The organism is Curvibacter gracilis ATCC BAA-807, assembly GCF_000518645.1.
GTDB classification, from domain to species: Bacteria; Pseudomonadota; Gammaproteobacteria; order Burkholderiales; family Burkholderiaceae_C; genus Curvibacter; species Curvibacter gracilis.
Genome location: NZ_JADZ01000010.1, coordinates 53,835 through 110,635, shown reverse-complemented (window position 1 = coordinate 110,635; position 56,801 = coordinate 53,835). Strand labels below are relative to the sequence as shown.

Annotated in this window: 53 protein-coding genes and 3 pseudogenes (2 of these 56 cut by a window edge); 12 read left to right on the top strand and 44 right to left on the bottom strand. The window is 62.3% G+C overall.

Annotated features, from left to right (window positions below; genetic code table 11):
• From L880_RS0107220 to L880_RS0107200, 5 genes are all read right to left on the bottom strand, one after another.
• Positions 1-425 carry the 5' end (the start) of an ABC transporter permease gene (locus tag L880_RS0107220; RefSeq protein WP_027475099.1) on the bottom strand. 496 nt of this gene lie to the left of the window's left edge, so 425 of the gene's 921 nt are visible here — the first part of the coding sequence; it begins with the start codon at positions 423-425; its stop codon lies beyond the left edge, outside the window.
• A gap of 4 nt (positions 426-429) precedes the next feature.
• Positions 430-1,731 (bottom strand): ABC transporter substrate-binding protein, encoded by a 1,302-nt coding sequence (locus L880_RS0107215; RefSeq protein ID WP_027475098.1) that lies wholly within the window; start codon positions 1,729-1,731, stop codon positions 430-432.
• Positions 1,732-1,812: 81 nt separating this feature from the next.
• On the bottom strand, positions 1,813-2,856 hold the full coding sequence (locus L880_RS0107210; protein WP_027475097.1) for an ABC transporter ATP-binding protein: 1,044 nt from the start codon (positions 2,854-2,856) through the stop codon (positions 1,813-1,815).
• Positions 2,857-3,325: 469 nt separating this feature from the next.
• On the bottom strand, positions 3,326-3,832 hold the full coding sequence (locus L880_RS0107205) for a hypothetical protein (RefSeq protein ID WP_157462685.1): 507 nt from the start codon (positions 3,830-3,832) through the stop codon (positions 3,326-3,328).
• Positions 3,833-4,010: 178 nt separating this feature from the next.
• A complete protein-coding gene (locus L880_RS0107200; protein ID WP_157462683.1) occupies positions 4,011-6,227 on the bottom strand; it encodes a hypothetical protein in 2,217 nt (738 codons plus the stop codon).
• Between the two features lie 462 nt (positions 6,228-6,689).
• On the opposite strand from L880_RS0107200, the gene L880_RS0107195 reads away from it, so the two are divergent.
• The 6 genes from L880_RS0107195 (at position 6,690) to L880_RS0107170 (ending at position 13,823) form a co-directional block, all read left to right on the top strand.
• A complete protein-coding gene (locus tag L880_RS0107195) occupies positions 6,690-7,286 on the top strand; it encodes an OmpA family protein (protein ID WP_211245289.1) in 597 nt (198 codons plus the stop codon).
• Positions 7,287-7,427: 141 nt separating this feature from the next.
• Positions 7,428-9,026 carry a CHASE2 domain-containing protein gene (locus tag L880_RS0107190; protein ID WP_169737732.1) on the top strand — a complete coding sequence of 533 codons (1,599 nt, stop codon included), beginning with the start codon at positions 7,428-7,430 and terminating at the stop codon, positions 9,024-9,026.
• Entirely contained in the window at positions 9,023-10,939 is a 1,917-nt protein-coding gene (locus L880_RS0107185; RefSeq protein WP_084461098.1) for a caspase family protein, read from the top strand. The genes L880_RS0107190 and L880_RS0107185 overlap by 4 nt, the downstream gene beginning before the upstream one ends.
• A 45-nt stretch (positions 10,940-10,984) precedes the next feature.
• Entirely contained in the window at positions 10,985-12,022 is a 1,038-nt protein-coding gene (locus L880_RS0107180; RefSeq protein WP_157462680.1) for an MlaD family protein, read from the top strand.
• Positions 12,019-13,017 (top strand): tetratricopeptide repeat protein, encoded by a 999-nt coding sequence (locus L880_RS0107175; protein WP_027475090.1) that lies wholly within the window; start codon positions 12,019-12,021, stop codon positions 13,015-13,017. Before L880_RS0107180 ends, L880_RS0107175 begins: the two co-directional genes overlap by 4 nt.
• A complete protein-coding gene (locus L880_RS0107170) occupies positions 13,014-13,823 on the top strand; it encodes a hypothetical protein (protein WP_157462676.1) in 810 nt (269 codons plus the stop codon). Before L880_RS0107175 ends, L880_RS0107170 begins: the two co-directional genes overlap by 4 nt.
• A 104-nt stretch (positions 13,824-13,927) precedes the next feature.
• On the opposite strand, the gene L880_RS34295 is transcribed toward L880_RS0107170, so the two are convergent.
• Entirely contained in the window at positions 13,928-16,237 is a 2,310-nt protein-coding gene (locus L880_RS34295; RefSeq protein ID WP_084461096.1) for a caspase family protein, read from the bottom strand.
• 218 nt (positions 16,238-16,455) lie between these two features.
• Between L880_RS34295 and L880_RS35520 the strand changes: the two are divergent.
• Positions 16,456-16,576, top strand: a pseudogene (locus L880_RS35520) (IS5/IS1182 family transposase); the annotation flags it as partial.
• A 271-nt stretch (positions 16,577-16,847) separates the two neighbouring features.
• On the opposite strand, the gene L880_RS35515 reads toward L880_RS35520, so the two are convergent.
• The 6 genes and pseudogenes from L880_RS35515 to L880_RS34870 form a co-directional block, all read right to left on the bottom strand.
• Positions 16,848-17,087 carry a hypothetical protein gene (locus tag L880_RS35515; RefSeq protein ID WP_157462673.1) on the bottom strand — a complete coding sequence of 80 codons (240 nt, stop codon included), beginning with the start codon at positions 17,085-17,087 and terminating at the stop codon, positions 16,848-16,850.
• A 629-nt stretch (positions 17,088-17,716) separates the two neighbouring features.
• The gene (locus L880_RS35510) at positions 17,717-18,031 is read right to left on the bottom strand and encodes a hypothetical protein (RefSeq protein WP_157462671.1); all 315 of its coding nucleotides are present in this window, start codon (positions 18,029-18,031) and stop codon (positions 17,717-17,719) included.
• Positions 18,028-19,335 carry an RHS repeat domain-containing protein gene (locus tag L880_RS0107160; RefSeq protein ID WP_483772903.1) on the bottom strand — a complete coding sequence of 436 codons (1,308 nt, stop codon included), beginning with the start codon at positions 19,333-19,335 and terminating at the stop codon, positions 18,028-18,030. Before L880_RS0107160 ends, L880_RS35510 begins: the two co-directional genes overlap by 4 nt.
• A 293-nt stretch (positions 19,336-19,628) precedes the next feature.
• Entirely contained in the window at positions 19,629-20,135 is a 507-nt protein-coding gene (locus L880_RS0107155; RefSeq protein WP_157462669.1) for a hypothetical protein, read from the bottom strand.
• Positions 20,136-20,494: 359 nt separating this feature from the next.
• Positions 20,495-20,869: pseudogene (locus L880_RS36795) on the bottom strand (RHS repeat-associated core domain-containing protein); the annotation flags it as partial.
• Positions 20,870-21,271: 402 nt separating this feature from the next.
• Entirely contained in the window at positions 21,272-21,577 is a 306-nt protein-coding gene (locus tag L880_RS34870; RefSeq protein WP_084461094.1) for an Imm50 family immunity protein, read from the bottom strand.
• Positions 21,578-21,700: 123 nt separating this feature from the next.
• Here L880_RS34870 and L880_RS36295 point away from each other — a divergent pair.
• Positions 21,701-21,955 (top strand): annotated as a pseudogene (locus tag L880_RS36295) (transposase); the annotation flags it as partial.
• Positions 21,956-22,107: 152 nt separating this feature from the next.
• Here L880_RS36295 and L880_RS35505 read toward each other — a convergent pair.
• The 14 genes from L880_RS35505 to L880_RS0107080 form a co-directional block, all read right to left on the bottom strand.
• Positions 22,108-22,755: a hypothetical protein gene (locus L880_RS35505; protein WP_157462666.1), complete on the bottom strand. Its 648-nt coding sequence runs from the start codon at positions 22,753-22,755 to the stop codon at positions 22,108-22,110.
• Complete coding sequence (locus tag L880_RS0107145) at positions 22,752-27,239, bottom strand: RHS repeat-associated core domain-containing protein (protein WP_027475085.1); 4,488 nt, start codon at positions 27,237-27,239, stop codon at positions 22,752-22,754. Before L880_RS0107145 ends, L880_RS35505 begins: the two co-directional genes overlap by 4 nt.
• Positions 27,232-28,029: a hypothetical protein gene (locus tag L880_RS34290; protein WP_157462664.1), complete on the bottom strand. Its 798-nt coding sequence runs from the start codon at positions 28,027-28,029 to the stop codon at positions 27,232-27,234. Before L880_RS34290 ends, L880_RS0107145 begins: the two co-directional genes overlap by 8 nt.
• Positions 28,030-28,367: 338 nt before the next feature.
• A complete protein-coding gene (locus L880_RS0107135; protein WP_027475083.1) occupies positions 28,368-29,453 on the bottom strand; it encodes a DUF2169 domain-containing protein in 1,086 nt (361 codons plus the stop codon).
• Between the two features lie 7 nt (positions 29,454-29,460).
• Positions 29,461-30,879, bottom strand: coding sequence for a hypothetical protein (locus L880_RS36010; RefSeq protein ID WP_169737731.1), 1,419 nt, complete (start codon positions 30,877-30,879; stop codon positions 29,461-29,463).
• 10 nt (positions 30,880-30,889) lie between these two features.
• On the bottom strand, positions 30,890-31,357 hold the full coding sequence (locus tag L880_RS35500) for a hypothetical protein (protein ID WP_157462662.1): 468 nt from the start codon (positions 31,355-31,357) through the stop codon (positions 30,890-30,892).
• A 136-nt stretch (positions 31,358-31,493) separates the two neighbouring features.
• Positions 31,494-32,510: a UDP-glucose 4-epimerase GalE gene (gene galE / locus L880_RS0107115; RefSeq protein WP_027475080.1), complete on the bottom strand. Its 1,017-nt coding sequence runs from the start codon at positions 32,508-32,510 to the stop codon at positions 31,494-31,496.
• Between the two features lie 53 nt (positions 32,511-32,563).
• On the bottom strand, positions 32,564-32,905 hold the full coding sequence (locus tag L880_RS31855; protein WP_051443131.1) for a hotdog family protein: 342 nt from the start codon (positions 32,903-32,905) through the stop codon (positions 32,564-32,566).
• Positions 32,905-33,723 carry an SDR family oxidoreductase gene (locus tag L880_RS0107105; RefSeq protein WP_027475079.1) on the bottom strand — a complete coding sequence of 273 codons (819 nt, stop codon included), beginning with the start codon at positions 33,721-33,723 and terminating at the stop codon, positions 32,905-32,907. Before L880_RS0107105 ends, L880_RS31855 begins: the two co-directional genes overlap by 1 nt.
• Before the next feature lie 7 nt (positions 33,724-33,730).
• Entirely contained in the window at positions 33,731-34,741 is a 1,011-nt protein-coding gene (locus L880_RS0107100) for a tripartite tricarboxylate transporter substrate binding protein (protein WP_027475078.1), read from the bottom strand.
• Positions 34,742-34,778: 37 nt separating this feature from the next.
• On the bottom strand, positions 34,779-35,273 hold the full coding sequence (locus L880_RS0107095; protein ID WP_027475077.1) for a PaaI family thioesterase: 495 nt from the start codon (positions 35,271-35,273) through the stop codon (positions 34,779-34,781).
• Positions 35,270-36,784: a class I adenylate-forming enzyme family protein gene (locus tag L880_RS0107090; RefSeq protein WP_027475076.1), complete on the bottom strand. Its 1,515-nt coding sequence runs from the start codon at positions 36,782-36,784 to the stop codon at positions 35,270-35,272. The genes L880_RS0107095 and L880_RS0107090 overlap by 4 nt, the downstream gene beginning before the upstream one ends.
• Before the next feature lie 164 nt (positions 36,785-36,948).
• Positions 36,949-37,680, bottom strand: a complete 732-nt coding sequence (locus L880_RS0107085; RefSeq protein WP_027475075.1) for an LrgB family protein — start codon at positions 37,678-37,680, stop codon at positions 36,949-36,951.
• Positions 37,670-38,029 carry a CidA/LrgA family protein gene (locus L880_RS0107080; protein ID WP_019572794.1) on the bottom strand — a complete coding sequence of 120 codons (360 nt, stop codon included), beginning with the start codon at positions 38,027-38,029 and terminating at the stop codon, positions 37,670-37,672. Before L880_RS0107080 ends, L880_RS0107085 begins: the two co-directional genes overlap by 11 nt.
• Positions 38,030-38,348: 319 nt before the next feature.
• Here L880_RS0107080 and L880_RS0107075 point away from each other — a divergent pair, with 319 nt between their 5' ends.
• Entirely contained in the window at positions 38,349-39,431 is a 1,083-nt protein-coding gene (locus L880_RS0107075) for an ABC transporter substrate-binding protein (protein WP_027475074.1), read from the top strand.
• 407 nt (positions 39,432-39,838) lie between these two features.
• Here L880_RS0107075 and L880_RS34855 read toward each other — a convergent pair whose 3' ends face one another.
• The 5 genes from L880_RS34855 to L880_RS0107050 all read right to left on the bottom strand — a co-directional run bounded on the left by L880_RS34855 (position 39,839) and on the right by L880_RS0107050 (position 44,455).
• Complete coding sequence (locus tag L880_RS34855; protein WP_027475073.1) at positions 39,839-40,633, bottom strand: TOBE domain-containing protein; 795 nt, start codon at positions 40,631-40,633, stop codon at positions 39,839-39,841.
• Positions 40,634-40,768: 135 nt separating this feature from the next.
• Positions 40,769-41,806: an LLM class flavin-dependent oxidoreductase gene (locus tag L880_RS31850; RefSeq protein ID WP_043328808.1), complete on the bottom strand. Its 1,038-nt coding sequence runs from the start codon at positions 41,804-41,806 to the stop codon at positions 40,769-40,771.
• 145 nt (positions 41,807-41,951) lie between these two features.
• On the bottom strand, positions 41,952-42,641 hold the full coding sequence (locus L880_RS31845) for a globin family protein (RefSeq protein ID WP_027475072.1): 690 nt from the start codon (positions 42,639-42,641) through the stop codon (positions 41,952-41,954).
• A 300-nt stretch (positions 42,642-42,941) separates the two neighbouring features.
• Complete coding sequence (locus tag L880_RS35495) at positions 42,942-43,136, bottom strand: hypothetical protein (protein WP_157462660.1); 195 nt, start codon at positions 43,134-43,136, stop codon at positions 42,942-42,944.
• Between the two features lie 758 nt (positions 43,137-43,894).
• Positions 43,895-44,455 (bottom strand): GNAT family N-acetyltransferase, encoded by a 561-nt coding sequence (locus L880_RS0107050; RefSeq protein ID WP_027475071.1) that lies wholly within the window; start codon positions 44,453-44,455, stop codon positions 43,895-43,897.
• A gap of 913 nt (positions 44,456-45,368) precedes the next feature.
• On the opposite strand from L880_RS0107050, the gene L880_RS0107045 reads away from it, so the two are divergent.
• Both L880_RS0107045 and L880_RS0107040 read left to right on the top strand, forming a co-directional pair.
• Positions 45,369-45,776, top strand: coding sequence for a C1 domain-containing protein (locus L880_RS0107045; RefSeq protein ID WP_027475070.1), 408 nt, complete (start codon positions 45,369-45,371; stop codon positions 45,774-45,776).
• A 465-nt stretch (positions 45,777-46,241) separates the two neighbouring features.
• Positions 46,242-47,018 (top strand): sterol desaturase family protein, encoded by a 777-nt coding sequence (locus L880_RS0107040; protein WP_084461086.1) that lies wholly within the window; start codon positions 46,242-46,244, stop codon positions 47,016-47,018.
• Positions 47,019-47,023: 5 nt separating this feature from the next.
• Here the strand turns inward: L880_RS0107040 and L880_RS0107035 are convergent, their stop codons facing one another.
• From L880_RS0107035 to nifE, 7 genes are all read right to left on the bottom strand, one after another.
• Positions 47,024-47,599, bottom strand: a complete 576-nt coding sequence (locus L880_RS0107035; RefSeq protein WP_027475068.1) for a nitrogen fixation protein NifQ — start codon at positions 47,597-47,599, stop codon at positions 47,024-47,026.
• Between the two features lie 28 nt (positions 47,600-47,627).
• Positions 47,628-47,939, bottom strand: coding sequence for a ferredoxin III, nif-specific (gene fdxB / locus L880_RS0107030; RefSeq protein ID WP_027475067.1), 312 nt, complete (start codon positions 47,937-47,939; stop codon positions 47,628-47,630).
• Between the two features lie 18 nt (positions 47,940-47,957).
• The gene (locus L880_RS0107025; RefSeq protein WP_027475066.1) at positions 47,958-48,167 is read right to left on the bottom strand and encodes a CCE_0567 family metalloprotein; all 210 of its coding nucleotides are present in this window, start codon (positions 48,165-48,167) and stop codon (positions 47,958-47,960) included.
• Between the two features lie 33 nt (positions 48,168-48,200).
• A complete protein-coding gene (locus tag L880_RS0107020; protein WP_019572784.1) occupies positions 48,201-48,728 on the bottom strand; it encodes a NifX-associated nitrogen fixation protein in 528 nt (175 codons plus the stop codon).
• Positions 48,721-49,140, bottom strand: a complete 420-nt coding sequence (nifX, locus tag L880_RS0107015; RefSeq protein ID WP_027475065.1) for a nitrogen fixation protein NifX — start codon at positions 49,138-49,140, stop codon at positions 48,721-48,723. Before nifX ends, L880_RS0107020 begins: the two co-directional genes overlap by 8 nt.
• 40 nt (positions 49,141-49,180) lie before the next feature.
• Positions 49,181-50,608 carry a nitrogenase iron-molybdenum cofactor biosynthesis protein NifN gene (gene nifN, locus L880_RS0107010; protein WP_027475064.1) on the bottom strand — a complete coding sequence of 476 codons (1,428 nt, stop codon included), beginning with the start codon at positions 50,606-50,608 and terminating at the stop codon, positions 49,181-49,183.
• A 68-nt stretch (positions 50,609-50,676) separates the two neighbouring features.
• A complete protein-coding gene (gene nifE, locus L880_RS0107005; RefSeq protein WP_027475063.1) occupies positions 50,677-52,236 on the bottom strand; it encodes a nitrogenase iron-molybdenum cofactor biosynthesis protein NifE in 1,560 nt (519 codons plus the stop codon).
• A 245-nt stretch (positions 52,237-52,481) separates the two neighbouring features.
• Between nifE and L880_RS0107000 the strand changes: the two genes are divergently transcribed.
• The gene (locus L880_RS0107000) at positions 52,482-52,727 is read left to right on the top strand and encodes a hypothetical protein (RefSeq protein ID WP_019572780.1); all 246 of its coding nucleotides are present in this window, start codon (positions 52,482-52,484) and stop codon (positions 52,725-52,727) included.
• A 134-nt stretch (positions 52,728-52,861) separates the two neighbouring features.
• Here the strand turns inward: L880_RS0107000 and L880_RS0106995 are convergent, their stop codons facing one another.
• From L880_RS0106995 to L880_RS0106970, 6 genes are all read right to left on the bottom strand, one after another.
• The gene (locus L880_RS0106995) at positions 52,862-54,181 is read right to left on the bottom strand and encodes a HipA domain-containing protein (RefSeq protein ID WP_027475062.1); all 1,320 of its coding nucleotides are present in this window, start codon (positions 54,179-54,181) and stop codon (positions 52,862-52,864) included.
• Positions 54,182-54,232: 51 nt separating this feature from the next.
• On the bottom strand, positions 54,233-54,523 hold the full coding sequence (locus L880_RS31840; RefSeq protein ID WP_084461084.1) for a helix-turn-helix domain-containing protein: 291 nt from the start codon (positions 54,521-54,523) through the stop codon (positions 54,233-54,235).
• 190 nt (positions 54,524-54,713) lie between these two features.
• Positions 54,714-55,196, bottom strand: coding sequence for a ferritin-like domain-containing protein (locus L880_RS0106985; protein WP_027475061.1), 483 nt, complete (start codon positions 55,194-55,196; stop codon positions 54,714-54,716).
• 123 nt (positions 55,197-55,319) lie between these two features.
• Positions 55,320-56,291 (bottom strand): hypothetical protein, encoded by a 972-nt coding sequence (locus L880_RS0106980; RefSeq protein WP_027475060.1) that lies wholly within the window; start codon positions 56,289-56,291, stop codon positions 55,320-55,322.
• A gap of 8 nt (positions 56,292-56,299) precedes the next feature.
• Positions 56,300-56,656, bottom strand: a complete 357-nt coding sequence (locus L880_RS0106975) for a hypothetical protein (RefSeq protein ID WP_051443130.1) — start codon at positions 56,654-56,656, stop codon at positions 56,300-56,302.
• 9 nt (positions 56,657-56,665) lie between these two features.
• Positions 56,666-56,801, bottom strand: partial view of a hypothetical protein gene (locus tag L880_RS0106970; protein ID WP_027475058.1) — the 3' portion only. 386 nt of this gene lie beyond the right edge of the window; only the last 136 of its 522 coding nucleotides appear in the window; its start codon lies off the right edge, out of view; its stop codon occupies positions 56,666-56,668.

Genomic DNA, 56,801 nt, shown 5'->3' with positions numbered 1-56,801 from the left:
ATGCGGATCACGTTCGAGGTCCAGAACGGCACCGTGCACAGCACGAACAGACCGGTCTGCACGCCCGCCGAAGGCACGTGGAAGGCCAGGAAATACGCCACCGCAAAACCCAGCAGCAAGGTGATGCCCCAGACCAGCACGCAGAACTTGAGCGTGGAGAGGTAGGTGCTCAGGGTGACGCACAGGTCGCCCTGGTCGGTGCGCTGGCTGCAGCCCTCGAAGATGGCCGCGTAGTTGTGCAGCGTGAAGCCGGGGATCAGCTCGTACTCGTTGAAGTGCCAGAAGCTGACCATCAACACCAGCAGCAGCGGCAGCACAAAGAACAGCGCGAACACCGTGCTGAACGGAGCCGCCTGCCACCAGGCAGGCAGCCCGCGCGCCACGGCGCCGGCCGGCGCCTGGGTGGGGGCTACAACCGTGCTCATCGGGTCAGGCCGCGACAAACTCGTTCCACTTGCGAACCATGTACTCGTTCTCGTCCATGACCGCGTTCCAGCAGGCGATGCCGCCCATGCGCTGCTCGTAGCTGCCGCCATCGCGCACGCTACCCGCCTTGGCGATCACCTCGCCATGGGGGTTCTTGATGTCCTGGGCGGCAGCCTTGCCTTCCATCCAGTAGGCCCACTCGTAGGCTTCCATCTTGGCCTTGGCGGTCTCGAGCACCGCGCTGTAGTAGCCCTGGCGGTTCAGGTAGGCACCGGCCCAGCCGTCGAGGAACCAATTGATGAACTCGTAGGCGGCATCGAGCTTGGCCCCTGACAACGTGGCCGGCAGGCCAAAGCCCGAGGCCCAGGCGCGGTAGCCCTCCTTGAGCGGCTGGAACACGCAGTCGATGCCCTTGCCGCGCACGGCCGTCACGGCGGGCGACCACATCGACTGGATCACCACCTCGCCCGAGGCCATCAGGTTGACCGACTCGTTGAAATCCTTCCACAAGGCACGGAACTGGCCGGCCTTCTTGGCCTCGATCAGGGTCTTGATCGTGAGGTCGATCTCGGCCTTGGTCATGTTGCCCTTGTCGGCGTACTTGTGGATGCCCTTGGCCTCGACCACCATGGCCGCGTCCATGATGCCGATGGAGGGGATGTTGAGGATGGCCGCCTTGCCCTTGAACTCGGGGTTCAGCAGCTCGGCCCACGAGCTGATCGGGCGCTTGATCAAGTCGGGGCGGATGCCCAGCGTGTCGGCGTTGTAGGTGGTGGGGATCAGCGACATCCACTCGGTGGGCGCCTTGGCAAACACCTTGCTCTTCTCGCCTTCCAGAAAGATCACCTTCTTGGGCGCGGTGCCCTGGTCACCCACAAGCTTGCCGGCCACGGTGCCGGTGGTGAACAGCGAGGTGATCTTGTCGGCGTTCTTCACACGCTTGGTGCTGATGCCCTTGAGGTTGCCGGTGGGCACGATCTTCTTGAGCGAGAAGTACTCGGTGTCGATCAGATCAAAGCTGTTGGGCGCGGTGACGGCGCGCTTGGTCACGTCGTCGGTGGTCACGGCCACGTACTGCAGGGTGATGCCGGTGTCGGCCTTGAACTTCTCGGCAATCGCCTTGTCCTGGTTGACCGCCGTGCCCAGGTAGCGCAGCACAGGCTTGTCCTGGGCATGCACGGCCGGGAACACGCCCGCGGCCAGGATGCCCGCCGTGCCCTTGAGCAGGGATCGGCGTTGCACAGCGGTCTCGGACAGATCGGTCTTGGGCACATCTGCCTTGGGGGAGGACTGGGAATCAGACATGGTCAAAGCTCCAGAAGTTGAGTGGAAACAAGTGAAAGAAAACGGCTAACGCGGGGACGACAGAAATCGCATGGGCCAGGCTCAGGCCGCCAGGGCATGGGCCTGCTGGGGCTGCCACCACAGGCTCACGGCCTGGCCCAACTGCACGGGGTGCTCGGCAAAACGGGCCTCGGGCACCATCACGGTGACACCGGTGGCGCCCTGCTGATCGACCGCCTCCACCCCGAGCAGCACATGGGTGCCCTGGTATTCGACGTCGGTCACCGTGCCCCCCAGGCTGGGGCAGGCCTCGGCCGGGCTGCCCAGTTGCAGGTGGTCGTTGCGCACCGCCATCAAGCCCTGCGGCAGGCGCAGCACGTTGTGCCCGCCCATGAAGCGCGCCACAAACTCGTTGACCGGGCGGTTGTAGATCTGGTGCGGCGAGCCCACTTGCTCAATCACGCCATGGTTCATCACCACCATGGTGTCGGCCAGGGCCATGGCCTCTTCCTGCGAGTGGGTGACGTGGATGAAGGTCAGGCCCAGCTCCTGCTGCCAGCGGCGCAGCTCGGCCCGCATCTGGATGCGCAAAAAGGGGTCGAGCGCAGAAAGCGGCTCGTCGAGCAACAAGACCTTGGGGTGGTTCATCAGTGCCCGCGCCAACGCCACGCGCTGCTGCTGGCCGCCCGACAGCTCGCCCGGCAGACGCTGGGCCAGGTGGCCCATGGCCACGCGCTCCAGCAGGGCCTGGGCCTGCTGCTGCCGCTCGGCCCGGGCCACGCCCTTCATCTTCAGGCTGAAGGCCACGTTGTCTAGTGCCGTCAGGTGGGGGAACAGCGCAAAGCTCTGGAACATCATGGCCGTGCCCCGGGCCGCTGCCGGCAAATCGGTGATGTTGCGCGAGCCCATCAGGATGTCGCCGCTGCTCACCGACTCGTGGCCCGCAATCATGCGCAAGGTGGTGCTCTTGCCACAGCCCGAAGGGCCCAGCAGACAACAGTAGCTGCCCTCGGCAATGCGCAGATCGATGGCATTCACCGCCACACTGCCGCCGTCGTAGCGCTTGCTCAGCGCAATCAGTTCAATGCCGGCAGCCCGCGAGGCCACCGGGCCGGAAGAGGTCTTTGATGCGTCCATGCCCCACATGGAGCACAGTCCGTGCCAGCTTTGTACACAATCTTTTTTTGAGATTGCACACAATTTTCACCAGAAGCGTGCGCAGAGATCGGGCTTTGTAGGACTCTGCGTCACAAGATGGTGCTGAAATCCCTACAAGAAGGCGCGTGCAGGCACCGGACCCATCCTCGCGGCCTTGAGTTGCTTACCCGACGACGGAATAGGAGACCGAAGACGCCAAGGCGGAACCTTTGTTGAGTTCGGCGCTTGCCGGTCAGCGATGCATGCCCGCGCTGACACGCTCTACCTTGCCCAAAAATATGAACACGGCACAAGGCTTGACGCGCAGCATTCATCAAAGGCTCATGCGCAGAGGGGTACCCCCTGGGCTGGAGAACCTGCCTGACCCGTATCAAAGTGCCGATGAATCGGTGTGAGGCGAAAAGCCCACCAGGTCGCCACGGGCCCAGACTGTTCGCCGGGTGACGGTCGGGCAAGGCTAAGGTACTTTGACAGGCGGCTGCTGTGTCAGCAGCACTTTTTCAACCACGACTTCACCATCCGGTGCCGTCTTGATGTAGATGGTCGCGTTGTAGCCCTTGGTCTTCTTGTAATCCAGCTTGCTTTTGATGTCTGCTCCCATCTTGGCCGCCGACCAAAGCGAGCTCAGTACGCCGATCAAAAGCAAGGGGCTTCGTGTCGTGACGGTGGACTCGGTGCTGGCCAACCTGACGGTCCCGCCATTGGCCTCCAACGAGGCCATCCAGGGACGGAGTCTTTCCGGGAGATTGTTAGGAGTGACCTTACCGTAGAAATCGATTTCGACCGTTGGCATCTCTTTCGAGAGGCTATGGGCCAAGTCGCTGTCAAACTGTTGCAGATCGACAAACTGCAGTTTGCTTTGAGCCGGGGTGCCTTCAAGCTTGACCTGGTTCTCCGGCGGGTTTGTGGTGCAAGCTGTCAGAACCAAAGCCAGCATGAAACTGAGCATCAGTGGTCGGGTCATGAATAACGCCTTCAAAGTACCCGAATGGGGCTTGTATTCATTGGTGTTGAGAGTCATTTTGGAAGACGGCTAAATGCATCCGCCTTACTGCGGATGCAAAGTTGAGTGGGGCAGCTACCTCTGCTGGCCGTGATCCGCTGACCACGCCCCGCAGGGCGGCCGCCTCACCTGACCTCACTCATGGCGAATAGACATACCCTTGGGCGTAATATGCGCGAGCCAAACGGCCGTAGATGTCCAACTCGAGATAATCTGCGGTCGTGGCGGCAGGGAAGCCTGCCGCTCCGTTGCTGATGGTCACACTGGTCGATGTCGGTTTGACCGACAAGGCATCAGACACATTCGCAGAAGCAACAATCAATTTATTGATCGAGTTGTACATATAGTAGGTGCTTGCCGAATCAATGGTCGGCGCACCTGCCACCCGCACCCATTGCGTGGTCACGGTGGAGCTGGCAGCCCGCGGCGGCGCTACGGCAGCCAGATTGCCCGACATGTCGTGCATCGGCGTTGAAGTTACCAACGAAGGCGCCTGTATAGGGGCTGTGAGGCGTGCGGTTTCTATGATCGGCGTGCTGGAGCCATTCACATAGATTTCGGCTTGGTACTGCGCAGCCATCTGGATCTTGCTGAAATCAGTCCCTGAAGGGCTATCAGCTCGATAGACAAGGTTGCCATTCCAGACGGCGAGCGGCTCACCCCCCAGGGTTACCCCCCCCATCCGAAAATCACGCTGCGGGACAGTCGTCAAAGTGCCGGGCGAGGGAATGGTGCCAGTCTTATTGAGAATACGCAAAACCGAAGTGCCCGTCGTGTCGATGGGCGCCCACACGACACCGCCGCTGGGCAAGCCTGGCCCCGTCAAACGAACAGCGTAAACGCCCGATGCTTTGAAAGTAGCAGTAGCAGGGTCGAAGGAGGCCCCCGAAAAGTTGAGGCGCAAACCTGCCGTTGCAAAGGAGGGGTAGTTCTTCCCATCATTGACGTTGGCCTGTCGGGCAGGGTTCGCTTGCGTCGATCGGAAATATTCGGGCTCGATACTCCAGTTGAAATTGCGCTGGTTGCCCTTCAGGATCCAGTTCCCGGCCACCGCGCGCGTCAAGTTGTCGTCGCGCCGGAACACGAAAGTACTCGTGTAAGAGATTGGGGTAGTCGAACTGCCCGCCAACGGGCCTGTTCCAGGCTGATTGATCGTCAGTTCCACCACCGCGATATCGTCAACGTTACTTCCGCTGGAACGCGCAGTGAACAGCACCACGGGATTGGAAGCTGTACTGCCCTGCACGGCAGAGCGGTCGGTGTTGCTGAAGAGGTTGCTGTAGCTCGCCGCCAAATCCATACTGCTGTTCTTGAAGCTGTTGGACACTAGGCGCTCGCCCGTGTTGTTGATGCAATTGGCATCGGCGGCTCGCGCAGCGGGTGCCAACGCCAGGCAGCGGTTCAGCTCAACGACCCAAGCATTGAGCTTGGAATAGGTCAGCGCCGGGTTGCTCGGTAACGCCACGGCACTGCTGGGCAGCGGTGTGGCGGCCGTGATCAAATTGGAGACCACGGTCCCGTCGGCATTGTTTTGAATCCCAGTCAGTTTGGCCCGCAATTGGGTCACGCCGGTGCCCGGATCGCGTGTGTGGCTGATGGACTCGATCACGGCATCGACACCGTTGCCATCGTAGGCATAGACTGACTTCACCGCATCAAACTTGCTGGTGTCGCCAAAGCCAGCGGTCTGCAGCGCGGTACTGACCGAAGCCAGCAAGTTTGCTTTGGCCGACGCCAGTTTGCTCGCATCCAGCTTGGAGCCATCGTAGGCTTTATCGGTGCCCGTCACGGCGCCTTGCAAGATGTCCGAGGTGATCTTGTCGGTGAGGGGGTTGACGCTGATGCGATGCACCTTGCCTGTGGCGGCACTTTCATCGGTCGCACTGGCAAGCACATTACCGCCAGCGTCCACCACCCGCAGAACCATCGGCGGCTTGAAGACGGAGGTCTTGTACTTCAAGAGGAACTTGCCATTCGCATCGGTTGTGCCGCTCACCGTATTGCCTTGGGAATCCGTGAGAGTCACGGTCGCGCGACCCAATGGCGCGCCGTCTCCAGCCCCCCCGGCAGCGCCACCGTCACCACCACCATCGCCACCGACACCGGACGAATCGATACCGTAGAGATCGGGTGCTTTGGCGAGATCGGACTGTTCTGCCGGCGCAAGCGGATCCACCGACGCAGTGGAACCGCCACCGCAGGCCGAAAGCACCGCAGCAAGCACAGTCGCTGAAGCCAGCAAGCCCAGGCGCGGCAATCTCCCACCAAATGCGGTCCCATGCAGGGGGCCAGCCCCCTTCAACTCTTCATCCCTCGTCTTCATAAAACACCTTTTCTGACGTATACGACTTCTCATGCAGGTTTTCTGCACTGGCCAATGTAGTGACGAAATTTGCCTTCGCGCATGACATGAATATGCGATGACGCCGAACACCGGCCGAGATAAGGTTCTCGGAATCAACAGCCTGATTTGAGCAACTGAGGCTACCCTGGATGAATATGCGTTTGGCAAAGTCCACGGCGTTGGCGGTGTGTGCTTTCCGCCCGACCGCGAAGTGCCTATTGGCTGCGCAGTGGACGAGATCGATGCACCGATGGCCATGATGAAAAGCCGGTGGCAGGTGTTGGCGCCCTCACTGAAGGCAGCCGTCGTGAGATTCAACGCGAGGCGTTCAACGTCAACGACGCGATCCGATGGCGATTCGAGACCATGACAGACGCCCTTGAACACAAACTTCTTCAACCTGTTGACCCTGGCCGGTGAGAAGAGCAACGCACGCCACGACAGCCAAACCCACTCGATTCACCGATCTACCCAATGAACATGTTGTCGTCGCAGCACACCAGGCCCCCGGTCAACCCACCCACGCGCCTGCGTTCCGGGGCAATGCAGGCCGTGCTGGCGGTGCTGGCCTTGCTGGCAAACCTGGACGCCGAGGCCCAGGCGGCCTTTGAAAGTGCCACAGCCTTGCCCAGCACAGATCAGATGATCGAGCAGCTCAAGCTGATTCCCAGCACAGCCCAGGGCCGCACCCGCAGCCTCAGAAACCTGAGTGTCGAGGTTGTGGCAGAACCTGCCTTGTCGCTGCAGATCCAGTTTGATTTCAATTCGGCGCAGATCCGCCCCGAGAGCCAGGACGCCTTGAGAAATCTGGCGATGGCCCTGCTTTCGCCAGAACTGAGCAATGCCAGCTTTGTGATCGAGGGGCACTCCGACGGCAAGGGCCGCGAAACCTACAACCTGCAACTGAGCCAAGCCCGCGCCGAGGCAGTGAGGGAATTTCTCGTGCGCCAGACCGTGCAATCGGTGCGCTTGCGGGCGGTTGGCAAGGGCAGCAGCCACCCCGTCAACCCGGCAGACCCCATGGCCGCTGAAAACCGTCGTGTGCGCATCGTCCATGTTCAGGGGTCTTGAAACCATCCGCCCAGGCCCCTGTCTGCAGGCGGCTCATCAGAACCTGCGTGCGCATCGGCTCGCGCCCTGCCCATGGTGAACACGCTCCAACGCCTTTGGCGCAACCTGGGACGCCTTCCTTCGCGTCATGTGACCTGGGGCTTGGCTGCGCTGCTGGGCCTGTGGGCCGTGGTTGACGTCTCGTTGATGCACCTCAGCAGTGGCCTGGCCGCCTCGACTTACGACGCGATGGTGCGGGCGCGCTTTCATGCCCATGCGCCCGACCCGCGCGTGATCATCGTGGACATCGACGAGGCCTCGCTGGTGCGCATGGGCAAGGAATTCGGGCAGTGGCCGTGGTCACGCGAGACCTTGGCCACCGTACTGGACCATCTGGAAAGCCAGAGGCCCGTGGCGATCCTGTGGGATGTGGCGTTCTCGGACCCGGACAAGCTCAATCCAGGTGGCGATGCCGCCTTTGACCGCGCGGCCGCCAACAGCCGGCACAGTCACTTCTCGGTGGTGCGCCTGCCGACCGAAAATGACACCAGAAGCCTGATCAACCAGGCCACGTTGCCTGGCTTGTGGCTGCCCACCGGGTCAGCCGGTTCCGCGCCGGCCAACACAGGCCAGACCCGCACGGTGGCATTGATTCCCCCCACACTTCCGGCACTGGCGGCATCGCGCCTGGGCTACAACAACGCCTACGTGGATGACGATGGCGTGCTGCGTCATTTTCGATATGCCGAACGGTTGAAGGACGGCTCGGCCATCCAATCGATTGCGCTCAGCGTGCTGGCCGAGGTGGCCCCTCAGACCTACCGCGACATCGCCGCATCTGCCCATGAAAGCGGCTACCAAAGCCGAGAGCTGATTGCCTGGCGCGCCAAGGCGGACATTTATCCCCGCGTCTCGTTTGCAGACGTCTTTGCCCAGGCCGAGGGTGGCCAGACCGACCCAGCGATGCCCACGTTCGCGGGGAAAGTCGTCATCATCGGCTCCAGTGCGCCTGGCCTGCATGACGTGCATCCCACCGCTCTGGCGCCCGCTCACCTCGGCGTCGATGCGCTGGCCACCGTGGTGGATAACGCGCTCAACCAACACCGCCTGTCCACGCTCTCCCCTTGGCTGCAGGTGATGTTGGCGGGTGCTCTGTTCGTGGTCCTGACGCTGTGGGTGAGCCGGCACAGCGTCGCCAGCCTGGCCCCTGTCACGGTGGTGGTACCGGCCCTGCTGCTGGTCGTGAGCTATCTGTCGCTCAACCTGCTGCCGCTATTCATTGATCTGCACCTGGCTGCCGGATTCGGCTTGCTGATGCTGAGCAGCTTGCGCTTGTGGAGCGAACGGCGTCGCGACTACTGGTGTCATCTGTCGGAAGCGTTGCAGACCGGCACCGTGGAGCTGTGCCTGCTGGCAGGTCATGAGCCTTGGGATGCAGCGGCCCTGGAGCACTTGATGGATGCCCTGCAGCGCCATGCCCCGAGCTGCCGCCTGGTGCTGCCAGAAGGCGAAGTCAAATGGCCTGCCAAACGCCACTACCCAGCCTTGGCAGAGGTCGTGGCGGTTGTGGGTCCCGCCGGCGTGCTGAGCCATGTGCACGAACACTTGCTGAAGGTTCTTGAGCCTTGGCTCCATCGCAACAGCCCGATGGTGACCTGCCAGGCCAATCAGCTGTTGGCCAACATGCTGGCAGCGTGGTCATTGATGCTCAGCCAGGCCGCCCCATTCAATCCAACCCACTCATTTTCAAGCGCCCCATGAAAGCCCCAGGACACATTTCCGGTAGCGCCCTTGCACTCACGGCCATTTTCTTGCTGGGCTTGCCCAGCCTCGCCCAGCAAGCCGTGCCGGCGGCACCCAGCCCGCCACCGGCTCAGGTCACGCAGTTGTTGCGTGCCAGTGAAATGCGCGCCGACAAACTGCCGACCGCTGACGTGCTAGCGACACTGCCAACGGGCGCCACGGTGCAGGTCCGGAGTCTGGAAGGTGGCTGGGCACAAGTCTCGTGGCAAGAAAGCTCGGGTGCCGACAGCCCTGGGCGCCCCTCGGAGAAAACACGGGTCGGCTGGGTACGCGCTGGTGCGCTGAACCTGCAAGTGGGCAATGCACAGGCGGCCACCCTGCTCAATGGCCGCACGGAGCGTGCCCACAGCGCGATGACATTGGGCGTTCGCAACCTGCCAGCACGGGACAACCGTCATGCGCTGATCATCGGTATCAGCCGCTATGCTGACCCGCGCATCCCCGAACTGCCGGGCACCCACGTTGACCGGGAGTCGGCCACCCAGATGGCGCAGGCCATGCAGGTGCCGCCCGGCAACATCACCTACCTGCAAGACGAGGCCGCCACAGGCGATGGCATACGCAAGGCCCTGCAGGAGTTGAGCACCCGCATCGAGGAGGGTGACCGGGTGTTTTTGCATTACTCGGGCCACGGTACCCGCTACAAGGATGCACAAGCCGGCAATTGCGTGGAGGCACTGCTGGCCTACGACGGTGGGCCACAGGGCACGGTGACTAACCGGGAAATGGCAGATCTGTTGAAGCCTATCGTCAAAAAATCAGACAAGCTGTTTGTGATGTACGACGCCTGTCATTCCGGTGGCATTGTGCAGACCGCCCAGACGGTGCGCACCCGAGGGTTTCAAAACAGCAATGATGAGGGTGTGCTGAGACCCAAGTTTGTCGCGACCTCCGACGAGTGTTCTCGACCGGTGAATGTCAAAGGACGCAATCTCGCGGTGGAGCAGACGGAGCAAGGCGCGTTGGCCCAGGACATCATCTATGTCAGCGCCTCACGTGACAACGAAGTCAGTTTTGACGACGAGGAAAAAGGGGGGCTGGCCACCCAGTACATGCGCGACTGCATGTTGCGTGACGCCCAGGACCTGGATGGCAGTGGAGCCGTCTCAGTGGATGAGATCCGGCAATGCGCCCAAGGCAAATTGAACCAGCGCATGCAAAACGATGCGTTGTTCAAGCCGCACAACATCACCTTGCACGGCAATTCCTCTTTTGTACCGACCTGGTTCCATCAGCCGGTGTCCGAGGCCATGGCGGCCGCTGTACCCCAAGCCGAGGCGACGAGCCAGCCGGCCCCGGTGCAACAGTTCACTGGCGAGCAGGCATTGCGCCAAATCTTTGACCAACGCGATGCCAAACGACAGGTCCGCGCCCAACTGAACAAAGCGCCTTTGAAAATCGGCCAGGACTTCGTTGATTTGCAATTGAACTCGAGCCGCGATGGTTACCTCTATGTGGTCATGGCCGGGTCTGACAACCGTTCGTTGTACTTGCTGTTTCCAAACGAACTGGACCGCGACAACAAGGTTTCGGCAGGAGCCAGCGTGCGATTGCCACGGCCTCATTGGCGGCTCAGGGCGTCCGGCCCCGCCGGAACCGATAGCTTGCTGGTCATGGTCACGGACCAAGCGCGCGACCTGGCGCCATTGCGCGACAGCCCCTATACCACCAAGGCGGGCCCCTTCGTAAAGTCACTCAACGACGCCCAGGGACGTGCGGCCCTGGGGTACCAGTTGCTGACCGGATCGTTGGGCGCCACCGGTTCGTGCGCCGGCCGTGAGGGACGCAATGCGCAGAGGTCGTCCAACACAGGGCCCGCTTGTTCGGACGCCTACGGAGCGGCCCTGCTGAGCGTCGAGGAAAAAGATTGAACCCGCCCTCCCCCACCCGCATGAAGGCCCAGGAGCTTGAGCGCCATGCCTACCTTTGAAGATACTCAAGCCCCGCAGCCTTTGGACCAGGCCCATGCCGGCCGGTTGTGGATTGTGCTCTCCCTGGTGTCAGCAATTGTCCTGACTGGCGTTGGCGCCTGGCGACAGGGCTGGTTCACGCCCAAGGTCGTGCTTCTGGTGCAACTGCCTGGCGCCAACGGGGTGCAGGTTGGCATGCCGGTCAAGCTCAAGGGCTTCAAGATTGGTGAGGTGAACGCCATCGAGTTGTCGCCTGAATTGAATGTCACTGCTCATTTGCAAATCGACGCGCAACGCCTGAACCTGCTGACCGAAGGCACGCGAGCCCGCTTGACGCGGGAGAGTCCGATCGGCGGGCGCTTCATTGACATTGTTGTGGGCCCTCAAGACAGGCCGCTGCTCGCCGACGGGGGAACACTGCCCATGGACAATGGCAACGACCTGGACGACATGATGGTCAGCGTGCGCGTGGCTGTCGAGAAGTTGACCCAGGCCATCGGCAAGGTCGATCCCATCTTGGACGATACCCACAAAATCACGACCGAGGCGAATGCCGTCAGCGGCCAGGTGCGAGAGTCATTGACCGCGATGCTCGTCAATTTTCAGGCGATCTCAGCCCAACTGAATACGATCAGCAAGACAAGCTCGGGCTTGATCGCCCATGCGGATCAAGACAGGGCAACCTTGGCAACAGATGCACGACACACGTTGCAAGCAACCACACAGCTCATGCAATCGGCCAATACGGCCTTGCTGGCCGTGCAAAAAGAACTTCCGCAACTGCTGGGGAAAGTTCAGGACACCATGGCAGACATCCAGACCGTCACGGCTGACGTCAAACAGATCAGCACAGCGGCGCGCCATCAGTTGCCAGCAGCGATGCGTGCCGGACGGGCCTCCCTGGACGATGTGGCCGAAATCACCGACGGCGCGCGCCGCACCTGGCCTCTGAGTTCAATGGTCAACACCGCCTCCCCGGTGCCCTTGCCACTGGATGGCTTTGAAGACGGTACGGCACCCCCAACACGGACAAGCTCACCATGATTCTGGCGCCTGAATTCAACGCGGAACCGGCAACCGTCAGCCCCCATAGCCCCCATAGCCCCGATATCCCCGACAGCCCCACTCTGGGCCGCGCCGTTCATGCTTGCAAAGCGCTTGCGCGTGCGCTGCTCACTGTTGCCTTGATCGCGGCCCTGTCGGGCTGCAGCAGACCCCGACAGCCCGCCACGGATAGCGAAGCCGCCGCGACGCTCGCGCTCACATCCACCCGTGCTCTGGCGCAGGAGCGCGCGGCGGCCCAGGCCTATGCCCACGGTGACCTGAACCAGGCCGCCGATCAGTATCAAGCGCTGGCGCTGCGCTACACCTCACTGGCCCAAACAGCACTTCAAGCCTGGGCCTGGTTGAACTGGGCCCGCGTGCAGTCCGAACTCGGGCATCCGGAATCGGCCCTTGCCGCGATCCGCCTGGTACTGAGCCTTGAATCACTGCCACCCACGGTACAGGTGCTGGCACAGGGTCGTCTGGCGGCCTTATTGCTGACCCGAGAGCCCAGCGCTGCCGCCGAGCAGTTGACGCGAGCGCAGGCCCTGTGCCGGTCTTGCGCCGAACAATCAGCCCTGTCCACTTTGCGTGCGCGATTGAACATGCAGCAAGGGGATGCCCCAGCAGCCAGGCAAGCGGCTGCATCGGCCCTGCAAAGTGCGGTGTCAAGCGCCGATCTGGCCAATGCTTTGCGCGTCAGTGCCCAGGTTGAACTGCTCATGGCACCCGGCCTGGGAGACCTGGGTACAGCCATTGCCAACACGCACAAGGCCCTGGCCCTGGACCAGGGGCAGGGCGCAGCTTCCAAAGTGAACACCGACCTGGATCTGCTGGCCCGCCTCTACCGGGCGCACGGCGACACACGTAACGCCCAACATTACACAACGCTTTTGAAACAAGCCCAGGAGGCTCAATCCACGCTCCAGGCAACGCTGCGGCCGCAAGCGTCTGACCTGAGCCTCACGGCAAGGCCTGCTGCCAGTGCGCCATGAACCAGGCATCTGACGACACCCGCGCGGGCTTTGATGTGCCCCATAGTCAGTCGACCGGGCGACGACTCATCGCGCTACGGGCTTTGTGGTGCCATCGACGCAGTTGGCGGCTGCCTGCAGGCCGAACCGCGCTGCGCAACGAGCGCGATGTAGAAATCACCGAATTGATGCCCTTCGTGCTGCTGAGTGCAGCGCTGAGCGGCGCTGGCTTGTTCGTTCTTCTGCCGCTGACACTGGGAAGCCAGGCGGCACTGGTGGTGCAACAGGTCTGGCCGTGGATCACGGTATTTGTGGCCCCCTGGGCCTGCGCGACGCTGATGGCCTGGCTCAGCGCACCGAATCTGGCCCTGCGTTTGAGCGCGTTCTCAGCGACCGGCACACCGCACGACAAGCCCGACGTCATTTCGGCGCAGGCCGCCTCGCATTGCGTGCCCGTGTTGCTGGCCCATGCCGTCGTTGCCACGGCAGCGACCGCCTTGCTGCTGCTGTTCACGTTGGTACTGGGCCTGGCCTTCAACCTGATGCTGCACGCAGGCGATCTGGGAGATCTGGCCAGCATCGCATTCACGGCCACCACGCCGATGCAATGGATGCAGGTCTGGTGCCATGGCGCCATCTTGGGATTCGCCGGCATGCTGGGCACCGTGCTCTATGCCTGGCCAGGCACCCAATCCGTGAAAAAGGGGCTCGATGCGCACCGCCTGGGCCTGCGCGCGACGCTGGCGAGCATGCTCGCCAGCAGTTGCACAACCACACTCCTGTTGTCGTTCCATATGTTCTTGACTGCCGGCCATCGCATCTACTGATCGCTGCCGTGGGATGGGGCAGGATGATCCACAGCGCTGACTAGAGGACAAGGCTGGCGCCCCGAAGGACACGGGGCCACTTTGAATATGGGGCATGGGGCCTCCTAGCCGCCGCGGACCTGTGAAACCAGCTCCTGACGATCGTTTTGCTCAACCCACCCACCACGCAAGCGCACTCTGATTTCATGAGCGATGTCGGCGTTCACGCCAGGCGCCACCCAGATGTCACGCTCCAGATAAGCGCCCAGATTGTTGTTGAAGCCGCGGGCTTCAATCTTGAAGGTCTCGAACGTACCGGCAGGCACAGTGATGGTCTCTTTGCCGACGACTTTGAGTTTGTACTCAAACGTGTATTTGACATTGTTAGGACGGGACTGTACGAAGCGTGTCGTCCACTTCTTGCCAACAATCAATTCGGCCGGATAAAACTGACGAGGTGTACTGAACCTGCCTCGCAGATTGGTGGAGATGTTGCCCATCAGGTCAGACTCATACTCGCCATCGTTGTACTCCACGCGTTCGCTGCTCGTGTCCACCCGGGTCACCTTCATCACCAAGGGATTGGTGGTTCGGTTCACGCGGTCAATCACCCGCAGCGTGTAGACATCCCCCACCTGGTAGCTGCGCTGGTGCTCGGCAAACCCTTTGAAATACGGTGTGGCAGGCAGCTCCGTCGGTGCGGCCGAAGCGGCCTCTGTGGCCTGCATGGCCAGTTTTTGGGTCTCTTTGGCCTGGGCTTCACGGCGGCTCTGCTCAGCCTGTTGAGCCAACAGCGCCAAAGCTTGCCGTGCCTGCTCCTGCAGCCGCTTTTCCTCTGCTTCGCGCTGAACCTGCAGAGCGGCCAGACGCTCTATTTCTTGCTGCACCGCCACGGCCTGCGCCCGTTGCTGGCGCGCGCGCTCCTCTTGCGCTTCGGCAACCGCCAAGGCCTCCATGCGCTGAGCCTCACGCTCAGCCTGCTGTTTGGCTTGCAGGGACAGCTCAGCCAGTCGGGCGTCCTTCGCTTCGAGCAGACGGGCACGTTGAGCAGCGTCTTCTTCTGCCAAGCGTGCCAATCGAGCGGACTCTTCCTCAGCCAAGCGAGCGCGCCGTGACGCGGCCTCGGCTTCGGCCACGCGGGCCTGGCGCGCGGCCTCCTCTTCGGCCGCCCGCGCTACCCGGGCAGCCTCCTCTTGGGCCGCGCGAGCCAACCGTGCGGCCTCCATTTCAGCCAGCCGGGCCTTCTCCTCAGCGATTCGAGCCATTTCAGCGCGCTCGGCAGCCTCTTTGGCCAGCGCGACTCGGCGGGCTTCCTCGCGGGCGGCCTGGGCCTGGGCCTGCCGCAGTCGCTCCTGCTCGGCCGCCTCCGCTGCCACACGCTTGGCTTCCGCTTCTGCAGCACGCTCACGCGCCAATCTCTCGCTCTCTATCAACTCTTGCGCCGCATGGGCTGCCGATTGAGCAGCCGCCAGCAACTTCTGTTGCTCACGCCTAGCCAGGGCAGAAAGCAACCGATTCATGCGCGACCCCGCCAATTCGCTCGCACTGCCACTGGGATACTCTCGAATAAAGGCAGCCAGCACTTCGGGGTCATCGTTGTTCTTGACGGCCTGCCACGCTTTCATTTCCTTTTCAAGAAGCTGATCCTTTTCAGACTCAGTCAAGGTACGGGTTGGGTTCGGAAATAGATACAAGTCCTCTTCCAGAGACGTGCTCTCCCAGGGCACCTGTTGTCCTCGTGAGGCCATCCGCACGCTCAGCCGCACCCGTTTGAAGGCATCTTCAACCCGCACACCTTGCACAGAAAATTCACGCAGCAGGTTGCTCGTGTAAAGACCGTTGCTGCCTGCACCATCCTGCGCCACATTGCCCGGTGCGGTGGCATACGCCAGCAGACTGCCCACCGGAGCATCGAACTGACTCAAGCCCTTTGCCGACGGCTTGTAAGTGCCAGCAAAGGGATCGTCACGGCAAGCATCCAAAATGATCAGAAAGCTGCGACCCTGTTCCTCTTTCATGTATTTCAGCAGTTGGCTCACATCCACAGTCTGCTTGGCAACGTCAGCCGCCGTGCGAATGTTGGCATCGACCGGCACCAGGTAGTTGCGCCAGTCCTGCTGCAGGCCATGCCCTGCGTAGTAGAACAGGCCAAATTTGACCTGAGGGTCTTTGATGGCTTGCCCGAAGCGGGCCACCGCATCTTGCAAGGCCCCCATGTCGGTGTCGAGTTGACGATCCACCTTGAAACCGGCTTTGCTCAGCAGCGCCGCCATCCCCTCTGCATCATTCTTGGGATTGGCCAAGGGTGCGAACCTGTAAGCGGAGTTGCCCACCACCAGCGCCACTCTCTCGGTAACCTCTGCCCAAACTGGTGCAGCGCAGAAGACGTAAAGCACACCCAGCCAACCGAGCCGGGAACGAATCTTGGAACGCATACGCCGTCTTTGGAAAACTTCAACCTGACGGTTCTACCACCGGCAACGGACTTGACTATCCCACATTCATGTGGGTGCCCAACCCCGCATCCAGCGCAAACCAGCGGCCTACAGCGTGCCGCTAGGCACGCCGCCCCCGTGTGGGCTTCAGACCAACTCGCCATGAACTCAACCGGGCCATCCAGCGCCACGGATGACCACCGAACTCAGCAGTGGGGTGGTTTGCCGGGTCTGGAAAACTGAGGATTCGATTCGAAAGACGGCTCGATATCCATCAAGCCTTGCTCACGTTGAGCCGCAGCCATCATCTGTTCTCGGTTCGTGGACCTGTCGTGTTAGCCATCAAAAGCTGCCCACAGCCTGCCTGCAGCTGGGCGCCATGCCGGCCAAGCCCCACACATTGAATTCGAACGAGCACATCTTTCAAAGCGGCAACTTTTAATATTGCAGGCACGCCAGATGCTGATCTTTATCTCCTCAAGACTGGGATTCCAAGCTTCAAAATCATCCAACAGCATCAAAAATATTTTCCTCACTTAAGAGGTATTTCAGCGTAAACAATCCTCTTTCGCGCTCACCGCAGTGAAGACAAATTCGATTTTGGTAGATATCACGCTGACCCAGTCATGATGAAGTGCCCCCATCCTGAATTCTTGATATCGTCAGAATCAGCACGACGAATTGCCAATCCTTGAGAATCAAAGGATAAATTTAAGCCAACCTTCTCAGGATTCAACCAAGCTGATTCACACTCTTCGCAAAGCAGAAAAAGTTCATGCGAACTTAAAACTTTCGCAACAAATAAGCGCCCTTGTTCACAAGCTGGGAAAACGACCGTCCAATATTCCATATACATCTCCTGTCACTGACGATTTCAATGGCTGCCGGGGTCGAATTTAGTCTTTTTCCCCAAAATCAACAGAAACACATACCCAACCCAACTCAGCGAAAATTTTTAATTGAGCAGAAATCTGGAAAATCAAGTTCGCAGAACGGTTCCGACTCGACTCAGTGGGTTTAGGAAGAGGCTTCTCGGCAGGATGCGGCGTATCAGGTTGCCATGCAGGTCGTACTCAAAATGCAGGCATTGGTAGAAGCGCAGCCGTTTTTCAGGCACCCACTAGCGGGGGGGGATGACGGCCAGAGCGCTATGGTTTGGCGCGGCACTTGGCCACCAAACTTAGCGAGAAAACATTTAGACGCGCTCCTGAGAGTAGCTGATCAATGACTGAAAAACGTCAGCCTCCACAACTGGATTCATTCTTGAACGTCGTTTATTTATTCGATGAACGCCGCCACCTTTGACGGCACCAATTTGCCTAAGTGGCATTTCCGATCAACTACTTGATTTAAATAATGAGTGTCTGCATGACCGAGAGTTCACTAGGAAAATGAGGGGAATCCATCCCTTAGCCGAAACCCGCACACTGCCCGACCTCATGGCCGGATTGAGGACGCAGGGATAAAAAGGTTTTCGGCTTAAATTTGATCTTCGCATGGCATCAAATCAACAACAAACATCCATAGGGAATTTTCGACATCATTATGAAAATTCAAGCCCATTGCCTTCACATCATCCGAGAATTTAACCAAAACCCTCTCCCCTCTTACATGACGGCTCATTCCACCCTCCTTTTCATTCATTAAAACAAGTCCTTTTTTTCCTATTAACTTCCAATAGTTATCTATATCTCTCGTATCGCCTGGGCTGGTCGTAAATCCCAAAAAAGATTGAACTAGTACTTGAGAATTTTTTTGCAAATATTTTGTCGACTTCTTCACAATGATACTCACTCTTTTACAGGATAGGTTGGAGTATGCGTACCGTCTGGATGCTGCACATCCCAGTGTGGGGCATGTGTCCCGTTATGGTCGGTTGGTTCCCAGACATCACCCTTCTTATCAAGATATCCTTTGCATTTACATTTCGGATGGTATTTGTAATGCCCACTACCTTGAGTTGGCTCAAATTTTCCACCGGTACTGGCAGGTGTCGGCCTTCCTGGAAGAGGAGGAGGAAGACACGCCAACCCCATCGGGTCAACAAACTTAACAGGATTAGGCGAGTACTGAAAATTATTAATACCACCCTTGAGTCCTATCGGATCTTGAGAAATGAAGCGCCCAACCACCGGATCGTAATACCGATACCGGTTGTAATGCAGCCCCGTCTCCGCGTCAAACTGCTGCCCCTGAAACCTAAACGGCTGCTCCAGCGCAGGCATCTGCGCCCGCCCTTCTGAGCGCAGTTCCATTCGATCCGCCCACCCATTCGTCCCCGTCCTCAAGCCCTGCCAGACCTTGGCCTGGCCCCATACCTTGTAGTCCGCACTCCACACTATCTGCCCTTGCGCATCTGTCAGCTCCAGCGGCGCACCGATCTGGTCGCATTGGTACCAGTAGGTCTGGCCCTGCTGCACGGTGGCCAAAGGTACAAAGCTGTTGGGCTCGTAGACGAATAGCGCGGCGGGTTGGCTGGCGCGCTGGCTTTGCACCATCAGGTCGCCATCCCACAGGTAGTGGGTGCTGCCAAAGGCATCGGCCTTGCTGATGCGCCGGCCCAGGGCGTCGTAGCAGTAGTGGGAGGTCTGGGTGACGCGGTGGCGGCTGACCTGGGCGCTGATCAGTTGGTGGGCCGCGTCCCAGCTCAGGTGGGTGTCGCTGTGTTGCTGGCGGCTCTGGTTGCCCTGGATGCGGCGGGTGAGGTTGCCATGCGGATCGTACTCAAACTGCAGGTCTTGGTAGGAGTGCAACCGGTTGTCGGGCACCGGCTGGATGGGCCCATCGGGCGAGCTGGGGCTGAGGAGGTTGCTGGCGGGGTCGTACACAAAGCGTTCGGGCGCGAATACGGTGTAGTTGGCCGTGGGCAGGGCCGCCAGGATGCGGCCGGTGGGGTCGTACTCAAAAGATTGACCGCCGCGCAGGCTGTCTTGGCGCTGTCGGAGTTGGCCGGCGGCGTCGTAGGCGTAGCGGCGCTCCAGCACTGCACGGCCCCGTTGGGCACCCAGGCTGGCCTGGTGGCGGGTGAGGCGCCCCATGGGGTCGTGGTCGTAGCGGCTGCTGAGCGCGCCCTGGCTGCGTTGCACCTCGCGGTGCAGGGCGTTGCGCTCTACGTCCGTGATGACTTTAACAGTGGCGGGCTGGGCGGGCCTTTCTGAAAAACATCAAATCCGAGCTGCGAAGTTTTTGAGCACTTCTGCAATCTCCAACGCTTCAAATTCTGATAATTCCACAGGGTCATTACTCGTGGTGGATGTCTTGATATGCGAACAGCCTGGTCGTCTGTTTCAAAATGGTCTTCTTCAGGCATAATTCACATCCTCATTCCCCTATAGTGGAAAGCTAGGACTTGCCATCAACTGGTGAATTCATTTTAATGGGGAATTTAAAATCAATATTTAATCCGATAGTTCGACATTATTGAATGCCCTTCAATATAAATTCTAAACTGCTCGCAAGCCCCCGCGCCAAACCGACCCACATCCATAAAAAAGAAACCAATTAGGTAATCTGCACCATCCATGGCCACGGACGACCTGTTTCTATTAAATAAAATGTAATGAATTATTTTATAAATATTAAAATCATTTAGCGAAATTCCTGAGTCTTCCATATTGCCAAAATTTTCATTACAGTAAATATTTAACTCCTCATCTGAAATATTTCCTAGCAAATAGTTATCCACCTTTTCAATGTAGAATCTAACGATTCTCAATGCACTCGGCGAAAACTTCCACATCTCGTTTTTTGACATTATTATTTTTTCGGAAATATAATCCTTTAAAATCCTCATTATTTCATCATAGGGCATTTCCCTTATGTCAAATTCACTTTCAAAAATACCGCACTGCGACATACATGATTTCATTTCCGAGCTAGAATTTTCCGGATTTTTCATAAATCAACCTTTGATTAATTACATCCATCGCCTATGCCCAATTGTTTCTTCACGTGAGCACAAGATGAGCAGGCTATCATGGGCTTCATTTTTCTGTCATTACGCCAAACATTCATGACTGCACCATTCACCATTTCCCTCAGCCCTGCCAAAGAGGTTATTCCTTTTTTGTTAGCAGATTTGCTCAGCATATCTGCCTCGGCGCAACTGCCGTGATAATAACTTCTGACTTCTTTTGGGACATTATCGTACGCCTGCTGAACTGCCGGATTGGAAATACCACGACCTCCTTCCAACGTACTCGAGCCCGTCTGAAGTCCATCTGGAATATTGGGTCCAGTTATATTTCCCGCAGCTCCAGATAATCCAAATGGATCTAGCCATGCAATTGGATTGACGGCATATTGATAGATATTAAATCCACCCCGCAATCCAATCGGATCCTGAGAAACAAACCTCCCAACCACCGGATCGTAATACCGAAACCGGTTGTAGTGCAGCCCCGTCTCCGCGTCAAACTGCTGCCCCTGAAACCTAAACGGCTGCTCCAGCGCAGGCATCTGCGCCCGCCCTTCTGAGCGCAGTTCCATTCGATCCGCCCACCCATTCGTCCCCGTCCTCAAGCCCTGCCAGACTTTGGCCTCTCCCCACACCTTGTAATCCGCCGCCCAGGCCACACGCCCCTGCGCATCCATCAGTTCCAGCGGTGCGCCGATCTGGTCGCACTGGTACCAATAGGTCTGGCCTTGTTGCACGGTGGCCAGGGGCACAAAGCTGTTGGGCTCATAGACGAACAACACCGCCTGCTGGCTGGCACGCTGACTTTGCACCATCAAGTCGCCGTCCCACAGGTACTGGGTGCTGCCAAAGGCGTCTGTCTTGCTGATGCGCCGGCCCAGGACGTCGTAGCGGTAGTGGGTGGTTTGGGTGACGCCGTGGCGGGTGACCTGGGCGCTGGCCAATTTAATGCCATAGATTTCTTAGCCGTGGATGGCTATTTCCTACGCTTACTAGAACGGCGCAATGGGGTGGCAATTCGGGCAAATCGTTTCCATACAATCAGGGTAGATTCAAGTATGCAGAGACATTATTGATGCGGACAGATGGGGCAACAAAACTCGCCGCTGAGGCACCCGTCATTTCAAAACAAAACAAAGCGCCTTTTTTTCAATGCAAACATTACAAACATTTCCACTCGAAAACTTTTCAATACGAACCTCAACCAGAGGGAAGAGAGATATTTCAAGTTGAACGGTGTTAAAACCCCTCCATTTCCTCGGAGGAGAATTAGGAAAATCTCTCAAGTCGAAAATAACATTGGCGCACGGCCCATTCCAATTTAAATTTATCTGATGGATGTTAATATTTTCAAACTTCGGCAAGGCCCCGTATAGACCAATAAGAAATGCATCATTTTCCATCAATCCAGAAATAGAGCTCATATTCAATCCATAAATTTTATAATTTAAGGCTGTACTAGAAAAATAGCCAGATGGATTATTCTCAATAGGGCGAATATTAAGATTTGCTAACGCGACTTACTTCTTAATGTCTGCAGAGCAGTTATGCTCTGCGCCACCATGGCCCGACGTCCTGCTAGCAAAGGTCTGTGGCAGGATCTACAGCCTCTGATTCCAGCCTTTGCTCCATCCAAAAAGGGAGCCCCGCGCAAACTCATGATCAGCGATGAGGCTGACCTCAATAGAATCCTATTTGTACTTGAAACAAGTACCCCGTGGGAAGACTTGACCCTATTCATGGGTTTCGGCATTGGAATGACATGCTGGCGTCGCCTGTGCGATTGACGGGCCGTTGGGGTGTGAAAGCAATTGCACCATATGATGCTGATTCACCTTCGTCCAAATGACCAAATCGATTAGGAACGACCCAATCATCATCGGCTCTCGGTTCGTTGGCCGGTCGGGCGAGTCGGTCTGATCTTGTCGATATCCATATAAGCCGATCTAAGGTACTAAACAACTGCATGAGGAAAGTTTTTCATCACGCATGTCACCAACTCTTGAATTGCTGGGTCGTTTTTAAATTTTTTCGATGCGTTAAAGAAAGAAATATAATCCTTAAGGAGTCGAGCGCCGTGGGTGTTGCCATTTTTCGCAAGTTCACCACTGGAAACCTCATAATCAGTGGAGATGCCGACAAGAAAGAATTTCTTCTTTCTCTTCGGCCTCCTTAGCTTGGAGAACCTTACATCAAGAAATCCATTTATAATCATTGAGCCATAATTAAATGATTCATCCACAAGAAGTTCAACTGAATTAATTTCGAAATGATTTTCGAATTTATCCTTCAACTTCTTTAACGCATTACACATCTTATCTGCACCAAAAAAGTCAATGCCGTTTGAAATGAACTCCCCATTGTGAAAATAGTTTTTCACATTTGCATAAACTCTCGTGTTTTGAAGTCTGAAGGTTTTTTCGTATAAACAAAAAAAATCATCTCCTGTCATTTCGAATGAATTTTTCAATAACTCCTCGATAGTGAAGTCTTTTATTTTTAATAAATTTGGGTTTGCAATATATTTTTCCTTTAGAAATATATACAATATGTCGCTTATTGATGCCTGAAGCAAAGGTGAAGAGATGATAGATTTTCTCATCGTACAGGTACTCCCTTGTTTGCAAGTTCACGTACTTGCTCCATCTCTACGGCTCTAGCAGTTCCAGGAAATTTATCGATTCCGCCTTGTGCTTGCTTATTGATTTTAGAATAATTTCTGGACTTACTAAAAAAATCCACAACACATCTGCAAACTTTCCTCTGCTGAGATTCAGGCAGATTTTTGGTTGCAGCATCAATCGGTTTAGTTGAAAGGCCAGTACCATCTTGTGTTGGCACGATTCCAATATGTCCCCCAGAATTGGGCAAGCCTGGCCCTTGTATATTGACGTGCACTCCACGCGCCAAAGTATCATTGGATGCTGTATTACTCATGGATACCTCATATCCGGCCAAGCCAAAAGGATCAATCCACTTGAGTGAATTGGGCCCATATTGAAATACATTGATCCCTCCCCACAACCCAATCGGATCCTGAGAAACAAACCTCCCAACCACCGGATCGTAATACCGATACCGGTTGTAATGCAGCCCCGTCTCGGCGTCAAACTGCTGTCCCTGAAACCGAAACGGCTGCTCCAGCGCTGGCATCTGCGCCGGCCCTTCTGAGCGCAGTTCCATTCGATCCGTCCACCCATCTGTCCCCGTCCTCATGCCCTGCCAGACCTTGGCCTCTCCCCACACCTTGTATTCCGCCGCCCAGGCGATGCGCCCTTGGGCGTCTGTCAACTCCAGCGGAGCGCCAATCTGGTCGCACTGGTACCAAAACGTCTGGCCTTGCTGCACGGTGGCCAAAGGCACAAAGCTGTTGGGCTCGTAGATGAACAACGCGGCTTGCTGGCTGGCACGCTGGCTTTGCACCATCAGGTCGCCATCCCACAGGTAGTGGGTGCTGCCGAAGGCATCGGCCTTGCTGATGCGCCGACCCAGGGCGTCGTAGCGGTAGTGGGTGGTCTGGGTGACGCCGTGGCGGCTGACCTGGGTGCAGATCAGTTGATGGGCCGCGTCCCAGCCCAAGCGGGTGTCGCTGTGTTGCTGACGGCTCTGGTTGCCCTGGATGCGGCGGGTGAGGTTGCCATGCGGGTCGTACTCAAATTGCAGGTCTTGGTAGAAGCGCAGCCGGTTGTCGGGCACCCACTGGCGGGGGCGCGAGGCCTGGGGGGCCCCTGATTCGTTCGACGAGGGTGGGCTCAGGATGTTGCTGGCGGGGTCGAACACAAAGCGTTCGGGCGCGAATGCGGTGTTGCTGGCCGTGGGCAGGGCCGCCAGTATGCGGCCGGTGGGGTCGTACTCAAAAGATTGACCGCCGCGCAGGCTGTCTTGGCGCTGTCGGAGTTGGCCGGCGCCGTCGTAGGCGTAGCGGCGCTCCAGCACTGCACGGCCCCGTTGGGCACCCAGGTTGCCCAGGCTGGCCTGGTGGCGGGTGAGGCGCCCCATGGGGTCGTGGTCGTAGCGGCTGCTGAGCGCGCCCTGGCTGCGTTGCACCTCCCGGTGCAGGGCGTCGCGCTCCATATCGGTGATGGTCTCGAAAGCAGAGGGCTCGCCAGGCTTGGCAGCAGGCGTCTCCAGATTGATCTGGTGCAGGTGCCCCGAGCCGTAGTACAGCCGGTTGAGTGCACGGCCATCGGGCAGCACGGTGCGGATGCGGTTGCCCAGGGGGTCGTAGCTGTGGCTGAGGCTGCGTTGCAGAGGCAGGGGGCCGTGCAGCCGTTGGGTTTCGCTGAGCAATTGGCCCATGGGGTCGTAGGCCAGGGTGATCTGGGCAGCGGCGTTGCTGGCATCGATGAGGCGGCCCAGGGGGTCGTAGCGGTAGCGGCTGCTGGCGGGGAACGGCGCGCCGGTGTCCGGCGACGATGCCGATGGTGGCCCGTCTTCATTGACCTCGCCCTCATGGCGCTTGGCCGTGAGGCGGCCCAGGGCGTCGCGCTCGAAGTGGGTGAGCTTGCCTGGGCCCAGATCGCTGCCGCCGGCTTCGATCAGGTGGGTCAGCTCGCCCGCGGCGTTGTAGACGTAGCGCTGGTGGCGCCCATCAAACCCGATTTCGTCGGTGACGCGGTCGAGCACGTCGTAGCGGAACTGGTGGTAGGCACCGTTCTCGTTTTGCAGGGCCACCAGACGAGAGGCGCGGTCGTAGCGGTACTTGAGGGTGTGGCCCAGGGCGCCGGTGCGCATGACGAGCTGGCCGCGCAGGTTGTAGGCGTAACGGGTCTGGGCCCCGAGTGGGTCGGTGTGGCTCAGCAGTTGGCCGGCGGCGCTGTAGCGGTAGCGGTGTACGCCGCCGTCGGGCTCGGTGAGCTGCACCAGTCGGTTGAGCACGTCGTACTGGTACCGGGTGCTCTGGCCCAGGCTGTCGCGGCGCTCCACCAGGCGGCCCAGGTCATCGTGGTGAAACTGGCTTGTCTGACCCGAGCAGTCGGTGAACTGCGAGAGCAGGCCGCGCGCGTCCCACTGCAGGGTTTGGGTGCCGCCCCGGGCATCGGTGATCTGCACGGGCAGGCCTCGGGCGTTGTAGGCGTAGCGGGTGCTCTGCTGCAGCGGGTCGATCTGCTCGGTCAGGTGACCCAGCTCGTCGTAGTGGCGCAGCCACTGGCCGCCTGCCGCGTCAGTCACCCGCACGGGCAGGTCGAGTGCGTTGTATTCGGTGCGGGTGGCATGGCCAGCGGCATCGATGAGGCTCACCAGGTTGCCTCGGGCATCGTGCTGGTAGCGGGTGCTTCGGCCCAAGGCGTCTTGCACGCCCCGCGGGTTGCCGTTGGCGTCGGTGGGGGTCAGGGTGCGCTGGCCTGCGGCATCGGTGCTGGCAATGATGTCTTCGCGGGCGTCGTACTCGTAGACGGTGGCCCGCCCCAGCACGTCGGTGACGGTGGTGCGGCGAAGCTGGGGCTGGTAGCTGAAGCGGTCGTCCAGCGTGCCGTCCTGCGCCCAGGATCGCTGCACCTTGCCACCGGGGTGGTAGTGGTCGTAGCTGGCCTCAAAAGTGCCCCCTTCCAGCGTGGTGTAGCCGGTCAGTACATGGTTTTGCCAGCGGTAGTGGCGGCTGTGGCCTGCGGCGTCGGTGGCTTCGACCAGGTCTTGATCTTGATAGCGGTAGCGCACCAGCAGCCGAGGCTGGGCGCCAGGCCTGGCTTGCAGGCTGATCTCTTGCAGATGGGCGGCCGCGGTCCAGCTCAGGTGCAGCACGCGGCCCTGGGTGTCGCGCAGTTGGTAGGGCCGGTGGGGGGTGAACAGATCTGGAGGGGCTGCCGGGTAAAGCAGCTCAAACCCCTGGCCATCGCGGTCCACCAGGCCGCGCAGGGGCAGTCGCCATTGCGCTGGGTGGTGCCTGACGAAGTACAGCGCCAGGCCGCTCTTCTGGCGCACGACCCAGGTCGTGGGATCAAGCCGTTGCAGGGTGAATTGCTCATAGGCATCCCAATGGGTCTGGCCGACCTCCAGCCAGGGCAGGGGAACGGTGCGGGCACGCTCGTCCAGCAACTGCAGGCCCTGGGCACCCAGCAGCAATTCGACGGACACCGGCAACATCCAGCCCTGGCCCAACCAGCCGTCGTGCTGCAAGCCTGAGCGGTAATACCGTTGCCAGGTGATGGGCACGCTGTGGTTGAGTTCGAAGTCGAGCTCGGTGAGGGTCTTCTCGCCAGTGGCGACGATGACAGGGCCCTTGGTGGCGCAGGCGCAATGGCTTTTGCGGCCCCCGCCCGACGTGCCCACCACCACCTCTTTCACCGAGTTGCCCCAGGCATTGATCTTGGGCGCCAGTTTGCCGCCGGCCTTGCCCAACAGGCTCATCACCAGTGCGGTGCCTGCGGCGGCCATCCATTGCTCCAAGCGGGCGCTGGCTTCGGCCAACTGGGCGGGTGTCATGGGCTCGGTCCAGGCCGCCACCAGGTCTTTCAATTGGAGGAGTCTGGGGCCCAGGTTCTCGACCAAGGTGACCAGGCGGTCGGCCCCCAGAAAGGCACTGGCCACCCAGCCCACGCCAGGCACCGCGTTGAGGGCCAACAGGCCCAAGGTGATGGCCAGATTGAGCGCGCCCTCCGGGGAGAGCATCTGCTCCATCACGGCCTGGGCGTTGGCCGCGCCGGCCTTGGCCAGGCCTTCGGCACTGACACCCTCGATGACCTTCTGGCCGTTCTCGATGGCGCTTCTTGCGACGGAGGGCAGCGGCGACCAGACGGTGGCGGTGCCGGTCTTGACACCGTGCATCACCGCGTGGTGGCCCTCGATGTGGAATTGCTTGTCGTACTCGAGGGGGCGGTTGCCGTGGTGCTGCACCTGGGTGAACAGGCTGCGCATCACGTTGAAATCGTGGCGGCCGTTGTCGATGACGCTGTGGTTGTGGGCCAGGGCGGTGCCGTTGTGGGTGACGGTGGCGGCCGGGTTGGCGATGACGCTGCTGTCGTTGCTGTGGGTGGACAAGCCCGGCTCGCCCTTGGGCTTGAGGTGCACCGGGTCGACGTTCTGATCGATGGTGCCGATCTGGCTTTGCGAGATGACCAGCAGCTGATGGGTGCTCAGCTCAGCCATGGCTGGGTGCTCCTGGGGCCCATCGCGCGGCGCGCCGGGGTGAGCGCTCCATCACCACCGCCGCGGTGCTCTGGTCCATGCCCAAGCTCCAGGTCAGTGCGGCATTCACCCGTTCGATATGACGGGCCTCTTTTTCGGCCAGCATGGCCCACATCAAGGGCAAGGCGGCAGCGCCGGTCTGCCCTAACTGTTCAGCGATGCGCAGAACGCTGGCGTCCTGGGTACACCCGGCCAACGCACGCTGCTGCAGCCGCAATTCATCCATGACGCGCCAGCCCGAGCCATCCATGTCGCTGGCCAGATGGCTGAGGTGCTCGGCTTTCAGGCCAGCCTGAGAAAGAGCCTGCTCGACTGCGGTGTTGAGGGCCTGGCCATCGCCTTCGATGGCGCTGGGCCAGCGTGGACTGGGGTTGTCCTGTAAGCCAGGGCGGTGAAGTACGAACCCACCCGGGGGTAGGTGCTGAACACTGGCGCAAGGCCGCAGCACCAGGCAGGCAGCGGCTTCACCGGCCACAAAGCCCTGCGTGCCCTGAGCCGCGCCATGGCTCAGGATCAAGCCTTCGCGAGCGGCCTTGTCCAGCACGGAAGGCTCAGCCCACGAATCGACGGCGGCGATGACAATGTGCTGCAGGTGAGGATCGGTTTCAAGCTCGGCATAAGCTCTTCGCAAGGCATGGGCGGCGCCACCGCTGCCCTGCAGCGCTGTGCAGCCCTGCCGACGCCCCAGCAAGGGCCAGATCGGGTGCGCCGCCAAGGTCTGTTCGGCGGCACGCTCGAGGCGCCGGGACATGTCGGCGTCGACCCAACAGGGCAGTATCAGCAGGCAAAGCAGGTGGCTTTGCCGCACTGGCGGCCGCTCAGGCAGGGGCAGACGCTCCAAAGCCTCAGCCAGGGCCGACTGCAGAAGCGGTTGCAGTCGCTGAGCGCCCTGCTCCTGCCCGATGCCCAGCGCATGCCGGCAGGGGGCACATGTCAGGGGCTCGGCACTGAGTTCGGGCAAGTGCTGCAACTGGAAGCCGCTCAAACCTCCCAACAGCGAGGAAAGGGTCTGCCCTGCCGAATGGCCAAGGGCGGTCACTGCTCCCCAACTCTGCAGCGCGAGAAGCGGGCGGGCGTTGTAAGACGAGGTCATCGTTTACTCTGGGCAAAGGGAGGGCGGCTTGCAGCCCGGCGGACACTCAGGTGAAACTGGCCCAACCGGGCAGGCCCAACCCCTTGCAGAACCGCAGTGCGCCAGGTGATGCTGTAGCGGCGCAGCGTTGGTTCGATCAACAAGGTATCGGGCACCAGATCGATGGCTGGAGGGCGGAGCCCGCTTTGGGATTGCACTTGCAGACTGAAGCCCAGGTCGGGCCAGGCGAATGTGTCGAGCCCGCGGCTGGACAGATTGAGCAACCTGACAGGCGTGCCGGGGGCAGGCACGGTGCCCAGTTGCAACGCAGACGCTGCCAGGTTGTAAAAGCGCGGGTCGAAATCCTGGGGCGGGCGCGGGGCACGCAGCTGCCGCCAAACCTCATCACAGGCCCCTACGTGGCGCTGGCGGTGAGGCGCATCGCTGGGCCAATGGTTCCACCCTGCAGGCGTGGGCCGATCCTTGGGGGTTCGGATCGGTGCCCTGGGGTCTTCCAACCAAGGCAGAAGGCTCAGACGGGTCTGCTCTTCAGGAGGCCCCTTGACCGCCAAGAATATTTGCGGGCCGCGTTCGGGATTCATTTGCCCCCCGAACGAGAACGCAGCATGCATGGGCACGCTGGCCACCCTGCCCAGGGGCTCGATGCGCCAGCCCAGCAACGTGGCAGGGCGCCAACAACGCGGAGCGTGGGCATGGATCAGCCATTGCTGCTCGTCAATCCACAAGCCTGCTTCAAACAAGCGGCAAGCGCGCCCGCCAGGCGCATGGCAATGGCCGGCGACCAGCACGTCCAGCGCAGGCTTGGGCAGACCGTAGTCGGCCCCCACCCAATCCACCCAGTCGTCGGCCTTGCGCGCAGCCTCCAGCAGGCGTTGTTGCAGCGGGTCCAGCGCCAGATCGCCCAAACGACAGCGCTGAGCGCGCCGATACAAGGGTGCTGCCTGTGCGGGCGGGGCAGGCAGTTGGCTATCGAATAACCAGGTCGCCTTCACGATCACCAACTGCACCTCGCGCCCCTGTGCATCCACCATCTGCATCATGTCGGCCACAAACGGCGTGTTGTTCTGAAGCTCCATGGTCATGGGGGTATCAGTGCGGCGCTGCCGATGGATCGCCGCCTTGGAGCTCACCTGCGAAACCGACCAGCATGGCGCCACCATACTGACGCCGCGCGACCTCTCCGGGATCGATGGAATAAGGGCTTTGGGTGGCATAGGCGCGCTCGAAATAGAGCCATTGCCGCAAGGACTGAGACAGCTCGCCAAACACGGCTGGAAAAGCCTTGACCTGGAGCGCATGGTTCAGCGGCCTACCCGTGCGCATGCGAAGGTTGGCGGCCCGCTGCGCATCGCTGACCCAGGCTGGCAGCGTCCAAGGCGCAGTGTCCGCGCCGTTTTGAAGAGGTACAAAGGCCTGCCTGAAACTCTGCAGTACGAGTTCGCGCAGGGCTTGCTGTCTTGACTCTGTACGGTTCGGCTTCCGGCGCAAGGCGGGGGGCACCTGCCCCAGCAGGAGTAACAGCAAGTCCATCTGGGGTGCGGTCACCGGCCCGGTCTGCGAGGCCATGCGGTGGCAGGCCGCCATCAGGCCCTTGAGATGCCCGCACAGGGCCAGCACACGCCACCCGATCGCCTCCGGCAACGGGCCTTTGCCAGGGCTTGTGTGCAGCCCGTCGCCCGTTGCGACACCCAGCACCAAAACCGACTCAACGGCCCGCGTGGGCTGGTCCAGAGAATGCAGCGCCCAGGCCAGGCTTTGCACAGGCGCATACGGCGAATGAAGCAATTGCTCGCCCACCTGATAGAGACTTCGCTGTCCAGACATGCCCACCCATTGCAAGGCCTGCATCTGCTGGTCCGCAGTGCCTTGCGCCAGCGCATGGCGCACAAAGGCTTCGCTGCGGGCATTGCAAATACCCAGACGTAGCAAGGCCAGGTGCACCGGGGCCAACTGGGGGTTGGCTCGCTGGGCGGCGAGCAAATTGCCTCGGACTTCTTGCACTGTCAGGCGTCCAATCAGCTCAGCAAAGAGGGAGAGACGGGACAATGGCTGTCGGCGCATCAAGGGCAAGATGTGGTCATTGCGCTCTTCGAGCAGGCTGGCTGGCACCGGACAGAACAACAGTGCATCGCGAACATCATCGGGGTGCTCGCCCAGATACGTATCGAACCAAGAAGGCAGATCCTTGCCATGGCACTGAATCGCCAACGCGCAACGCATGAACACACAGGCTGGCAGCAACCCTGCCGTGTGTGCCTCAGCGTCGTCGATGCGTGCCAGCAGCAGCCGTTCGGCCTCTGCAGGGTCCAGGCTCAGGGCCACAATGCAATGTTCAATCTGGGTATCGATGACCTTCAGAGCATTCAGGCTGGCCCCTTGCTCACTCATCACGCGACTGCGCCGCTGGCGGGCGCGCAAGCCCTTGTCCATGATCTGCTCCAGCAGTCCCGGCAGGGGAGGCAGGCGAAATCGTGACAAGGGCACGGGCAAGGGATGGACTGCGTTCATGGCAGGCCGCTCAGTTGATTTCGACTGACGCACCTTCGATTCGATGCGAGCCCAGTGCGGCACTCAGGATGCGGTCGGCCTGGCTGCAAAGTTCGCCCTGCACATCGAGACGGATCGAGGCCTCACCACAACGCAAGACCACGGTGTCCAATGCGCTCAGTTCAAGACGGGTGGCCGAGATCTTCAGGGTACGGCTGCCTGCGTCGTAGTTCAGCATCGGGGCAGATTGAGCGTTCTTCAATGGATACGCAGCGACGATCAAGGCGTGCTGGTGGGGAGGATCAGGCGTGCAATGCAGCACCACCCGTTGCCCTGGCTCGACCCCAGGAACATGCGTTGCCAACCCAGCAGTGAGCAGGCCCAGAGCCGTCTGAACCAGAGCTTGGCTGCCATGGCACTCCAGCACCTCACCCTGGTAGCTCTGAAGCGTTTCTGCGGGTGAAGTTATCAGGCGATTTGAGTGTGCCAATCGGCGCATGGCGAGGGTCCTCCAATGTGATATTCAAAGAATCACATGGATTTTTAATGCCGTTTTTGACTTTTGGCCGGCCCCTGCAGGTAATAGAAAGTCTCAGTTGTGGCGAATGAATTTCAGGCCCAGCCGGTGCTCTCCGCTAAGCCCTCCCCTGCCACCGCCAGGCATCCCGGCACATCTCTGCCAGCCCCAGTTCTGCCTGCCACCCAAGGTGCTGGCGCGCTGCCGACACATCGGCCACCCAACAGGCCGCGTCGCCCGCGCGGCGGGGGGCCCACTGGTGCGGTACGCGGTGGCCGGTGTGCTGCTCGAAGGCCTGAAGCAGTTGCAGCACCGAAATGCCCTGGCCGCGCCCCAGGTTGAGCACGCGGTGGCGGGCCTCTGGCGGTGGCCCCTTCTTCAGCACCTGCAGCACCTGTTGCAGAGCGGCCAGGTGGCCCCGGGCCAGGTCCATCACGTGGATGTAGTCGCGCACGCCGGTGCCGTCGGGCGTGGGGTAGTCGTTGCCGAAGATGCTCAAGGGCGGGCGCTGGCCGGCGGCGGCCTGGGCCATCACGGTGAGCAGGTTCAGCGTCTGGCCGCGGGGTGCTTCGCCCAGAGCGCCGCTGGGGTGGGCGCCAACCGGGTTGAAGCAGCGCAGGCTGAGCACACGCCAATCGGGGTGGCTGGCCGCCACGTCGTGCAGGATCTGCTCGACCATCACCTTGCTGCGGGCCTCGGGGTTCAGCGGGGCCAGGGGGGCGGTCTCGGGCAGGCACTGCAGCGTGGGGTTGCCGTACACGGTAGAAGACGAAGAAAACACCAGCCGCCGCACCCCGGCGCGCTCCATGGCGCGGATCAGGGTGACGGTGCCCGCCACGTTGTTGTCGTGGTAGAGCGCCGGCTGGGCCAGGCTTTCGCCCACGGCCTTGAGGCTGGCCCCATGCAGCACCGCCTGGATGGGGTAGCGGGCAAACAAGCTGTCGAGCAGGGCCGCATCGCGCACATCGCCCTGCACAAACAAAGGCGCCTGGCCCGTGATGTGGGCCAGGCCTTGCAGGGTGGATTCAGGGCTGTTGGCCAGGTTGTCGAGCAGCACACAGGGCAGGCCGGCCTCGGCCAGGGCCACCGCGGTGTGGCTGCTGATGAAGCCGGTGCCACCGGTCAGAAGAAACATGGTTGTGAGGGATTGGCCGCGGGGCCTCTATTGTGGCCAAAGCCAGCCGCCCCTCAGCGTTGCACCGCCCCAACCTGTTGATACCGAAACGTCCCCATGGCCCGGGCCACCGTGCGCTCAGCACTGTCCAGCAGCTCGGCCTCGCAAAAGCACACCGAACGGCCCCCGCCCGTGACCTGAGCCCGGGTCTGCAGCGGCCCCTCCAATGCGGTGCTGAAGACCAGACTCAGGTCGGTCGCGGCCAGCGCCCGGGTCTCGTCATCGAGGCGGGTGCGGGCGGCCTGGCGCAAGGCCTGGTGCAGCAGGCGGCATTGCTGCAGCTCGGCGTCGGCCCTTTCTTCATCGCTTTCTTCATCGCTTTTTTCATCGCTTTCTTCACCCCTGTCTTCATGCATCAACGGGCCCCCCGCGCTGTGGCCTCGGCGGCGGCCGAGAAATCGCGCGGGCCGCTCAGCGACAGGCCCCCATCGACCGGGATGATGGCGCCGGTGATGAAGCTGCCCCAGTCGCTGGCCAGCCATTGGGCCATGAGGGCAATGTCACTCACTTTGCCCAGGCGGCGCAGGGGCACGCGCTGGGCCATCTGGACCAGGGTGTCGGCGGTGGGGGCCAGGCGTTTGAGGCCCTCGGTGTCGGCAATCGGGCCGGGCACGATGGAGTTGACGCGGATGCCCTGCGGCCCCCACTCCATGGCCAGCACCTGGGTCAGCATGTCGACCCCGGCCTTGGCGGCGCAGACATGGGCCTGGTAGGGGGTGGGCGTGAAGGCCTGACTGGCCGAGATCTGGATCACGCAGGCGCCGGGCTGGCGCAAGTGCTCGTGGGCCAGGCGCGCCACATGAAAGCTGCCCATCAGGTCGATGTCGACCACGGTCTTGAAGGCATTGGGCGACATGTCGAGCACCCGCGCCAGAAAATTGCCGGCCGCCCCCGACACCAGCACATCGATGGGGCCAAAGCGCCCAGCCGCCGCCGCCAGGGCCGCGGCCACGGCCTCGGGCTGGCGCACGTCGGCAGCCTGCCCAAAAGCATCGGCACCGGTGGCCTGCAGGGTGGCCACGGCGGCGTCCACCTTGTCGGCCGAGCGGCTGATCAGGCTGATGCGCGCGCCAGACTCGGCAAAAGCCTGTGCAATGCCGAAGTTGATGCCGGAGGAGCCGCCGGCCACAAAGACGTGCCGGCCCTGAAAGTCGAAGGGGTTGTTGTTGCTCATCGGTTCCTCAATCCAGTTTGAAGCCGATCTCGGCCAGCATCTTCTGATCGCGCTCATACTGGGCGCGGGCGTAATCGGCGTACTCCAGGGGGCTGGTGAGCTGAGACAGCATGTCGAAGGCGTCGAGCTGCTTCAGGTAGGCCGGGTCACTGGCGGCCTTGCGAAAGGCCTCGTGCAGGCGCAGCAGCACCTCGGGCGGCAGGCGCTTGGGGGCCACCAGGCCCACCGGCGAGTCGATGGCCACCGGGTAGCCCAGCTCTTTGAGGGTGGGCACCTCGGGGTAGCTTTTGTGGCGCTGCTCCAGAAACACCGCCAGCAGGCGCGCCCGCCCGCCCTGCACCTGGGGGCCGAAGCCCGGGTCGGCGTACACATCGAGGTGGCGCCCGATCAGGGCCTGAAAGGCCTCGGCCCCGCCCTTGAACGACACCATGTTGAACGAGGTGCCCGCGCCCCGCGCCATGCGCTCGGCCGTGATGCGGTTGATGCTGATGGCGCCCACATTGCCCCAGCTGATGGCGCCGGGGCGGGCCTTGGCGTCGGCCATCAGCTCGTTGAAGCTCTTCCAGGGCGCATCGCGCGCCACGCACACCCCGGTGACCAGCCCGAAGAAACCGCCCAGGTAGGTGAAATCCTTGATCGGGTCCCAATTCACCCGCTGCACCAGCGGGGCGCGGATGACCGAGTTGTGCATCACCGCCAGGGTGTAGCCGTCGCCCTCGGCCATTCGGGCCAGGTTGGCCGTGCCCGCCACGCCGCCCGCGCCGGGCTGGTGCATCAGCACCACCGGCTGCCCCAGCTCGCGCGAGGCCGCCTCGGCCAGGGACCGGAACACCGGGTCGAACGAGCCCCCAGGCGGAAACGGCAGCACGAGCTGGATGGGCTTGCTCGGAAAGCGCTCCGCGGCACGGGCCGGCACACCCTGGCCGGCCAGGCCGGCAAGGCCGAGCGCCGACAGGCCGGCCAGGCACTGGCGCCGGTTGGGTCGGTGCCGATTCGAAGGAGGAAGCTTGGGGTTCATGGGTGTCTCCTGGTCTTGTTGTCGAAATCAGGGCGTTTCAGCGCCGCGGCGCTGTGCTGCCAGCCGCTGCCGCAGCTGGTAAGGGCAGCGGCAGGTAGCGGAAGGTGCCCTGCCCCCGCGCCACCACCCGGCCTTCGGCATCGCTCACCACGGCGCGGCAGGTGGCCACCTGCTCGTCACAGGCCAGCAATTCGCCATCGCACACCAGGCTGCCCCGGCCGGGCTCGATGAAGCTCGTGTTCAGGTTCAGGGTGACCGCCGTGCACTGGAAATCCCGGTACGAGACCGCCGCACTGGCCATGGCCACGTCCAGCAGGGTGACCACCACGCCGCCGTGCACGGCGCCGATCACATTGCCCAGCTCTTCGCGGGCGTCGATGGCGAGGCGGGCCTTGCCGCCCTCAGAAAACTCACGCCGCATCTGCAGCCAGGCCATGAAGGGCACCTGGCTGAAGATCTGGCGCGGGTCAGCCCCCACCACCACCTGTGGGCCGGCCGTGGGGGTGGTCGCGTTGGGGAGGGGCGTGTTCATGCGGCCAGCTGCTGGCGCAGCACCGTCTTCAGCACCTTGCCGGCGGCCGACAGCGGCAGCGCCGGCACATGGCTCAGGCCGCGCGGGCATTTGTAGCCGGCCAGGTGTTCGTGGCACCAGTCGCGCAGCACGGGCAGCGGCAGTTGCTCGGGCGTGGCCCCGTCGGCCAGCACCAGCACGGCATGCACCACCTCGCCCCAGTGCGGGTCGGGCCGCCCGATGACGGCGGCCTGCGACACCAGCGGGTGGGTGCGCAGCACGCTCTCGACCTCGGCGCAGTAGATGTTCTCGCCGCCCGAGATGATCATGTCCTTGAGGCGGTCGACGATGTACAGATAGCCCTGCGCATCCATGCGCCCGGCATCGCCCGTGTGCAGCCAGCCGCCGCGCAAGGCCTCGGCACTGGCCTCGGGCAGGCGCCAATAGCCGCGGGTGACCATGGGGCCGCGCACGATGATCTGCCCCACCTGGCCTGCGGGCAGCTCGCGCCCGCTTTCATCAACGATCTGGATCTCGGCCCCCAGGCCGGCACGGCCGACCGAATTCAAACGCCCCTGGGCCAGGGCCGCCGGGTTGCGGTGGTTGTCGGGCAGGTTGATGCAGACCGCGCCAGCGGTTTCGGTCAGGCCATAGGCCTGGAAGAACTCGGCATGCGGCCAGGCCTGCAGGGCCCGCTCCAGCAGGTCGGGCGGCATGGGGGCGGCGCCAAAGGCAATGCGGTTGAGGCTGCGCACGCGCTCAGGTGCAAAGCGCGGGTCGTCCAGCAGCGACTGCAGCATGGTGGGCACCACCACCACATCGCTGATGCCGTGGCGCTCGATGGCCTCCAGCACCGCCGACGGTTTGAAATGCGCCATGGTCACGCAGGTGCCGCCCACCAGGGTCTGGCCCACCAGGCGGCCCAGCCCGGCCACATGGAACAGGGGCGCCACCAGCAGCGAGACCGAATCGGGGGCGTTGTTCAACTCGGCGCCCCGGGTCATCGAGGCGGTCCAGAAATTGGCGTGGCTGAGCATCACCCCCTTGGATCGGCCCGTGATGCCCCCGGTGTACAGGATGGCGGCCAGGGTGTCTCCACCGGCGCGCACATCGGGCAGGGCCTGCAGGCCCTGGGCCTCTTGGGCGAGTTGCTCAAAGTCGATCACGGGCAGCGGCAGCTCGCGCACCAAGCCTGCCAGTGCCTCGTCCACCACCAGCAGGCTGGCCCCGCTGTCGCTGACGGCATAGGCCAGTTCGGGCGGGCTCCAGCGCACGTTCAAGGGGCAGGCCACGGCGCCCAGCCACCAGCAGGCCAACAGAGCCCGCACCAGGCGGTCGTGGTTGGGGGCCAGCAAGGCCACGCGGTCGCCCGCCTTCACGCCGCGCGCCTGCAGGGCCGCCGCGTGCTGGCCCGTGTCGCGCAGCAGCTCGGCAAAGGTATGGGTGCGCACATCGCCGTCGCCGACATGGCGCAGGGCAGGCTTGTCGGGGTGTCGCTGCAGTGATCGGTGCAGGCCTTGGGTCAGGTACACGGTGGTCGCTACTCGGGTGAAGGGTCGATCGGAGGGTGTGAGCGCCAAGCGTAGGCAGGCCCGCACAGCCCGCCAATGGCTGGATTGACCAATGCGCTTGGCGAAAAACGACAAGCCCAGCCCCGCCCCGGCGCCGGGCTCCAACCCTCAGCCCCGGGAGCGCCTCAGCCCGACACCCAGCGCAGCACCACCGGGATCAGCGTGGCCCCCAGGATGCCGTGCAGGCCCATGCCCAGGCTGGCATAGGTGCCGGCGGCCGGGTGCACGCTGAAGGCCCGCGAGGTGCCGATACCGTGCGCGGCCACCCCCAGTGCAAAGCCGCGCTGCCACCACGCCGTGACCCGGCAGGCATTGAGCACATAGCGCCCCAGCACGGCGCCCAGGATGCCGGTGGTGACGGCGAACACCGCCGTCAGCGTGGGCGAGGCCCCGATGCGCTCGGCAATGCCCATGGCAATCGGGGCGGTGACCGATTTGGCGAACATGGCGCGCACCAGGGCCGCATCGGCATGGAGCAAGCTGAGCACACCCACCGCCACGGCGATCGAGCACACCCCGCCCGCCGCCAGCGCCAGCAGCAGCACGCCAAAGCGCCCGCGCAGCGACGACCAGCCCTTGTAGATCGGGATGGCCAGCGACACGGTGGCCGTGCCCAGCAGAAAGTGCACAAACTGCGCCCCCTCGAAGTAGCGCGCATAGGGCATGTCGGCCAGGGTCAGGCCCAGGGCCACCACCAGCAAGGCCAGCAGCACCGGGTTGGCCAAGGGGTTGCGCCGGCTGCGCTCGTAGCAGAACAGCCCGAAGGCATAGGCCCCCAGGGTGAGCAGCAGCGCAAACAGCGGGCTGCCCGCCAGATACACCCAGATCTCGTGGATGGGGGGCAGATCAGGGCGCATGCTCGTCCTCCGGGCTGGGGCGGGCCACAGCCTTGAGCACCAGCGCCGTCACCGCGATGGTGGCCGCCACGCTCAGCACCAGGGCCAGCCCCAGGGCCAGCGCGTTGGCGGCCAGCAAGGGCAGGTACATGATGACGCCCACCGAGGCCGGGATGAACAGCAAGCCCAGGTGCTGCAGGATGCCGCTGCCCACCAGATCGATGCTGGCCGGTACCGAACCGCGCAGGCCCAGGAAGGCCAGCAGCAACACCAGGCCCAGCACCGGCCCGGGGATGAAGGGCAGCGCAAAGCGGCTGCACAACTCACCCAGCGCCTGGAAGGCCAGCAGTTGTAAAAAACCATGGATCACGGGCGCTCCTTGTGGGGTGGGCAGACAGCGCCTTTATAGCGCGCTCACCGGCGGGGCACGCCACGCGAGGCGATCGCTTGCTGATTTTGTAATGTCCTCATTCAGATTCAGTCGTTGGGGCAAAGGCGCCCATTCCATACGCTGCAACCCATCAAGGGGGCGTACATCGGGTCTGCAAGTGAACTTGACTGGCCTGGGCCTGTCGGCCTTCAAGGGCGCGGGCCACCACTTGGTGTGGCGCCACCTGGCGACAGCCCGTGTCATCCCAGGCCACCCATCCCAGGTCGCCCCCATCCGTCTTACCCTTCAAGGACCCCGCATGGATCTTCATCGCAGAGACATCGTCAAATCAGCCCTGGCGTTCGCGGCTGCAGCCCAGGGTGCCGGCGCCTGGGCCCAGTCGCCAGCCCCCGTGACCACCATCCGCCTGGGCGTGGCCCAGCCCGCGATCGGCAACCCACCGGGCTTTTACGGCAGTTCGATCTCGATCGCCCACGCCAAGGGCTGGATCGAGCAGGAGTTCAGCCGCGACAACGTCAAGATCGAGTGGTTCTTCTTCAAGGGGGCCGGGCCGGCCGTGAATGAGGCGCTGGCCAACAAGCAGCTGGACTTTGCCTTCCAGGGCGATTTGCCCGCCATCGTGGCCAAGGCGGCGGGGCTCAAGACCCGGCTGATCCTGGCCACCGGCATCCGCTCCAACATCTACCTGGCGGTGCCGCCGGACTCGCCCATCCAGTCGGTCAAAGACCTGCGCGGCAAACGCGTGGCCATTTTCAAGGGCACCAATGCACAGCTGCCCATCAACCGGCTGCTGGAGGCCAACGGCCTGACCGAGAAAGACCTGCGCGCCCTCAACCTCGACACCGCTGCAGGCAAGGCCGCGCTGGCCAGCAAAGACATCGACGCCTTGTTCGGCGGGCTCGATCTGATCTCGCTGCGGCTCAATGGCACGGCGCGCATCGTGTATTCAAGCAAGGGCGACTCGCCCATCTTCACGCGCCAAGGCCATTTGCTGGTGACGGACGAGTTCGCCACCGCCCAGCCCGCGCTCACGCAACGCCTGGTCAAGGCCGTGGTGCAGACCGCCCGCTGGGCCTCTGACGACCTGAACCGCGACGAGGTGTTCCGCATCTGGGCACGCACCGGCTTCCCCTACGAGGTGTGGAAGGAAGACTACGACGGCGAGCCACTGCGCGTGCGCTTCAACCCGCAGTTCGACCCCTTTCTGGTGGCCCGCTACAAGGACGCGGTCGAGCAGGCCTACAAGTTCAAGCTGACCCGCGCCAAGTTCAATGTCGATGGCTGGATCGACACCCGCTTTCTGCAAGCCGCCTTGACCGAACTGAAGTTGGAGAACTACTGGCCCGTGTACCAGGCCAACGGCAAGATTTCAGGCGTGTGAATGGAGGGGCGCCAGCCACCTCGACTGATTTTGGAAATGCGCTGCCGTTTCCCACCTATGGATATGCAAATGGCTTCGTTCACCGGCAGCCTGGCGGCACAGATACTGAACCCAGGCGCTGAGTATCGAGTTGAAGCAACGCGGTGGTCAGCGCAGCTCCATAGCTCGCGGGGGTGAGCTTCAGTTCGACGAACACATCGTCGGGCTTTTGATCTGGCCGTCAGGTGAATTCATCTGACGGCCACTTTTTTAGGCTGCCGCGCTAGATCTGACAGCGCGCCCCCTGGAGGGTGGCGGCTTCAGGCCTTGGCACAGCCAACCGTGAATCCACTCAGCACGCCCTCAGCGGATGGAGCTTTGGGGCGCCTCTTCTTGGGTGGCGCCATCGAGGTCATGCGCCCCCACCCTCAATCCACCGCCACAGCCACCATCACCGAGTAAGCCTTGAACACCGCCGTGGCGGCCTGGCCTACCTGCAGGGCCAGGGCGTCCACCGCATCGTTGGTGACGCTGGCGGTCAGGTGCATGCCGCCGGGCAGGGTCAGCACCACCAGCGAGGACACGGCGCCGCGCTCCACCCGCGACAGGGTGCCGGCAAACTGGTTGCGCGCCGACAGGGCATAGCCGCCGAAGTCGGTCACCAGCACCACGGCCGACGACTTGATCATCACGATGGCAGCCTTGCCCAGGGCCAGCTTCAGACGCTCGGCCGCCTTGCTGGTCAGGGTGGCCACCACCTCATGGCCGCCTGCGATCTGCACGCAGACCTGGGTGGTGACGGGGCCGCTCTCGATGGCCGTGATGCTGCCGGCGAACTGGTTGCGTGCGGTGGTCTTCATGGAAACGCTCCTTAAAAGCCCGGCGAGTGCCGGTTGCTGGGTGAGCCAGGCCTCTTGCTCGCGCAAGAAGGCGGCTTGTTGGGTTTGCAGATGGCGCCAGGCGGCCAGCAGGCCCAGCGAGGCCGGCGTGAGGCGGGTGCCCCCACCGCCACGCCCGCCCACCACGCGCTCCACCAGGGGTTCGTGCGCCAGCTTGGCAGCACTCTCCAGAATCAGCCAGGCGCCTTTGTAGGTGTAGCCCGCGGCGCGGGCGGCGCGGTTGATCGAGCCCGTGGCGTGCAGGGCCTCCAGCAGCTCAAAAAAACGCCCATCGAGGCGGCCGGCCAGCCTCAGGTCGCCACTGAGCAAGGTTGAATCAGCCATGCACCCCCTCGGTTGCCGCGCCGGCGCAGAGCGCCGGGCATGGCAGGCAGGCAAGGGCAGCAGTGGGCAGGGGCATCGGGTGGCAGGCAAGGCCAGCGAAGGACTCTTGCAAAAACTGTTGCCGTGACAGAGCAATCACTGGGCCAGGCCTTTTTGTCGCATTTCCGACATGAACAGGCCCAGCGCCGCGCGGGCCTGGGCGGGCTCATGGGCGGCGGGCTTGAGCAGCAACAGGTGCGGGCCCAACAAGGCCTGCAGGCGCTGCACCTGGGCCAGGCACTGGGCCGGGTCGCCGATCACGGCGTTGGCCAGAATCACCTCGTCAGACGCGTCAGGCTCGAACATGGGTGGGCGCTTGCCCGGCGCAAACTGCACCCCCATCTCCAACGGGTAGGCGCGCACCCCGGCCAGGCCACGCGCCAGAGCCTGGCCAGGGTCGGCCTCGCAATGAAAGAAGCGCGCGATCGCAAAGCGCAAGTCACCCTGCCGGGCGCGCTGTGCCTGCACCACCTGGGCCACCTGCGCCAGATCGGACGAAGGCGTGGCCATCAGGCCGTCGCCATGCTCAGCGGCCAGTTCGCAAGAGTCAGGGCTGAGGCTGGCCAGCCACACCGGCACCGATCGCTGCAGCGGCTTGGGCTCAAGCCGCAGGCCTCTGACCCGGTAGAAGCGGCCCGCAAAGTCGACGCCGCCCTCGCCGTCCGCCCCGCTCTGTGCGGGGGCCCACAGGCGCCGGATCAGCGCCAGCGCCTCATGCAGATGGGCCCGGGCCTCATCCGCCGAGGCCAGGCCCACCTGGCGGTACTGCTCCGGAAACGGCCCGCCCCGCCCCACGCCAAACTCGATGCGGCCCTGGCTCAGCAAGTCCAGCGTGGCCACCTGCTCGGCGATGCGCACCGGGTCGTTCAAGGGCAGCAGGGCTGCCCCGGTGCCCAGCCGAATCCGCGTGGTCAGCGCCGCAATGTGGCCCAGCAACACCGTGAGGGCGCTGCCGATGGCAAAGCCGTTGTGGTGATGCTCGGCCAGCCAAACCGATTCGTAGCCCTGGACCTCGGCCGCCACGGCCGTGTTCACCAGCTCATGCAAGGCGCCGGCCGGGTCGTGGTGCGGGTCTTCCACGTTGAGGAAAACGCCCAGGCGGGTGAAGCCCGGCGTGAGCGACAAAGACGACATTTGCGACAAAGACAACACAGGCAGACTTTCTGAAATTCAAGCCATGGCAGCCGCCAGGCACGCGCCAACGCGCTACCCGACCCTGGAGGGCGCCAAGAGCAATCAAGCATCGGACACGGCGGCTATTCCGCAAGAACCGCGCCGCTCAGGCATCCAAGGGGGCCGTGTTGAGAAACCAGCTGCGCACCATGTCGTACGGGTAGCGGCTGAGCCCGGCGTGGCGCGCCTGTGGGGCCAGCAGGTGCACCGACAGAGGCTCGGCCCAGTTCCAGTAATCGGCCCGCAGGGCGGGCGCCAGGCCCGCGTCGTCCATGGCGTGCCAAAGCTGCACCAGCCACAGCTCGCGCCCCGGCGGGTCGAGCAGCAGAGGCAGGCCATAGCCGGCCTGCAACCGACTGTGGCGCTGGCTGTAATACAGCGGCCCGCCACAAGACTCGACCACAAAATCGGCCACGCGCTGCGCCACGCAATCAAAACACGGCCCGGCCTGGGCAAAGAGCGGCGTGTTGCGCAGGCGCGCCATGTGCAGGGCCACCAGCCGGCGCAACCCCTGTTCATTGCACAAGGCCAGCAGCCGGTGGGGCGGCTGGGGCAGCTGGGGCAGGCGCTGGTGCAACGAGCCGGCCGGCGGGTCGGGATCGCCCTGCCAGCCCCCACCGCCACGGCCACTGCCAGCCGTGCCAGCCGCCCCCCGTGGCCACACCAGGGTCTGGTAACAGGCACGCGAGCAGGGCAGGTAGCGCGCACTGGGCCCCTCGGCAGCCGCGCCGGGGGTTGCTGGCAGGCCGGTGCGTTCATGGGGCGTGGCGGTGTGTTGGGGTGCGGAGGCGTTCATGGCGTGTCGGCTTTGTCAGGATTGGCACAGGGCTTGTCGCGTTTATGTAGTCAATTACATAGGTTGATGAGGCATTGCAAGCTGTGTGCCTGGCTCCAGCGGCTGGGGTGACAGCACCGCATCACGGCGCCCCGCAGGCCGTCGCCCGAACCCCGATGGAAAGGGCCTGATAGGATGGCCAAGACCGATCGGGTAGGTCTTGGAAGCGCATGAAACAACAGCGGCCCTGATCGGCTGATGCGCGCGCCGGCGCCCTCCTCGGCATCGCCTGTCCTTCCCTGTACCGCCCCTTCTTACACCTCAGGTTTCATCACCACCATGATCACCTGCCCGGCATGCCAATCTCACGAGACCGTTGAAGGTCACTTGCTCCCTTCCGCCGACGATGGCGCCACGAGCTATTTCTACCCGAGCGGGCTCAAGCCTCTGGCGTTCAAATGATCCGTCGCCCTTGAAAATGGGCAGCAGTTCAGGGCCGGCACGGCGTGTGGTCATGTGTGGAGCCGGGTTTCAGCGGAGCAACTCAAGAGGCTCTTGGAGCGGAGTGGGAAAGGCAGTGCTGAGTGATCAGAATGGGTGAACGCTTCTGCTTCGGGCCTGCCAGCAATCTTGGTTGGGGGTCAGAATCCAGCCAATAGTTGACATTCAGTCGACCAACCCAACTGTAGAGTTTTTGATGGCTTTTTCAGATCGTTAGTTGATGAATCACGTACTTCGTAGAACGTTCATTCTTGCGGCATTTATTTCTTTTTGCCTCGCCCTGGTTTTTGGAATAAATGACCCTCAAGGTGAGGAAAATTCTGACTGCATGCATGCTGAAAAATTTTCTAACCCAGGTCCTGCGGGGATGAGCATATCGGGCCACACAACCGTTTGCTCACCCCCAACTGCCTCAATAGCTACCTATGTTTACATACATCCAACAGGGCTTTTGCCGACCTCAAAGAATCTAGTTTTTCGATATTCTCAAAGCAACACGATCGAAGTCCCGAAAATTCGTTGGATAGACAGCGAACATGTATTGGTGGAAGCGAGTCGTGTGAGGTCCATTTCAAAGGAAGTGAAGCAATTGGACTCGGTATCAATCATGTACAAAATTGGTCTCAACCAGTGATGACAGCATCGGTACTGGGCTACGTCCATCCCTACAGTATTAGCTGCTTTGGGCCAATAGACGTCACCGGGCGGGCTCGAGAACAGACGCTCAACGCGCATGCGCAGCAGTGGGCGAAGCCACCCTATGCAGCAAAAGACTATGCCGCATTTTCTGTACTCCACTGCGCATTGAGCAGCGCGTACTGCAGAAGGTCGTGGTGCCGGCCCGCCCAGTACCCAACCTCCCGCTGCCGCCCCTCCTGCGGAAACCCAAACGCCTCGAGTAAAGCGATGGACGCCGCGTTGTCGGGGTGCACCTGGGCCTCGATTCGATTCAACTGCATCTCTCGAAAACCCCAGGCGATGATGGCATTTGCAGCTTCTTTCACGTATCCACGGCCCTGATGCGCCGGAGCAATTTCGTAACCGATGATGCAGGACCTCCAGTTTCGATTCCAGCGAAACAAGCCACACGTACCGATCAGGCCTGGCTGGCCCCTCAACTCGATGGCCCAACGTGCACCGGAAACCGGCTCTTTCCGCCAACTGGCAAACGTTGCGATCAACTTCTTGGCGCCTTCAAGATCGAGAACGGGATCCGATCCGAACCATCTCATGTACTCGGCGTCACCGTGAATTTGACGGATATTCTCCGCATCCGATTCCACGATCTCACGCAGATTGAGTCGGGATGTGTGAAGCGCTGGAAAATGGAACATTAGCTACCTGCTGTCTACCTTTGATGTATCCCGTATTTCTGCAAACTTTGTAGAGCGCTAGCGGTTCCACACTGCGGGTAGAACGCTTGAATGTCTTTCATAGTCAACGCCTTAGAGCGATGTACTGTATGAACATACAGACATAAAAGATTCCGACAAAGCAGCCACCCGCCGCTCGGCCGAGACGCGCATTGGACCGCTCTTACCGCGACCGCTCCTGGCTGTTCTCCAGCCTCGTACCAGGTGACTAGCAAATAGGGAGGTGAAGGCCAAGGCACCAAGTGTAAATCGGAGTCAGTGCGCTGGTTTGGATCTGCACTGGTCGCGAATTTAAACCCGACTCCATGCGGGTCTGATCGAAATATTGGCCAGGTCGAGATCCACGGACCACAGCCTGTACCATAGCGTCATAAAACAATGAAACTGCGAGCCGCGCATTGAGTTCGGCGCAGTGAGTCAGGGAGGAATCCGCATGGCGGATATAGAAAATGTGCCTCAGACCACACTCGGCTCTGATGCGCCGGACAGGCACACGCTTTGTTTGATCGAGACGTTGCCCGACCTTGCCGCAACGCTTGCAGCTTTGTTGAGCCAACTCGAGCGCCTTTTGTGCGAATCGTTCGGGGCGCATCGCCTCTTTGCACCAGCTTGCGCCCAGACCTTCCGATTGCCAAGAGACAAGGCCTTGACGCAATATCGGTGGACCAGCCTGAGGCTTGGTGATTCGCATACCTGCTGGGGTGAACTCTGCGGCCAGTCAATCCCTAGCGCCTACCCGCGTCCACCCTGGTCACCCCTCAGAGATAGGCCCCATCGGCTTTCACCCACTCGCTGCCCTATTGGTTCGGGGTGAATTCCACCCGCTCAGCAAGGGGATACCTGGACGGAGCACCTGGATGAGGGCGACTTTCAGGTGCATTTTCTGGCGATATTTTTCAAGGCCTTTATGGTTGCTCTATCGATATCTGCTTTTTTGTTGATTGCGCTGTTTGCTCGTTTGAGTGACTGGCAGCTGTGCTTCAAGATCTTGAGCTGGCTGATTTTGGGTAGCTTCCTCTACGAAATCAGCGGTTTCTTTATCGTTTTGGCGGGAATCCCCCTCGGCGGCTTCATGCTGGATGAGGGGCCTTGGGCACTTGCCTTTGTGCTGTTCTGTTTGCACGTGTACCCACCAAAGCCCACGCCCCGCAGGCAGGATCACGATCATTGGTGCGAGCAATGTGGCGCGGGCGTCAAGGCCGATGCGCTGCGGTGTACCAACTGCCCGGCTGTTTTCACAAATAACTCTCGCTGGCGAGTGATGAGCCGTAGAAACAGCTGATGCAGGGCCCACCTCGGCAACCGAGTGGGCGAAAGACCGCGCCCTATGGCAGGAGGCTTCGACACCACCATTCAATTCGGAGGTGACGACAAATGAAACAACGAAATACCATTATTTCGGTCATCTCAATATGGATTTTGGCTGTGACCACAAAACCAATACAACATCTTGAAATAAACATTTTCTCCAAATATCAGCAATACCGATATTCTACATATTGGCGGCCATCATCATTTACCGCACTCAAGATCACTGGACCGCCCTACTTTGGAGCGCACCCATTTTAATATATCTACTGAAAGACCTGTATTTATTTATAATTGGATTTGCGTTATTAATTTATACGTATTTTTCATATAAATTTTGATAAATCAAGGCAGCCAACATCTTTCAATCATTTTCAAATTCATTCAATTTAACCCAGGCTCCGCAGCTTAATAATATAAGTTGCCAGGACGATAAACCATGCACTCCCTGTTGCCGCCACAACTGTTTGATCAAGCCGTACCGGTCATCCTGATCTGCCTGATGACCTTGTCATTCATGGTCCTGGAGCGGATCCGACCCGGCCGCGCGTTGCCCCAAGTACCGGGTTGGCACCTGCGTGCCGCCTTGATGAATCTGATGCAATTGGGGTTGATCGGCGCAGGTGGCTTGATCTGGAACCGGTTCTTCCGGGAACATGCCTTGTTTGATCTCGGTGCCTGGTCAAGCCCCATGCTGGAAGGCTTCTTCTACTGGTTCGTGGGCACCTTCATTTTTTATTGGTGGCATCGTCTGCGACACGCCAAGGGCTTCTGGCTCATCTTTCATCAGATCCACCACAGCCCCAGCCGACTTGAGGTGCTGACCTCCTTCTACAAGCACCCTGTCGAGATCGCTGCAGACTCGATCATTGCAAGCTTCTTCATCTACTTCGTCTTTGGCGGCACTGCGCTTGCGGGGGCCTGGACATCATTGTTTGGCGCGGCTGGCGAATACTTCTACCACGCCAATATCCGCACTCCGATGTGGCTGGGCTGGTTCATTCAGCGCCCTGAGCACCATTCGGTACACCATCAACTGGGGGTGCACCGCTACAACTTCGGTGACCTCACGATTTGGGATCGGCTGTTCGGCACCTTCAAAGAGGCGCCGTGCTTCGCCGATCGGTGTGGCTTCCCTGGCACTGCCGAAACGCGGCTGCCCGAGATGCTGGTATTCCGCGATGTGTACGACCACGACGCAGGCGATGCCCGCTAACCCCCCTACTCCGGCCCAAAACACACCCCCTGATCCGCACACACCGCGCAGCTGGGCGCGCGGCAGATGAACAGCTCATGGCGCAGGCAAAGCTGTTTGTAGAAGAACTTCTTCCACTTCATGTTCTGGTGGTTGAGCGCGGCCAGGGTGGGGAACCAGGTGGCGATCAAGGCCGAGAGTTCGGCGCGGGAGGGCAGTGCCAGGTCTTGCCACAGGTGGTTGTTGCCCAGGCAGGCGCAGGCGATGGCGTGGGCCACGGCCTCGCGTTCGGCGGGGGTGCCGGCGGCCAGGGCCATGTGCTCGCGCAGCAGGGCCAGCAGGTCGTCCACCTCGTCTTGCCGGGGCTCGGGGCGGTGGGCTTGGGCCAGGGCGGGCCAGTCGAGGCCCAGCAGGTGGTCGGCGCCCGGGAACCAGCGCTGCAGCGCCAGCCGGGTGGGCTCGGCGCCCAGGCCGCTCAGGGGCAGCAGCGCCAGGCCGTGGGTTTGCCAGGCCTGGCCCAGCACGCCGGCCAGGGCCAGGGCGGCGGGCTCCAGCGGGTCGGCGCTGGCGCACGACAGCAGCAGGGTGCGGGGGGTTCTCATGCGTGGGCCCGGCTTGTTTTGCTTGGGCTCACACCGGGGCGGCGGCGTGGGTGTAGCACTTCTTGGGGCAGATCTTGGCGCAGGCGGTGCAGCCGATGCACAGCTCCTGGTGGGCGATGGTCATCACCTTTTTCTCGTACTCGTCGTCTTCGTCGTCGTCATCGCCGGCCAGGTGGATGCGTTCGCCGTCTTCGTCCAGCCCCACCAGCTCCAGCACGCCGCGCGGGCAGACGCGAAAGCAGCGGCCGCAGCCGATGCACTTGGCCTCGTCGAGGCTGGCCACAAAGGTCGGGGTCCATTGCGCGCCGCTGGGCAGGGTGACCTGAAAGTGTTCGCTCATGGTGGGCTCCGGGCAGGGTCAGGAGGTGGCCTGGGCCGCCTCGCGGCGGGCTTCCATCAGGTCGGCGTGGGCACGGTGGCAGCGCTGGGCCACCTCAAGGATTCGCTCCCAGCCGGTGGGCAGGTCTTCCGACAGATCGTGCAGATCCATCTTGGCCTGGGTGGCCTGGGCGTTGAGCTTCTTGATGCGCGCTTTGAGCTCGTCGGCGCGGGGGTCGGGCGTGGTCATGGTCAAAACGTCTGATAGGGGGTGGTTGCGGCGTCAGGCCCCGTACTGGGCCACGGCCGGGTAGGTGCGGATCATGGTGATGGCCTCGTCGAGAAACTTGCCGCCGGCCTCGGCCAGCTTGGCCAGCGACGGAAAGCCGAAGCGGTGCACATCGCGCAGCTGCTTGTTGACCACCACCAGGCGGCCGGCCAGCAGCACCATGCGGCCAAAGCCCTCGTGGCTCATCTTCATCATGGGCGACACCATCTGGCCGGTCTCGCGCTCGATGGCCACGGCGATCGCGTTGTAGAAGATGTCGAGCCGCCACAGGATCTCGGGATCGGGGTCGCCCAGGATGGGCAGGGCCCGGCGCTCTTCGGGGGTGAGGATGTAGGGGCGCAGCAGTTGCAGGTCGGTCTTGCCGTCCCAGGCGCCATGGGTGTCCTGGGCGCGCAGCTGCTTGATCAGCTGCTGCACAAAGGGCTGGGCCAGAAAGGCCGCATCGTCGGTGCCGGCAGGCAGCTCGGCGGGCGCCGCAGCGTCAAGCTTGGGGGTGGGGGTGAAAGTGGTGGCATCAGCCATGTTGGACCTCATCAAGTTCGTCATCAAAATCGTGGGCGCGAGGCTGGTCTTTGGTCATGGCCTTGCGCAGCCAGGGCGGCGGCGTGCCCTTGAGCACGTCTTGCAGCTTGAGCAGGATCTCGTCGATCACCTCGGGCTGGGGCACCTTGATCGGGTGGATCTTCAACGCCACCACCCGCGCCGCGCCCGAGCCGCCGATGGCGGCCACGTAGAGGATGGCGCAGTCTTTGATGGCTTCGAGCTTGGGGGCCAGCTTGTCTTCGTCGCCGTCTTCCTCGAGCTTGCCGTCGAAGTCGAAGGCCTCGACAAAGCGCGAGCCCTCGGGCGTCACGTCGTAGCAGAGGATGCTTTTGGCCCAGCCAAAGTGGGCGTCCACGCGGACCTTGTCCTGGGTGGCGAAGGCGACTTTCATGGGGTACTCCTGTTCTTCAGAGAGAGGCAATGGACGGGGCTCAGAAGCTGCAGGCCTGGGCCGGCGGTGCCGCCTGATGGGCGTCGAGCGCGATCGAGGCGAGGGCTGCGGTGCTGGTCGGGGAGCGGCTGGCCGCGCGCTGGGCCTCGGGGCTCAGGGGCCAGTCGCCGGCGTGGTGGTGCGGCAGGTGCTCGATCATCAGGTTGGCGATCTCGAAGATCAGGTTCATGGTGCCGCGGTAGCCCACCATGCGCCGGTGCGAGTTGCCCACCCGGTCGAACATCGGAAACCCCACCCGCCACAGCGGCTTGCCCAGGTGCTCGGCCGCCTGGCGACCGTGCGAGTGGGTGATCAGCACGTCGCAATCGACGGCCAGGCGCTCCAGGTCTTCCAGGTCGCCCAGCAGCACTTCGGCAGCGGGCAGCAGGGCGTGGGCGGGGGACGCGGTGGTGCTGATGCACACGCTCAGCTCGGCGCCCATCTCGTGCAGCAAGGCGCCCACGGCCAGCAGCAGGTCGGGCTCGGCCCCCAGAGCCACCTTGATGCCGCCGGTGTAGAAGTGCCCGTCGAGCATGGCGTCGAGCAACTGGCTGCGCTGGCGACGCAGGCGGGCCGGCACAGGCTGGCCCGACACCTGGGACAGGCGCAGCAGCAGGCGGTCGTTGGGCTCCAGCCCGGTCAGGCGCTCGAACACCTCGAAAGGCGTGCCAGCGATGGCCTGCAGGGCCTGGGCCGCCTGCCGGGTCTGCTCGCCCACGCCCAGGGTGAAGGCCGAGGCCCCGGTGGCACGGATGTCCTCCAGGCTGGTGCCGCCCAGGGTGGTGCCGCGCCAGTCGGGGGCGATGTGGCCGTCCAGCGAGCCCGACAGATCGGGCAGCACCATGGGCTGCAGACCAAAGGCCTCGATGATCTCGCGCAGCTCGTCGATGTCGCCGGGTGAGAGGTGGCTGCCGGGCAACAGCGTCACCTGCCGGGGCTGCACCGGCAGGGGCTTGACCAGTTGCTGCACCAGGCCGGTCAGGGCCAGGCGGTAGCCGTCTTCAAAGGCGCCCACGTAGTCGGGCGTGGACACATAGACGATCTCGGTGTCGGCCAGCTCGGGGTGGCGCTGGCGGGCGGTGACCAGAAAGCCCTCCACATCGTCGCCCTTGGTCTCGGTCAGGCCGGTGGAGCAAATGGCGATCAGACGCGGTGCGGCGCGCTTGCGGATGTTGAGCAGGGCCGTGACCAGGTTGTCGTAGCCCCCCATGATGGTGGTCACCTCGTTCATGGCCGTGGTCTGCAGCGGAATGGCCTCTTTGAAGTGGCGCACCAGCAGCACCAGGCCGAACGAGGTGCAGCCCTGCGAGCCGTGCATCACCGGCATGCAGTCGGCCAGGCCCAGAAAGGCCAGGCTGGCCCCCAGGGGCTGGCTCATCTTGAGCGGGTTGACGGTGCAGGCTTTCTTCGACTCGACGACCTTGGCCATGGTGGGGCTCTCCGGCTGGGTGGATGGGGTGGGCTGGCGGGCAGAAAGGCAGGCAAGCGTGGTAGGCCTCAGACCGGAATCTCTTCGGCGCTGAGGCCCAGCGACTGGGCCGCCACATCGCTCAGGTACTGGTGCGCCGCCGTGGGCAGGGGTTCGGGCGTGGGGCCGGGCAAGGCCGCAGCGCTGGCCAGGGCCGCATCAGGACCGTTGGTGCTGGCCGGCACCGCGCCCAGGGTCTCGCCGTCGTCGCCCCAGGGCGCCGGGATGCGCACCTGCTGCCACACCGGGTTGAACAGGGCCCGGTCGATCTCATGCACCAGCTCCACCATGCCTTCGTAGCCGCCATAGGGGTGGTGGCGCTCCTGGTTGATGTCGAGCCAGGGCATGCGCGCCTTCAGGGCCACAAACTGCGAGCGCCCGCCCGACAGCATGATGTCGGCCCGCGCCTCGCGCAGCATCTTGTACATCTCGCGCGGGGTCATGTCGTCGATCATGTGGGCGTCGTCGCCCATGATCTCCTTGATCTTTTCCTTGTCTTCGCGCGTGCTCTTCTTGACGCTGGTGCCCACGATCTCAAGCCCCGCCTCTTGCAGGGCCGACACCACCGACCACGACTTGACGCCGCCGGTGATCAGCAGCACCCGCTTGCCGCTCAGGCGGGCCTTGTAGCTGGCAATGCGCTTCCAGGCCCGGGCCTCTTCCACCTCGATCAGGCGCTCGGTGCGCTCCAGCAGTTCGGCATCGGCGCCCTGGCGCACCAGCAGCGTGGCGATCTGGCGCAGGGTGTCGCTCATGTCGCTGATGCCGTAGAACGAGCCCTCGAAGTACGGAATGCCGTAGCGCTGCTCCATGCGGGTGGCCACATTGATCATCGATTTGGAGCACACCATCATGTTGACCTTGGCCCGGTGCGCGCTGGCGATCTCGTTGTAGCGGCCATCGCCCGAGATGCACGACAGCACCCGGATGCCCAGGGCCTCCAGCAGCGGCCGGGTCTGCCACAGCTCGCCCACCAGGTTGTATTCACCGATGATGTTGATGTCCAGCGGGGTGGTGTACTCGGGCTCGCGGGTGCCGATCACGTAGTCGAGCAGGGCCTCGGCGCCCAGCTTGTTGCCCAGGTTCTTGGGGCCGGCAAAGCCCGGCGCGTTGACCGGGATCACCGGCTTGCCGAACTTGGCGCTGGCGCGCTGGCACACGGCCTCGATGTCGTCACCGATCAGCGCCGTCACACAGGTCTGGTACACAAACACCGCCGGGGGGTCGAACTTCTCGATGATCTCGCGCACGCTGCGGAACAGGCGTTTTTCGCCGCCGTAGATCACATCGAGCTCATGGATGTCGGTGGTGAAGCCGGTGCGGTAGATCTGCGAGCCCGACGAGGCCGAATGCCGGTTGTCCCACGAGTTGCCCTCGCAGGCGATCGGGCCATGCACCAGGTGGGCCACGTCGGCAATCGGCTGCAGCGCGATCTTGGCGCCATCAAACGCACAGCCACCGGCGGCGGCGCCGGGCGAGAGCTGCTTGGTGCAGCCCTTCTTGCGCTCTTTCTCACTCTTGCCCTGGTTCTTGTCGCAACCGGGCTCTTCGAACACTTCGGCGATTTTCGCTTTGAGCGAGACGGACATGGGGCACTCCTGACGGCGGTGGGGTGGGTAGCCCCTCTTTGCAGATTTGGTGCCAACGACAAAGCGCACAAAGCCCCCCTGCCCCAGCGACACTCAGCCCGCTCCGCCCTCGGGCTGGCGCCCTCGGCATGACACTTTTGAAGTGATTGAAGGGTTTGCGACACAAGGCGGCCGACTGGCGACCGACTGGCGGCCGCCCCTAGAATGGCGACCTCTCCTCACCTCCCGCCCCCCATCAAGCCGCCATGCCCGCCACCGAACTCACCGTGACCCCCGCCGGCCAAGTGGCCGGCAAACACCTGCTGATCCCCAGCGGCCCCGAGGGCACCTTCTACCCCCACATCCAGGACTGGGTGACAGCCCAGCGCAAGGCCGGCAAGGTGGTGCGCGACGTGAGCTCGGAGGTGCTGGTCAAAGGCATCAAGCAGTGGGCCGCCTATGAGCACAAGGCCGGCGGCAAGACGGTGCGGACGGTGTTCAAGATCACTTGAGGGGTGCCGCCCAGCAACAACCGCTGCGCCAGCGGGGCCAGGTCCATTCAGGTTCGCATCCCCTGCCTGATTGGAGGTGGTGCTCTCGGTGTGTCATGGGCAAGAACAATCACAGGCCCTGCTGCCTTGATCCATCACTTCACCAGCCGCAGCATGTCCTCGATCACCACATGCCGGATGGAGCGCAGCAGATGCAGTTCTGCCCCCTGTGTCTCGGCACTGGCTCCGGCCAACAAGGGCAAGCGCTTGTACTCCGCGGCCATCACATCGATCAACTCATCTGCGGCACCCGCCAGCCGCGTGACCATTCTGGAGACCTCGCGGCGCGCGGTGGCTGCGCTCAGTCCCAGTTGCATGCCAGTCTCCACCAGCTTGGGCTGGGTCACCTCACCGAATCTCACGGCGGCGGCCACTGGCATGGCCAGATCCTCGTCGGGCCATACTGCGTTGTGGTGGTCAAGTGCGCGCGTGTGATAGACCGCAGTGCATAAAAGATCGTAGAAGGGAGCCACCCGCATGCCCTCCGTGTCGATCAGAAACGAAATGTTCTTCAAGTGGCAATCCGAGTTGCCCACCAAGGTGTTGAACAGGATCCAGCGGAACACCTCCAGCCGCGCAACAGCCTTGTTGCGGCACAGTCCGATGAGCTGCAGCAGCTTCTGGAAAGTCGCACTGCTGTACTTGTAAACGCCACTCTCATTCAGCGCCTGGCTACCGTCCAAGGCATGGACCCGCAGCAACTCCAGGTCTGTCGGGCCACGCACACGGTCAAAGCGTTCGATGAGGTAGACCGGCTCCGGCACATACACTCGCCACACTGGGGGCACTCGAAGCCCCAGCAGCGCCGCCAGACGCATCGTGAACACCTCATTCACCACCGAATGCGGGTAGCCGACCGCCGTCGAGTTGGGCTTGAGAATGTGGCTGGACGGAGTCCCTTTCAGGGGCTCCTTGAGGGTGCCGGTTACCGGGTCGAAGCAGACCACCATCTTGTGCTGCGCCCCGGCCAGGGACATGCGCTTGGGGGCCTGCCGGTTCAACGTGCTCACCGGCAGCCTGCGGATACGCTCGGACAGCGCGCTGTAGGTGAGTTGCTGGGTGCCTTTGGGAGCCTCTGGCGCCCCCTCGGGCTGCAAGACCAGGGCCCCTGCGGACTCGGCCCCCAGGCGCTCCAACAGGCCGAAGGCATCGGCAGCGGCTATCCCTTCTTCGTTGCCAATGGCCTCGCGCAATGCCTCTTCGGGCAGAAGGTTGTCGAAAAACCATTGCACGGGGCGCACCGTGCTGCCGTCGCGCTGAAAATCTGGCCCCAGAGGCAAGGCGGGGGACAGCGGAAAGGGCTGTGGCTGGGTCAGCCAAAGCTTCGCGTATTGAAAGCCCCACACATTACCCTCATCGATCAGGGTGCCCACCCGATCGCCGTTGATGAGGACCTGCAGAACACGCTTGTTCATCGGGCTTTGCCCTTGCCCGGCCAAGCCGGATCGATGCCTTTGCCGACCAGGCTAAGCACGCCCTGTCTCCGAGGCACTGTGCACCGCTTGCGCCTTTTCCAGTTGCAGGCGCTCAAATGCGTCGTCTGGAATGTCCAGAACGAGGTCAATGCCTAACTCGGCCAGCACCTGCAGCGCCAGGCCGATCTGTGCAGTGGCCTTGCCGCGCTCAAGATCGCGCATGTAGACATGACTGACGCCTGCGCTGCCAGCCAGATCGTCCTGGCGCAGGCCACTGGTCTTGCGCACGGCACGCACCACCTGGCCCATGTCAGAGACGTTTGTGATCCGATACGGTTTCATGCTTGCCCATCCATCGAAGCGGTCGCTTAGTTTATCGAGTCTTCCCACTCACTTCAAAAAAATCTAAGCGATCATTGAGATCAAGCCTGGGCGTGAGGATCAGCGATCCAAAAATCGAAACGACCATTTCGAAACCGAAACTGATCGCGGTTCAGCACGGCAAAACGAAGCGCTTGCTTCTATTTTTTTCTCACCCTTCCACCGGCAACGGCAGCCCTGCCTGTTGCAGATCCGCCCAGCGCTGAAGCTCCAGCACGTGGGCGCTTTCTTCGTCGACAAACTCGCGTGCCAGGGAGCGGATTTCGGGGTCGGTGGTGGCGTCGAGCACCTGCTGGTAGAAGTCGCGGCCCGAGGTTTCGGCTTGCAGGGCCACTTGCAGCGCCTGCTCGGGGCCCAGTTGGGGGTCGGCGGCCCAGATGGCGGCGGCCTCGGGGCTTTCGAGGCCGGGCCAGCTGAAATCCTCCGCTTTCAGCGCGGGCAACTGGCGGTAGGCGGCGCGGGCCCGGGCGTCTTGCAGGTGCAGCAGCGAGTAGTCGGCCAGGCGCCTGAACAGCCGGGCCACGGGGCGGTTGCCGGCGCTTTGCATGGCGTCGGCCAGTTCGCCGAAGCGGCGGGCGGCCTCGCTCTCCAACTGGATGGAATGGGCCAGAAAGCGTTCGATGTCGGTGTGCATGGTGTGTGCGTGCCTTTGCGGGTTCGGGATGCGTGAATCGGGAAAGTTGAATCTGGGGGTTGGGGGCGCGTGCGTCGGGCGGGATGCGTGAAACTGATGCAGCGGGTGGGCCTTGGCGGCGTGTCAGCGTCGTGGCGGGCCCGGTGGAGGGTGCTGTGCCTGCACGGGCAGCTCGTGCAGCAGCAGTTGGCGCAGGCAGGCCAGTTGGGCCTGGTGCCAGGCTGGGTGCCAGGCCGGGTTCCAGGCCGGGTCAGGCCGTGCACCGGACCCTGCACCGGACAGTGCGTTGAGCCGTTCGCCGGGCTGCGCCGCAGGTGCGGGCACGGCCGCCACGGCGGCCTGCATGCGCTGCCACCAGCGGGCCTGCACAAAGCGGGCGCCGGCTCGGCCGGTGGCGGCCTCGTGCTCCAGCTGGCAGAGGTGCAGCAGGGTCGTCAAGGGTGCGGGCTGGCGGGGTTGACCAGGCGGATGGACATGCTGGGGCAGCCCCAGCGCCAGCAACAGTTGCAACACGGCCTCGGGCTCGCCGTCGGCCAGGTGCAGCAGCGGGTCGCGGTGCTGCATCAGCTGCCGGCACAGTTGCAACTGGGCCCGGGGCAGGTCCATGCGCTCGCACAGCGCGGCCAGGGCGGTTTGGGCCAGAGCCCCCGGGCGGGCCAACAGGCGCCGGTAGCCCCACTGCCCACCCGCTGGCGGCGCCCAGCCGATGCGGTGCAGCAGCCCGGCCAGGCGCTGCTCCAGCGGGGCGCCGCTGGCGGCCAGCCGACCCAGCACCCGCAGTTGCACCTCGCCGGCGTTCGGGGCGGCCGCGGCCGTGCCACTGTCGGGCAGGGCTTGGCTGAACAACAGATCCAGCTCGGGCAGAAAGCGCTTCAGGCCGCCACAGGCGCGCAGGGCCTCAAAAAAGCCGCGGGGGTACGGCGCCATCAGCGCGCGGCACAGGCTTTGGCCACGCTGCTCGGGGCTGAGCTGCTCCAGCCGGTTCATCTGCACCAGGCAGCTCATCCAGGCCAGGTCTTGCGCGTCCAGGCAGGTGGCCTGGGTCTGCGCCGCAGCCAGCGAGAGGCGGATCAGGTCTTGGCCGGTGCCGGTCATGGGGGCGCTCACAGCTTCATGTCGAACCACACGGGGTGGCGCTGGCGCAGCTGGTGCAGCATGTCCAGCGTGGCGGGCACCAGGGCATTGAGGGCATACCACACGGCCTCGCGGCGTAAGCTGCCGGGCTGCTCCAGCAGGGCCTGCAGGGTGCCCCAGCCGTGCCAGTCGAGCTGGGGCAGCTGCAGTTGCAGGGCTTCGGGCAGGTGCGACAGGGTCTGGGCCATGATCAGCAGTTGCTGCTCCACCTCGGCCAGGGTGTTGGGGCTGGCGAACAGCTCGGCCTCGTCCTGCAGCTCACGCAGCAGCAGGGCCAGGGTGCGGCCACCCGACTGCAGGATGGCCAGTTGCATCAGCGCCAGCATGGCCCGCCCCTATTGGTTGTCGGCCAGCACTTCCAGTGCCACCAACTGCTGGTACAGGGCGCGGCGGGCGTGCCAGTGCGCAGGCCCCACCAGGGCCGGGTCGCCGCCCTCGAAGGCGTGCAGGGCCTGCTCGTCGCTCCAATAG

Excerpts from the sequence above, each read along its gene's own strand:
- L880_RS0107215 (WP_027475098.1), bottom strand. The coding sequence starts at position 1,731 with ATGTCTGATTCCCAGTCCTCCCCCAAGGCAGATGTGCCCAAGACCGAT.
- L880_RS0107210 (WP_027475097.1), bottom strand. The coding sequence starts at position 2,856 with ATGTGGGGCATGGACGCATCAAAGACCTCTTCCGGCCCGGTGGCCTCG.
- L880_RS0107205 (WP_157462685.1), bottom strand. The coding sequence starts at position 3,832 with ATGACCCGACCACTGATGCTCAGTTTCATGCTGGCTTTGGTTCTGACA.
- L880_RS0107200 (WP_157462683.1), bottom strand. The coding sequence starts at position 6,227 with ATGAGAAGTCGTATACGTCAGAAAAGGTGTTTTATGAAGACGAGGGAT.
- L880_RS0107195 (WP_211245289.1), top strand. The coding sequence starts at position 6,690 with ATGAACATGTTGTCGTCGCAGCACACCAGGCCCCCGGTCAACCCACCC.
- L880_RS0107185 (WP_084461098.1), top strand. The coding sequence starts at position 9,023 with ATGAAAGCCCCAGGACACATTTCCGGTAGCGCCCTTGCACTCACGGCC.
- L880_RS0107180 (WP_157462680.1), top strand. The coding sequence starts at position 10,985 with ATGCCTACCTTTGAAGATACTCAAGCCCCGCAGCCTTTGGACCAGGCC.
- L880_RS0107175 (WP_027475090.1), top strand. The coding sequence starts at position 12,019 with ATGATTCTGGCGCCTGAATTCAACGCGGAACCGGCAACCGTCAGCCCC.
- L880_RS0107170 (WP_157462676.1), top strand. The coding sequence starts at position 13,014 with ATGAACCAGGCATCTGACGACACCCGCGCGGGCTTTGATGTGCCCCAT.
- L880_RS34295 (WP_084461096.1), bottom strand. The coding sequence starts at position 16,237 with ATGCGTTCCAAGATTCGTTCCCGGCTCGGTTGGCTGGGTGTGCTTTAC.
- L880_RS35515 (WP_157462673.1), bottom strand. The coding sequence starts at position 17,087 with ATGGAATATTGGACGGTCGTTTTCCCAGCTTGTGAACAAGGGCGCTTA.
- L880_RS0107155 (WP_157462669.1), bottom strand. The coding sequence starts at position 20,135 with ATGAAAAATCCGGAAAATTCTAGCTCGGAAATGAAATCATGTATGTCG.
- L880_RS34870 (WP_084461094.1), bottom strand. The coding sequence starts at position 21,577 with ATGAGCTCTATTTCTGGATTGATGGAAAATGATGCATTTCTTATTGGT.
- L880_RS35505 (WP_157462666.1), bottom strand. The coding sequence starts at position 22,755 with ATGAGAAAATCTATCATCTCTTCACCTTTGCTTCAGGCATCAATAAGC.
- L880_RS0107145 (WP_027475085.1), bottom strand. The coding sequence starts at position 27,239 with ATGGCTGAGCTGAGCACCCATCAGCTGCTGGTCATCTCGCAAAGCCAG.
- L880_RS34290 (WP_157462664.1), bottom strand. The coding sequence starts at position 28,029 with ATGTCCCGGCGCCTCGAGCGTGCCGCCGAACAGACCTTGGCGGCGCAC.
- L880_RS0107135 (WP_027475083.1), bottom strand. The coding sequence starts at position 29,453 with ATGACCATGGAGCTTCAGAACAACACGCCGTTTGTGGCCGACATGATG.
- L880_RS36010 (WP_169737731.1), bottom strand. The coding sequence starts at position 30,879 with ATGAACGCAGTCCATCCCTTGCCCGTGCCCTTGTCACGATTTCGCCTG.
- L880_RS35500 (WP_157462662.1), bottom strand. The coding sequence starts at position 31,357 with ATGCGCCGATTGGCACACTCAAATCGCCTGATAACTTCACCCGCAGAA.
- galE (WP_027475080.1), bottom strand. The coding sequence starts at position 32,510 with ATGTTTCTTCTGACCGGTGGCACCGGCTTCATCAGCAGCCACACCGCG.
- L880_RS31855 (WP_051443131.1), bottom strand. The coding sequence starts at position 32,905 with ATGCATGAAGACAGGGGTGAAGAAAGCGATGAAAAAAGCGATGAAGAA.
- L880_RS0107105 (WP_027475079.1), bottom strand. The coding sequence starts at position 33,723 with ATGAGCAACAACAACCCCTTCGACTTTCAGGGCCGGCACGTCTTTGTG.
- L880_RS0107100 (WP_027475078.1), bottom strand. The coding sequence starts at position 34,741 with ATGAACCCCAAGCTTCCTCCTTCGAATCGGCACCGACCCAACCGGCGC.
- L880_RS0107095 (WP_027475077.1), bottom strand. The coding sequence starts at position 35,273 with ATGAACACGCCCCTCCCCAACGCGACCACCCCCACGGCCGGCCCACAG.
- L880_RS0107085 (WP_027475075.1), bottom strand. The coding sequence starts at position 37,680 with ATGCGCCCTGATCTGCCCCCCATCCACGAGATCTGGGTGTATCTGGCG.
- L880_RS0107075 (WP_027475074.1), top strand. The coding sequence starts at position 38,349 with ATGGATCTTCATCGCAGAGACATCGTCAAATCAGCCCTGGCGTTCGCG.
- L880_RS34855 (WP_027475073.1), bottom strand. The coding sequence starts at position 40,633 with ATGGCTGATTCAACCTTGCTCAGTGGCGACCTGAGGCTGGCCGGCCGC.
- L880_RS31850 (WP_043328808.1), bottom strand. The coding sequence starts at position 41,806 with ATGTCGTCTTTGTCGCTCACGCCGGGCTTCACCCGCCTGGGCGTTTTC.
- L880_RS31845 (WP_027475072.1), bottom strand. The coding sequence starts at position 42,641 with ATGAACGCCTCCGCACCCCAACACACCGCCACGCCCCATGAACGCACC.
- L880_RS35495 (WP_157462660.1), bottom strand. The coding sequence starts at position 43,136 with ATGACCACACGCCGTGCCGGCCCTGAACTGCTGCCCATTTTCAAGGGC.
- L880_RS0107050 (WP_027475071.1), bottom strand. The coding sequence starts at position 44,455 with ATGTTCCATTTTCCAGCGCTTCACACATCCCGACTCAATCTGCGTGAG.
- L880_RS0107040 (WP_084461086.1), top strand. The coding sequence starts at position 46,242 with ATGCACTCCCTGTTGCCGCCACAACTGTTTGATCAAGCCGTACCGGTC.
- L880_RS0107035 (WP_027475068.1), bottom strand. The coding sequence starts at position 47,599 with ATGAGAACCCCCCGCACCCTGCTGCTGTCGTGCGCCAGCGCCGACCCG.
- fdxB (WP_027475067.1), bottom strand. The coding sequence starts at position 47,939 with ATGAGCGAACACTTTCAGGTCACCCTGCCCAGCGGCGCGCAATGGACC.
- L880_RS0107025 (WP_027475066.1), bottom strand. The coding sequence starts at position 48,167 with ATGACCACGCCCGACCCCCGCGCCGACGAGCTCAAAGCGCGCATCAAG.
- L880_RS0107020 (WP_019572784.1), bottom strand. The coding sequence starts at position 48,728 with ATGGCTGATGCCACCACTTTCACCCCCACCCCCAAGCTTGACGCTGCG.
- nifX (WP_027475065.1), bottom strand. The coding sequence starts at position 49,140 with ATGAAAGTCGCCTTCGCCACCCAGGACAAGGTCCGCGTGGACGCCCAC.
- nifN (WP_027475064.1), bottom strand. The coding sequence starts at position 50,608 with ATGGCCAAGGTCGTCGAGTCGAAGAAAGCCTGCACCGTCAACCCGCTC.
- nifE (WP_027475063.1), bottom strand. The coding sequence starts at position 52,236 with ATGTCCGTCTCGCTCAAAGCGAAAATCGCCGAAGTGTTCGAAGAGCCC.
- L880_RS0107000 (WP_019572780.1), top strand. The coding sequence starts at position 52,482 with ATGCCCGCCACCGAACTCACCGTGACCCCCGCCGGCCAAGTGGCCGGC.
- L880_RS0106995 (WP_027475062.1), bottom strand. The coding sequence starts at position 54,181 with ATGAACAAGCGTGTTCTGCAGGTCCTCATCAACGGCGATCGGGTGGGC.
- L880_RS31840 (WP_084461084.1), bottom strand. The coding sequence starts at position 54,523 with ATGAAACCGTATCGGATCACAAACGTCTCTGACATGGGCCAGGTGGTG.
- L880_RS0106985 (WP_027475061.1), bottom strand. The coding sequence starts at position 55,196 with ATGCACACCGACATCGAACGCTTTCTGGCCCATTCCATCCAGTTGGAG.
- L880_RS0106980 (WP_027475060.1), bottom strand. The coding sequence starts at position 56,291 with ATGACCGGCACCGGCCAAGACCTGATCCGCCTCTCGCTGGCTGCGGCG.
- L880_RS0106975 (WP_051443130.1), bottom strand. The coding sequence starts at position 56,656 with ATGCTGGCGCTGATGCAACTGGCCATCCTGCAGTCGGGTGGCCGCACC.